The following is a 55303-nucleotide window of genomic DNA, read 5'->3' on the forward strand; positions in this document are numbered from 1 at the left end:
TGCAACGGTCGGCGTCAGCCCTCCGCAAAGCCACGGCGCCGCCGCATTGCAGACAGCCGTCACCGAAGACCTGGCGCGCTGGAAGGACGTCATCAGCAAGGCCGGCATCAGCGCAGAATAAGGTTTCCCATGTCGACACAGCAGCATGCATGGCTCGATCAGGCCAGCAACGATCCCGATCTGATGCAGGACTTCCTGTCCATCTGCGGCTTCGGGGGCCGCCTCGCCGGAACGGGCGAGGACGAACAGGCGCTGGACTGGGCGCTTGGCCGCCTGCAAGGCCTGGGCCTCGAACCGCAGCGCCTGGACATCCCGTACGATGGCTGGTCATGCCGCAAGGCCAGCCTGGAACTCATGGCGCCCGGGAGCGCGGCAAACCAGTTGTCCTGCCACGCGCTGCTGCGATCCATGTCCACGCCGGACACAGGACTGGAGGCGGAAGTCATCGACCTCGGCCAGGGCCGGGAGGCCGATTTCGAGCGCCTGGGCCAGGCCGTCCCGGGAAAAATCGTCCTGGTTCGCCACGAATACCCGTTCTCTCCCGATCACGTGCACCGACGCCGGAAATACGACCTGGCGGTCGACCACGGCGCGTCCGGGTTCCTGATCGCCAACCCGTATCCGGGCGGCGGGCTGATGTCGGGTTCATCGGGCAGGCCCGTCAATGGCCGCGGCATACCCGCCGCATATATCGACCACGCATCGGGGCAGGCGCTGGCGGATGCCCTGAAATCCGGCCCTGCGACCGTGAGACTGACCATCATCGGTCAGGAGGCCCCATCGGCGTCGGCCAGGATCGGCATCCTTGACATCCCCGGCGGATCCGTCGATACGATCGTCATCAGCGCGCATATCGACGGCCACCCCCTGGGCGCCAGCGCGTTGGACAACGCCACGGGGGTAGCCGTCGCCCTCGCGGCGGCGCGCGCCCTGCGCGGCCGCATCTCCCGCGACACGCACAGCCTGAGGATATGCCTGTTTTCCGCGGAAGAATGGGCGCTTGCCGGTTCCCGCTGCTATCTCGACCAGATGTCCGACGCGGAAAAATCCCGGCTCAAGCTGAACCTGAACCTGGACACCGTGGCCGGAGACGATACGCTGACGGCCCTGACCAGCGGCTTCCCCGCGCTGGACGCCTATGTCCGCGAGGCGGCGGCGAGCGCCGGCCTGCATATCGGTACGCACCTGCCGCTCATGCCGAACTCGGATCACGCCAACTTCGCGCGCAGCGGCATCCCGGCGCTGCGGCTGCTCGCGGGCTTCGGCAAGCCCGACTCCCGCGTGCGCCATATTCTTTCCGGCGACGATCTTCCCGGGATTGTGAAGGAATCCGAACTCAGACAGGCGCTGAAGGCCGTCTGCGCCATGGCCGACTTCGCCCTGCACCTGCCCTCCGACGCGCTGGCCGCGCTCGCCGCCCGCTGAGAGCAACGCTCCAGTCTGCCGGCCAGCAGCCGGCAATGCATCGGGACTCGCACGCAAATGTCCGATAACATGTAGGTGGCGATACATGTTATCGGTCCATGCTTTCTGAGTCGCTTGGCCTCGTCGTGCACGACGAGGCTTGCGCTTTAACGCGTGGTCAAACCTCAAACGGGAGATCCTGCATGCTTGCTCTGAGCACCAAAGACGGCCAACGCATCTCGGCCTTTAGAGCGGGGGAAGGCAATCGGTACGGCCTGATCCTGCTTCAGGAAATTTTCGGCATCAACGCCCATATTCGCGATACCGCCGAGCACTTCGCATCGGAAGGCTACGACGTCATCGCCCCCGCGCTGTTCGACCGCGTCGAACCCAACGTGGAACTGGACTATTCCCCGGAATCCATCCAGCGCGGACTGGCGCTGCGCGCCAAGATCCCGCTGGAACACACCCTGCTCGACATCGAAGCCGCCATCGGGGCGCTCGAAGGGAAATCCGCCGCCATTGTCGGCTATTGCTGGGGCGGCGCGCTTGCATGGCAGTCCGCCTGCAAGCTCCCGGGCCTCAAGGCCGCCTCATGCTGGTACCCCGGCGGCATAGTCAAGGCGAAAGACCTCGCGTCCCAAATCCCGGTACAAGTCCATTTCGGCAAGACAGACACTTCGATCCCCATGAACGAAGTAGCCGAATTCCAGCAAGCCCAGCCTGAAGTCGAGGTATTCCTGTATGACGCGGGACATGGGTTCGGCTGCGACCAACGGGGATCGTTCGACCAGCAAGCCTACGCCCTCGCCCGCGAGCGGACGCTTGAGTTTTTCTCCAAGGTTCTAGCATAACGACCTCCGGAACCAGGGGCATCGCAGATGCGATCAAGCCCTGGCCCGGACACCGAACCAGCAGAAAGAAACAGGAGCGAACCACAGCAAAGATGTGCATGCGGTTCGAATCTTCCCAATGCCCCAAAGGCGCGGCCCTGTGCCGACCGGGCGCCGCTGCCGCAAGTTCACAGAAACAACCCCGCAGGCCACAAAACAGCCCCCGAAAAACAACACCCTTGCCAGCCAGATGTAACAGCAAACTTCTATCCAGCCTCAGGACGCACTATCCTGCATCAAAATAACAACGCAAATCTCATCCAATCCGCGCAACAGATACAATAGGCCACTTGTTACCAACATATCGCCCATGACTGTATCAGACGCCACGCCACCGTCCGACTCCATCCTGCGCTTCACCGGCGTATCCCTGGGGTATGGAGACTTCACCGTCCTGCGCGACATCAGCCTCGATGTCCGGCGCGGCCAGGTAGTGGCCATGATGGGCGGCTCCGGCTCCGGCAAGACCACATTGCTGCGCGGCGCCACCGGCCAGATCCGCGCCCAGGCAGGCGTCATCGAAGTCTTCGGCAACGACCTCGCCCGGACCAGTGAATCCCAGTTGCGCAGCCTGCGCCAGCGCATGGGCGTGCTGTTCCAGCAAGGCGCCCTGTTCACCGACCTGAACGTCTTCGAAAACGTCGCCTTCCCCTTGCGCGAACACACCAGACTGCCCGAAGCCGAAATCCTGCAGCGCGTCCTCGACAAGCTCGACGCCGTCGGCCTGCGCGCCGCCGCCCACCTCGGCATCTCGGAAATCTCCGGCGGCATGGCTCGGCGCGTCGCGCTGGCGCGCGCCATCGTGCTCGAACCCGAACTCATCCTGTACGACGAACCCTTCGCCGGACTGGACCCCATCTCCATGGGCATCACCGCCCAGCTCATCCGCGACCTGACCGACCGCCTCCACTGCGCCTCCGTGCTCATCACCCACGACGTGCAGGAGTCCTTCTCCATCGCGGACATGGTCTGCATCGTCGGCCAGGGCAAAATGCTGGCGGCCGGCACGCCAGCCGACCTGTCCTCGTCCGACAACGCCTACATCCAGCAATTCATCCAGGGCAAGCCGGACGGCCCCATCGCCTTCCATTACCCGGCCACCCCGGCATTCGACGCCTGGCTCGACCAATCAGCGAGGCGCAAATGACAGCCATCGCACGCCTCATCACCGCGCTCGGACGCCTCCTGACGACCACGCTGTACGGCCTGGGCGCCTTCACCCGCCTGCTGTTCGCCATCCTGGCGCGCAGCGGCATCGCGCTGACGCGCCCGCGCCTGGTATCACAGCAGATCCACTTCATCGGCAACTACTCGATGGTCATCATCGCCGTCTCGGGCATGTTCGTCGGCTTCGTCCTGGGCCTGCAGGGCTACTACACCCTCAGCCGCTACGGCTCCGAAGAAGCCCTGGGCCTGCTGGTGGCACTCTCGCTGACCCGCGAACTGGGCCCCGTCGTCACCGCCCTGCTGTTCGCCGGGCGGGCCGGCACATCGCTGACCGCCGAAATCGGCCTCATGAAAGCCAGCGAACAGATTCCGGCCATGGAAGTCATGGCCGTCGACCCCATACGCCGCGTGCTGGTGCCGCGCTTCTGGGGCGGCGTCATCGCCATGCCGGTGCTGGCCGCCGTCTTCTCCGCCGTCGGCATCCTGGGCGGCTGGGTCGTCGGCGTGCAGATGATCGGTGTCGACCCAGGCTCGTTCTGGTCGCAGATGCAGGACGGCGTGGACGTGTTCAACGACGTCCTGAACGGCGTCATCAAGAGCCTGATCTTCGGCATCGTCGTCACGCTGATCGCACTGTACGAAGGCTGGAACGCCAAGCCCACGCCCGAGGGCGTCTCCCGGGCCACGACACGCACCGTCGTCAGCGGCGCGCTGGCCGTGCTCGGCCTGGATTTCGTGCTGACGGCACTGATGTTCAACTGATTAATGCAAGAACGGAAACCATCTCATGGCACGTGAAAAAACCGACTTCTGGGTAGGACTGTTCGTACTGCTGGGCATCGTGGCCCTGGTTTTCCTGGCCCTGCGCGCCGGCAACCTCAGCTCGTTCTCCTTCGCCCCCACCTACCAGGTCCAGGCCCACTTCGACAACCTGGGCGGCCTCAAGGTGCGCGCACCGGTCAAGAGCAGCGGCGTGGTCGTGGGCCGCGTATCCGGCATCCACTTCGACAACCAGACCTTCCGCGCGGTGGCCACGCTGGACATCGAAACCCAGTACACCTTCCCCAAGGACTCCTCCGCCTCCATCCTGACCTCCGGCCTGCTCGGCGAGCAATACATCGGCCTGACACCCGGCGGAGAGGATGAAGACCTCAAGCAGGGCAGCGAAATCAGCTACACCCAAAGCGCCGTCGTGCTGGAAGAACTGATCAGCAAATTCCTCTACAACTCCGCCGACCAAGGCGCGGCGGAATAACCCCATCGGCAACGAACAGAACCTTTTATCGCTGGAACGCACATGAACGCACAGACTCGAGAACGACGCCGCAATCCGCTGCCCCGCCTGGCTCCCGCCGCCGCAGCCGTGCTTCTGGCCACAGGATGCGCCAGCGTGCAGAACCCTCATCCCTCCGATCCCTGGGAAGGCATGAATCGCGGCGTGCACAACTTCAACGAAACTATCGACAAAGCGCTGCTCAAGCCCATCGCCCAAGGCTACGAAGCCATCACGCCAAGGCCGGCACGCACCTGCATCAACAATATCTTCCGCAACATGGGCGACCTCTGGTCCGCCGTCAACAGCTTCGCGCAGGGGCGCGGCCACGACTTCATCAACACCCTGGGCCGCGTGCTGTTCAACTCCACCATGGGCCTGGGCGGCTGTATCGACGTCGCCTCCATGAACGGCGCCTACCGCATCGAAAACGACTTCGGCGTCACGCTCGGCGTCTGGGGCCTGGACTCCGGGCCCTACCTGGTGCTGCCCTTCCTGGGCGCCAGCACCCTGCGCGACGGAGTCGGCAATGTCGGCATGATGGCCCTGGGCGCATCGGCCAGCACCCCCATCTTCGCAATCGATGACGTTCCCGTGCGCAATTCCATCCTCGGCCTGTACATCGTCGACGGACGCGCGGCGCTGCTGGAGGCCGACCGCCTGGTCGACGAGACTGCGCTGGATCGCTACAGCTTCATCCGCGACGCCTATCTGCAGAAACGCAAGGCCATGGTCGAAGGCTCCGCGGCGGACGACAACCTGCCCGACTACTCCGACGACGAAGACGACCTGCCCGCCGATTCCGGCAATGCGGCCCAGAGCCAGCCTGCCGCCGCAAACTAAGGAGTTCATCATGCAATCACAGACCTTCCTGTCGCCTGTCCTTCATTTGCTGCGCCGCGTCGCCGCCGTCGCCCTGGTGGGCGCGGCCTGCGTCGGCCAGGCCCTGGCCCAGAACGGCATCGACCCGCAACAACCGGCCGACGCTTTCGTCAAGGCCGTCGGCGAACGCGCCCTGGACGCCATGAAGGCGGACAACGCCGTACGCTCCGGCGACCCCGCCGCCATCACCGAAGTCGTCAACACCTACATCCTGCCCTACGTCAACCTGGAAAAGACGACCCGCCTCGCCGCCGGCCGCCACTGGCGACAGGCCACGCCCGATCAGCAGCGGCGCCTGGTCGAGGCTTTCAAAGGAACGCTGATCCGCACCTACAGCACCGCCTTCCGTCAGGTCACCCCGCACTCGACCCTGGTCATCCTGCCCTATCGCGGCGCCGCCGACGCCACCGATACTGTCGTCAAGTCCTCTCTGACCAAGGAACGCGGCGGCGCCCCCGTTTCCATCGACTACCGTCTGGAAAAGACGGCCGACGGCTGGAAGATCTATGATCTGAACGTGGAAAACATCTGGCTGATCCAGAACTACCGCAATCAGTTCAACCAGGAAATCAACGCCGGCGGCATCGATGGCCTGATCAAGGCGCTGAATCGCAACGCCTGATTCGCGGCACAGCCCAACACCAGCGCCGCGATACGCCAATGCGTATTGCGGCGTTTTTCCGAGCATTCCGCAGGCCAAAAGCCCGCCCTGACTGCCTGAGGTCCGAATCGTGAGCGATAACAACAATCCCCTGCCCCTGCCATCGCTGCCCGAATGGCGCAACTTCGTCGCCGCGACGCAGCAGTCCGCCATTTCCTTCGACCGGGCGCGCATCATCGACACCCCGGGACTGCAGCTGGACATCAGCGCCCAGCGCCATTCTCCCGAACTGACCGCCGCCGCGCAGGCCTTGCTCGACGCCCGCAATTTCGACGCCATGCGCCGGCACCTGCTGGAAGGCGGCATCGTCAATCCCAGCGAAAAGCGCGCCGCGTGGCACTCCGCCCTGCGCGCGGCCGCCCCGGTCGGACCGATCAACGCCGAGCGCCAGCGCATGAACGAATTCATCCGCAAGGCCGACTCCGAGCGCCGCTGGCGCAACATCGTGCACATCGGCATCGGCGGCAGCGACTGGGGCGTGCGCCTGGCGGTCGGCGCCTTCGGCTACGCCGGCATGTGGCGCCAGGTCCGCTTCGTCGCCAATATCGACGGCCATGCCATCGAAGGCGGGCTGGCCGGGCTGGACCTGCGCGACACGCTGATCGTGATGGCGTCCAAATCGTTCACCACGGCCGAAACCCTGGAAAACGGCCTGCGCGCCCTGGAGCGCCTGCGCGCCGCCGGCGTCGAAGACCCCTACCAGCACGTAGTGGCCATTACCGCGCGCCCCGAGACGGCGCGCGACTGGGGCATCCCGGCCTCCCACGTATTCCGGCTGTGGGACTGGGTCGGCGGCCGATTCTCCCTCTGGTCCTCGGTCAGCCTGACCACCGCGCTGGCCATCAACTCCGACGTCGTGGCCGGCATGCTGGCGGGCGCCACGGCCATGGACCATCACTTCGCCAATGCGCCCATCGAGAAGAACGCCCCTGTGCAGATGGCGCTGTCGGGCGTGGTCAACCGCAGTGTCCTGGGCTATGGCTCGCTGAACATCGCTCCCTACGACTTCCGCCTGGCGGCCCTGGTACCCTACATACAACAGCTGGAAATGGAATCGCTGGGCAAGTCCGTCACGCTGGACGGCCAGCCTGTCGGCGTCCCCACCGGACCCGCCGTCTGGGGCATGCCCGGCACGGATGCGCAACACACCTTCTTCCAGTGGCTGCACCAGGGCAGCGATGGCGCGCCCGTGGATTTCATCGTCTGTCAGAACGCGGACCACCAGTGGCGCAACCATCACGAAAGCCTGCTCGCCAACTGCCTGGCGCAGCGCGAAGCGCTGCTGGAAGGCAAGTCGCACAGCCATGCGATGATGGAGTGCCTGTCCGCCGGCATGTCGCACGACGAGGCCGAAGCCCTGGCGCTGCACCGCACCCACCCCGGCGGCCGCCCGTCCAACCTCATCGTGCTGCCGCGCCTCTCGCCCTACGCGCTGGGTTCCCTGCTAGCCCTGTACGAGCACAAGATCTTCGTGCAGGGCCTGATCTGGGGCATCAACCCCTTCGATCAATGGGGCGTGGAATACGGCAAGGTGCTGGCCACAGGCATCACGCGCGAACTGAACGGCGACATCCCCGTCGACGCCGCGCACGACGCCTCGACACGGCACTGGATCGAGCAGTTCCGCAACGACAGCGCCAAACGATAGAACGCCGGCGGCTCAGGCCCCGAGCCGCCGACGCAGCTCCCGCAGGCTCAACCCGTCCGCATCGCGCGGCGACAGGATAGGACGATCCACCTGCCAGGCGACTCCCAGTTCGGGGTCGTCCCAGCGCAGGCAGACCTCGTCGCCCGGATCGTAATAGCGCGTGCACTGATAGGAGACCAGCGCTTGCCCGGACAGCACGGCGAAGCCATGTGCGAATCCCGGCGGCACCCAGAGCTGCCGCAAGTCGGATCCATCCAGTTCCACCGACAGGAAGCGGCCGAACGACGGCGAGCCGATGCGCACGTCCACCACCACGTCCTGTATGCGCCCCTGCAGCACGCAGACCAGCTTGCCCTGGGGCTGGCGCAGCTGCAGGTGCAGGCCGCGCAGCACATCCTGGCCCGACTGGCTCAGGTTGCCCTGCACGAAATCCGCATCCACGCCCAGCCAACGGCGATAGTCGTCCCGCCGGTACTGCTCGGCAAACCATCCCCTGCCGTCGCGATGCACGGCCGGCGACAGCAGCTTGACACCAGGCAGAGACAGCTCCCGCACCTCCATATTCCACCCTTCGCGCATCAAACGCGCTCGAAAATCCCCGCCGCGCCCATGCCGGTGCCGACGCACATGGTCACCATGCCGTACTTCAGATCATGCCTGCGCAGCGCATGGACCACCGTGGCCGCGCGGATCGCGCCCGTCGCCCCCAGCGGATGCCCCAGCGCAATGGCGCCGCCCATGGGATTGACGACCTGCGGATCCAGGTTCAGGTCGCGCATCACTGCCAGCGCCTGCGCCGCGAACGCCTCGTTCAGTTCGATCCAGCCGATCTGGTTCAACGCCAGTCCAGCCTGCTTCAAGGCCAGCGGAATCGCCTCCTTGGGCCCGATACCCATGATTTCCGGCGGCACGCCGCGCACCGAAAACGACACGAACCGGGCCAACGGCGTGAGATTATGCGTCTTCAGGGCGCGTTCCGACACGACCAGCAATGCGCCCGCCCCATCGGACATCTGCGAACTGTTGCCCGCGGTCACGCTGCCTTTGGCGGCGAACACCGGACGCAGCTTCGCCAGCGCCTCCAGGCTGGTATCGGCGCGCGGACCCTCGTCCTGGGACACGACCTTCCGGGTTTCGCGCACCTGATCGGATGCCAGGTCGGGGCGACGCGACACGACCTCGACCGGCAGGATTTCATCGGCGAATTCTCCTGCTTCCCGCGCCGCCAGCGCCTTGCGATGCGACTCCAGCGCGAACGCGTCCTGGTCCTCGCGAGAAATGTTCCAGCGGCTGGCCACCTGCTCCGCCGTCACGCCCATGCCGTAGGCAATGCCGAAGTTTTCATCGCGCGCGTAGATATCCGGACTGAAGGTCGTGCTCACCCCCATCACCGGCACCTGGCTCATGGATTCGGTGCCGGCGGCGATGACGACGTCCGCCTGTCCGGTGCGGATGCGGTCTGCCGCAACCGCAATGGCGCTGAGCCCCGACGCGCAGAAGCGGTTGACCGTCATGCCGCCCACGGTATGGGGCAGGCCGGAAAGCAATACGCCGATACGGGCCACGTTGAAGCCCTGCGGGCCCTCGGGAATAGCGCAGCCGACAATGGCATCCTCGACGGCCGCGGGATCCAGTTGCGGCGCCTGCGCCATCAGGCCGCGCAGCGCGGTCGCCAGCAAGTCGTCCGGCCGCGTGGCGGACAGCATGCCTCTGGGCGCCTTGCCGATCGGCGTGCGCGTGGCGGCGACGATATAAGCCTGTTGCAGATTCTGTTCCATGTCCGCCTCCCTTGCTCAGTTACGCACCGGCTTGCCGGTCTTCAGCACGCTTTCGATCCGCTCCTGCGTTCTGGGCTGGCCCAGCAGCCACAGGAAGGCCTCTCGCTCCAGCCGCAGAATCCAGGCCTCATCGACCAGAGACCCCGGATCCACATCGCCGCCGCAGATGACGTGCACGATTCTTTCCGCCACGGTGAAATCGTGCGCGGAAATGAAGCCGCCCGCCTGCATATTGACCAGTTGCGCCTTGAACGTGGCGATGGCATCCCGCCCCGCCACCGGAAAACGCGCCGGCAGAGGCGGGCGCCAGCCCAATTGCGCCAATGCCCGGGCCTGCTGCGCGGCGGCGGGCAGGACCTCGTGCCGGTTCATCACCACCATGTCCTCGTCGCGCAGATAGCCGATGCGGCGCGCATCGAGCGCAGACGCCGACACCTGCGCCGTGGCCGCCGCCGTGACGAAGCGCTTCAGGAAGGCCGTCAGCGGCGCATCCGGCGCCGCCTGCGCCCGCAGCTCCGCCGCCCGGCGCGCGCCGAACGTCAGGCCGCCCGCGCCGGGGACCACGCCGATGCCGGCTTCCACCAGGCCGATATAGGTCTCGAAATGCGCCACGCGCCGGGCGCAATGCACGGCCAGTTCGCAGCCCCCGCCCAATGCCAGCCCCGCCAGCGCCGCCACCACGGGCACCTGGGCATAGCGCAGGCGCAGCGCCATCTCCTGCATCTCGCGCTCCATGGGCTCCACCGCCGCCGCGCCGCCGGACTGGAACGCCGGCAGCATGGCCTTCAGGTCGGCTCCCGCGGAGAAAGGATCATCCACATGGCCGATGACCATGGCGGCGTAGTCCGACTCCGCCAGATCGACGGCCTGCGCGATGCCGCGCACCACGTCCGGCCCCAGCGTATGCATCTTCGTCTTGAACGATACGATCAGCACATCCTGCGGATGAGGCTCGGGCAGCGTCCAGCATCGGATAGCGTCCGTTTCGTGCACGACCACGCCCTCTTGGCCGCGCGATTCTCCGAACAGCAGCGGTGCGCCGAACTGGCGTTCATACACCGGCAGGTCGCTGGCGGGCTCGAAGCGGCCTTCCCCGGCATTCCAGGAGCCTTCCGCAACATGCACTCCCTGCCGTTCCCACACTGGCCCCCGCATGACCCATTCCGGCAGCGGCGCATCCGACAGAGTGCGGCCCGCCGCGATGTCATCCTGTATCCATTGCGCCACCTGCCTCCAGCCAGCCGCCTGCCACAGCTCGAACGACCCCGCCGCATGCCCGAAGCCCCAGCGCATGGCCTGGTCAGCCTGCCGGGCCGTATCGGCGATATCGGCCAGATGCACAGCGGCGTAGTGGAAGCTGTCGCGCAGCAAGGCCCATACGAACTGCGCCTGCGGATGCGAAGACTCCCGCAACGCGCTCAGCCGTGCGGCGGGGTCGCGCTGTGCCAGGGTGGCGGCGACCGCGTCGTCGATGCGCGCATCGGCGGGCACATAGCTGCCGCTGTCCGGATCCAGGCGCAGGATGGCCTTGCCTTCCTTGCGATAGAAGCCCGCCCCCGTCTTCTGCCCCAGCGCGCCCTTGGCGATCAGGGCCTCTACCACCTCTGGAACGCGATAGAGCGCATGGAACGGATCGTCCGGCAACTGATCCTGCATGGTGCGCACCACATGCGCCAGCGTATCCAGTCCGACGACGTCCGCCGTGCGGAACGTACCCGACTTGGCCCGGCCCAGACGGGTGCCCGTCAGTTCGTCAACCAGTTCGTACGGCAAGCCGAATGCCCGCGCCTGCGCCATGACCGACAGGATGCCGAAGACGCCGATGCGATTGCCGATGAAATTGGGCGTATCCTTGGCGCGCACCACGCCCTTGCCCAGGGTGGAGACCAGGAATGTCTCCAGGTGGTCCAGCAGCTCCGGCCGCGTCTCCTGCGTGGGGATCAATTCGACCAGCGGCATGTAGCGCGGCGGATTGAAGAAATGCACGCCGCAGAAACGCTCGCGCAATGCGGCGGGCAGCGCCTCGGCCAGGGACCGGATGGGAAGGCCCGAGGTATTGCTGGCCAGAATCGCGCCTTCCGCCACGTGCGGCGCCAGCTTGCGGTACAGGTCGTGCTTCCAGTCCAGACGCTCGGCGATGGCCTCAATGACAAGATCGCAATCGGCCAGCAGCGCCATGTCGTCGTCGTAGTTGGCCGGCACGATGGCGTCCGCCAGTTCCGGGCTGCCCAATGGCGCAGGCTTGAGCCTGGCCAGCTGCGCCACCGCCTTGCGGGCGATGGCCGTCCTGTCACCCTCTTTGGAAGACAGGTCGAACAGTACGACGGGCAGACCCGCGTTGACGCAATGCGCCGCGATCTGCGCCCCCATGACGCCGGCGCCGCAGACCGCCACCTTGCGAATGTGCCGGGGCTGCCCGGCGCGGGAAGAATGTATCGACATGGCGCTTCCTCCGTGTAAACTGGATCGACGATAAACCTAGTGTACCCATACCCATGGCCAGACTGCCACGCCTGTACGCGCCGAATGTGCCGCAACTGGCACAGTCTACCTTCATCCATCCGCTGTCCCCCATCCCCGCCGAACCCGATATCCCCCCGCTCGACCTGCTGCGCATGTGGCTGACGCAGGACGCGGCGCCTCTGGGCATCGCCCTGCACGGCTGGCTGCTGATGGAGGACCGCATCACGGTGCTGGCCACGCCGGAAGACCCGACCGCCCTGTCCCGGCTGTTCCAGGCGCTGGGCAGACGCATCGCCGCCCGCCTGCGCCATGGACGCGTCTTCGACGGGCGCTACCGCAGCGCCCTGCTGCAGCCTTCGCAGTGGGTGCTGCCCGCATTGATATGGCTAGAATCCCTCCCCGTGCAGCTGGGCCGCACCAGCCATGCCACGACCTGGCAATGGTCGTCGGCGCGATGTCATACCGGCATGAACAACAGCTTCCAGTCGCTGCTGAACGATCATGCGGATTACTGGAGCTGCGGCAACACGCCTTTCGAGCGGCAGACCAACTACCGGGCCATGCTGGAGGAGGGCCTGTCCAGCGCGCAGGCGGAAGCCATACGCCGGGCGCTGCACGGCCAGTGGGCGCTTGGCGACGAACCGTTCCTGCAGCAGCTCAGCCTGAAAGCATCGCGCCGCCCGACGCCCGCGCCGCGCGGCCGGCCGAGAAAGCGCGCGGCGGAGTGAGGCCTGAGCATCAGGAGAGCAACGCAGCCAGGCCAACATTCATGCACCAGTCGGAACAACTCCTGAAACGTAAACTGCAAGGGCTTCGAACTTCACCAACTCTTCCAATACTTGCTGCTCAATAGATATACCCGCGTAGCTACTCACCTCTCACAGGAGCTCCGATAGGCTTGGCGACGGTCGGCGGAATAATATCCATGACGGATGCCAAACGTGCCATCTCCAGGTCGCCACCGTCTACTCTCATTGGCATTCGACCTTCTCCAACAGGATTCCAGAAGAAAAGCCCACCGGATATGACGGCTTTGACTACCTGCGCGGCTCTCTCCGGAGCCACCGACTCCTCGATATGCGCGGTCAGATTCAGCCTGATCTCGTTCATGATGATTCCCCCCCCTGGATTCCAACTCGCAGGCATATCGTGGCACTACGTATAGCGCCTACGGATTGAAACTTAGAAGAAAGTCTCGTGCCGTATCACGGACAAGACTGTCACTATCCACTCAATTGTCCCTCACCCTCTTACATAGAAGGGAGGCGACCACCTCCTCTGATCAGATCGGGAATGTGCGGAAGAATACTCTTGCCGCCACAGGATCACACGACAGAGTCCACTGAACAAAAATCAGGACTCCTGTTTGAAACCGCCGTCGTGAAGCATTCGTTTAACGCAGTAAGCACGGGCATGTCGCTCAATCTGATAAAAAATCAATTCTCTCAGCCAACTGTACGGCCCATGGTCAACACCATCTGGAGCTGTTCACGGAGGTGGCCCAAGCGTGACGACGCTCAGGGCAGACCGCGTGTGGCGAGACCCGCGCCGCCCGGTTCCGGGCGGCGGGCGCATCATTGAGGTGTGATGTTGGCCTGCTTGACCAGTTGCTTGTTGGTGTCAATGTCCTTGCGGACGAACTGGGCGAAATCGACGGGCGACATGAGCCGGACCTGATTGCCGGCCGCGGCGTACGTTGCCTGCAGTTCGGGCGATTGCAGCGCCTGGCTGACGTCCTTGGCCAGCTTCTGGATGACGTCGTCCGGGGTGCCGGCGGGCGCCCACATGCCGATCCACAGATCAACCTTGACGTCGGGGTAGCCGGACTCCGCGACGGTCGGTACCGACGGCAGCGATGCCGCGCGTTCGGCCGAAGTGACGGCCACCGGCCGCAACTTGGTGTTCAGCATGCCGCGGACGGTCGACAGCGGCGCCATGTAGAACGCCGTGCGGCCGCCGGCGACGTCGGTAATGGCGTCGGGCGAGCCCTTGAAGGGAATGTGCAGCATGTCCAGCTTCGCGTGCATGGCAAACAGTTCGGCGACCAGGTGGGAGGCCGTCCCCATGCCGGCCGAGGCGAACGGCACGGCCTGCGGCTTGACCTTGGCGGCGTCCACGATGGCTTTCACGGTCTGGTAGGGGCCGTCCATGGCTGAGACGAGCACGTAGGGCGAGGTGGCCAGTAGCGCGACATCGATCAAGTCTTTGGTGGGGTCGTAGGGCAGGGATTTGTAGATGGCCGGGTTGGCCGCGTGCGAGGCGCTCTGGATCAGCAGCGTATAGCCGTCAGCAGGCGCGCTGACGACCTCGCGGGTGCCGATGGTGCCGCCGGCGCCGGGCTTGTTTTCGATGATGACAGGTTGCCTCCATAGGGCTTCCAGGGATTTGGCCAGCGTACGCGCCACGATGTCGGCGCCCGAGCCGGGCGTCAGCGGCACGACGACGCGCACCGGACGATTGGGGTAGTTGGAATCGGCCAGTGCGGGTGCGGCCGACAGGCCAGCCACGAGAGCGCCGGCGAGCAGCACCGATTGCAGGTAACGTCGGGTCATCTTATGTCTCCTGTGCGTCCATGGACGCGTACTGTTGTGAGGACGGCGCGCCAGCGGCGCACCGTCCGGCCGCTCATGAATGCCGGGCGGCGTCGGCGTGGATATCGATGAAGTTGCGTAGCAGCGCGGCGAATTCGGCGGGCTTTTCCAGGTTGGACAAGTGGGCGGCATCGTCGATCACGTGCAGCACGGCGCCGGGGATGTTGGCTTGCAGGACCTGCGAGGCGGCCAGGGTGCAGGCGGGATCCTCGCGACCGACGATGATCTGGGTGGGCGTCTGGATGCCGGGCAGGATGTGCGTCTGGGACATGTCGCGCACGGCGGAGCCGCAGGCGATATAGCCGTCCAGGCTGGTAGCGAGGATCATCTCGCGGACCTGCTCGATGATGGCGGGTTCGCGCTTTACGAAGTCAGCCACGAACCAGCGTTTGATGGTGGTGTCCAGCGTTCCGGCCATGCCATCGCGGTGGGCGACGGCGAAGCGTTCCACCCACATGGAACGCGGCGGCATTTCGCTAGCGGTGTCGCATAGCGAAAGCGATAGCACCTTCGCGGGATGGCGCACCGCCAGCTGCTGTCCGATCATGCCGCCCATGGACAGGCCGGCGAAATGCACGGCGCCGAGGTCCAGCGCGTCGATCAGGGCGGCGGCGTCGTCGGCCAGCAGTTCTATGGTGTAGGGGCCGGGCGTGGTTTCCGACTCGCCGTGGCCGCGTGTGTCGTAACGCAGCACTTGGTAGCGTTCGAGCAAGGCCGGCATCTGCGGATCCCACATGCGGTGGGTGGACATCAGGCTGTTGGACAGCATCACGACGGGCGCCCCGGCGGGCCCCTCCAGGCAATAGGCGATCCGGGCGCCGTTGACAAGGGCGGTGTGCACGCGTACTCTCCTTGAAGAAATCAGTGAATTAACGTCGCTAGTGTAGGAATGCGGCGATTTACGGCCAAGCCTCGTAAAAACTATCACCTGACAGGCTTTTGATGTCGTGGGTCCGCGGCACATCCCCGGGAGATACATGCTCCGTTCCACCGAGACAGAGCCCGTTGCTGCTGACCAGGCCGACGAGCCGGCGCTGAGCAAAGCGGTGTCGCGCCTGCGCATACGCCATTTTCAGTTGCTCGACGCGCTGGATCGCCTGGGCTCCCTGCGCCGGGCGGCGCTGGAGCTCGGCGTCACGCAGCCGGCGGCCGTGGCGCTCATCGACGACCTGGAGTTCGCCTTTGGGGCGCCGCTGGTGGCGCGCGGTCGCAGCGGTACCACGCTGACGCCGGCGGCTGGAGCTGTGCTGGCCAGAGGCCGAGTGGCCGTGCATGAAATCGCCACCGCGCGCCGGCTGGTGGCGCGCGGGGCGCAATGCGGCGGACACTTGCGCTTGGGCGCGTCGCCCTATCTGATCAGCACCCTGGTGCCGGATTTGCTGGTCAGGCTGCGCGACGTATTACCCGACATCCAGACCGACGTGCGCGAAGGCACGCTGGACACTCTGGTGGCGGAGCTGGCCCGAGGCGAGCTGGACGCCGTGCTGTCCAGCGTGGATCACGCCGCCGTGCTGTCCAGCGGCGCCAGCCTGGACATCGTATCGCTGGCCAGCGAGCACATGTGCGTGGTGGCCGGGCGCGGCCACCCGCTGTTCGGCGTGGCTCGGGCGCCGCTGGATCAGGTGTTGCTTGGGCCGTGGGTGTTGCCGCATGCGGTCTCGCACCTACGGGCGCTGGTGGACAGCGCGGTGTTCGAGGTAGGCGCCGCACCCATCGTGCCGCAGGTGGAGTGTCGGGGCGTATCCAACCTGCTGCTGATCGCCGCCGCATCAGGTTTGCTGACGGTGGCCCCTCACTATGAGGCTGGCCGTCCACACTGGCGCGGCAATATCTCCTTGCTGGATGACATCCTGCCCCTCAATGCGACGCCCTACGTGCTGGTGACGCGCCGCTACGCCGCCTGGACGGCTGAACTGGCGGCCCTGCGCGAGCAGGCGAAAACCGTGGCCGGGCAGTTGTTCGGCACGGGCCGGCCAGCCTGAACCACCGCGGCGGACGTCAGGGCAGCCTCAGGGAAAAGTCGCTGCCTTATGCGTTTCGCGGACCGCAGCGATTAATGGCTGATTTCCTGGCCGACGTGAAAGGAGTCTGCGATGAATGAACGAACACTGCATGTCAGGGTGGGAGATTCCGCTGACGCCATGCTTTCCCGCGCCTCCGACACGATGAAAGCCCTGGAGCGCGGCGAAACTCCCGTACCCCGGTTCGAAGTCGGCTTCGCCAACGTGGGACAGATGTTTGCCGTGTTCACGCCGCGGCGCTGGGAGCTGCTGGCGACATTGCGCGAGGCCGGAGCCGTTTCCATCGCAGCACTGGCCAGATTGCTCGGCCGCGATTACAAAAATGTCCATGGCGACGTCATGGCGCTGATCGAATGGATGCTCATCGAACGTGAACAAGACGGGCGGGTATGCGCGCCATATTCGGAAATCGTGATAGATGTGCGCCTGCCGGAGCGGCGGGCGGCGTGAAGCGAAGCGTCAGCCAGAAAGGCGCAGTACAACGGCCCGAAGGGCCGAACCTCAGGCGGCAGGCTCCGCCGCGATCACGTAGTCGTGGCCATGCCGCAGTCCGCCCTCGGCCGCCGCAAAAGCCAGGGCGCGGTCGCGCAGTTGCGCGACATGTTCCGACATCGCCAGCGCCAGCGGCCTGTCGCGCAGCCGGGACAGGCGCTGGTCGCACATGTCCATCTGGCTGTTGATGAAGCGCTCGCCGTAGCGGATGGCGTAGCGCTGCGCATCCAGCGGACGAAAGCCCGCCAGGCGCAGATGCCGCAGTACCCAGTCCATGGGATATTCGCGATACGGGCGCTCGCCCGCCAGCAGCAGGCAGGCATCGCGCAGCCTGCCGATTTCGCACACCAGCCTGCCCGCCGGGTCCGTGGGGAAATAGGGCACATAGGGCTCCAGCCCGATCACGTACAGGCGCTTTCCCACCAGCGGCCGCAAACGGCCGAAGATACGATCCTGCCAATAGGGCGCGAAGCCGTCCATGGCGCCGACCAGGTAATCGGCCAGCACCGTGTCGTAGGTTTCTCCCGCCAGCAGGTCGGCATCCATCCAGTTGCCCACGACGATGCGGTCCTGCTCGCGCAAGCGCTCTCCCACCTCGCGCTCGACCTGCGCCGCCATGTTGCGCGCGCCTGTGATGGCGGTCCACCGCGTGGTCTGCAGGCCGAGCAGCCAGGACATGGAGCCTCGGCCCGTTCCGGCATCCAGGAAGCTGCCCCAGGGCAAGTCCCCCTGCATGCCGGCGACGATGTCGTAAAGCGAGCCTGTCAGCGGCGGGGATGCGGAGGCATCCCCGCCGGCAAGGCCCGGCTCCTGGCCCTCGATCGGCTGTCCGCTCAAAACGCCACCCTCACGCCGGCCTGCACGCTGCGGCCCTGTATCGGCGCCAGGCGGGATATGAACGATGCATGGTTGTAGGCAAGCTTGTTCAACAGATTGGTTCCTCGCAGATACAGCTGATAATCGGTGCCTCCCAGGCTGCCATTGTAGGCAACTCCCATGCCCAGCATGCCGTAGCCCGGCGTTTCCTGCTCGTGCTCCTGCGCCGCCACCTTGTCCTGGCGATAGACGTGGGCGTATTCCACGAAACCGGACCACTGCTGCCAGTTCACGTTCGTGCGCACGCCCAGGCGCGCGGACGGAATGCGCGGCAGATTGCCGTCGTCGCCGCGCAGCTTGCCGCGCACATAGTCGCCGAACACCGTGGCCGACACATTGGGGGTGAAGCGGTAGGTGGCTTCCGCTTCCAGGCCCGTGAACTGCGCGTCCTTCTGCGTGTACTTGATCAGGCGGAAGTCCTCGTGCTGGTCCAGCGTGGCGCCGTAGATGTAGCCGTTGACGCGGCTATGGAACAGGTTGACCCCGAACTGGAAATCGCCTTCCGTCTTGCGCAGTCCCAGGTCGATGGTGCGCGCGGTTTCTTTGCCCAGATCAGCATCGCCGATCTCATAGGTATTGGTCGCCAGGTGCACGCCGCGGGCGTACAGTTCCTGGGCGGTCGGCATGCGCTGCGAACGCGACAGCGACAGTGACGCCGCATATGCCGGCGCAAAACTCCATACCGCTCCAGCCGAGAACGAAGTGGCGCCGTCGCTGAAATCCGGCCGGTTGCCGGATGCCGGCTTTACCGACTGCCGTTCATGGCGCGCGCCCAGTTCGAAGCGCACATCGTTCCACTGGTATTCCTCCAGCAGGAACACCCCGGCATTGCGTGTGCGCGTGCGCGGCATGAAGTTCTCCGAGCCGCCTTCCGACGCGAAATCGTAGCGCGACGCCTGCAATCCGACGACGCCCTTCCAGCCGCCCAGCGGCTGGTGCTGCAGCTCCAGGCGCCCATCGTAGCCATGCTTGCGGAAGGCCGTTCCCACCACGCCGTCGTCGCGCTCGTCATGGCGATAATCGGTGTAGCCGCCGCGGAAACGCAAGGCCTCGAAGCCGGCGAACGGATCGCGCAGCTCTCCGCGCACATCCAGCCGGGTGCTGCGCAGATGGGCCGTCGCCGCATGTTCCTCATGCTCGTCGTGGTCATGCCCGTGATCATGGTCGTGGTCGTGGTCGTGATCGTGCCCGCCGCAATGCAGCGACGAACCGTGCGGATGGCAATCCTCGTATTCATGGTTGTGCCCCGGCAGGCCGTACACGTCCTCGCGGTAGGAATACGCCGCCCCGATATAGCCGCGATCGCCCACGAACGACAGCCCGAAGCTGCCCGTCGATGTTTCCGCATTCGAATTGGCGACGCGGCTTTCCGTCCAGTCCGGCACTCGGTAATTGTCGGCGCGGCGCTTGGCCCCCTCTACGCGCATCACGATATTGCCTTCACCCATCGTCAGTCCGACGGCTCCGGCGCGCTCCTTGGCCGCCGTGGACCCCAGCACCTCCACGGAGCCGCTGACGCCGTTTTCAGGCACCGCCGTCGGAATCTTGTCGTCCAGCACATTGACGACGCCGCCGATGGCGTCGCCGCCATACAGCAGCGCGGACGGCCCGCGCAATACCTCCACGCGGCGCGCCAGCAGCGTATCCACCGCCACCACGTGATCGGGCGAAATGGTGGAGGCGTCCGCCACTTCCGCGCCATCGCTCAGCACCTTGACCCTGGGAGCCGTCTGGCCGCGGATCACCGGACGGCTGGCGCCGCCGCCGAACGCGTCGGTATGCACGCCGGGCAAGCCGTCCAGCAGATCCCCCAGCGTGCCGCGCCTGCGCAGCGTCAGGTCATGCGACTCCAGCACTGTCACCGGCGTTGCAAGACTGTCGGTATCGCGGCCCAGGGGGTTGGCGGAAACGACGATGGGAGCCAACTCCCGGACATTGCTTTCCGGTTTCGCGGACGATTGCGCATGGGCGGGCTGCAGCAGCGTCAGCGCGATCGCAGCCGCAAGCGGGTGAGGTTTGAAGGTCATGGCATTTCCTGGAAGGGTGGTATCGACAACGGCACGCCGTGTGCAGGCGTAGCCCTCGTCTCGTTTCAAGAAATGATATGATATAACATATCAAATATGGAAAGCAAAAAAAGCCGGGACTCATTCATCCCGGCCCGACGCATGCCTATGCCTTCCCGCAGCGCGCACCGCCCCGAACTGGCTCCCCTTCGTGCCGGAGCCTCTCCCGGCGCCGCGCCCCGCCCGCTATGCCGACGGCTGCTCTCCCTCCTTGCCGCCGCTCTCGTCGTCCGCCGGTGCAATCAGCTCCAGCCGCTCGCTTTCGAAATCCGCATGCAGGGGCTGTATGTCCGGCATGCTGCGCGTAGCCTTGACCGACAGCTCGCCGAACCTGGCGACTTTGCCGTGCAGCCCTTGCTGCCCGGCCACCGCGGTGACGGTCAGGTTGTACTGGCGGCTGGCGAGATCCAGCGCATCGCCCAGCTTCTTCAGGCGTTCGGCCACCAGGCAGACCTGGTTGTAGATTTCCCCCGCCCGCATGCCCAGCTCGTGCGCCTGCGCGTGGCTGCGCTGCAGCATCCACACATTCGCCACGGTCTTGAGCACCGGCAGCAAGGTCGTATGCGATACCAGCACGACATTGCGGCGATAACCGTGATCGAACAGGCTTTCCCCATGCCGCATCGCATCGATGAACGCCGGCTCGATCGGCATGTACATCAGCACGAAACTGGGGCTGTGCATGCCCGACAGCGATGGGTAGTCCTTGCGGGCAAGATCGTCCATGTGCGCCCGGACCGCCCTGATGTGCGCGGCCAGCGCCTGTTCCCGCTCCTGCTCGTCCTGCGCCGACACGTAGCGCGTGTAGTCCACCAGCGACACCTTGCTGTCGATGATGATGTGCTTGTCGTCCGGCAGGCGCACGACGAAATCCGGCAGCCGCGACTGGCCCTGGGCGTCCCTGGCATGAACCTGGACATCGTAGTGCTGTCCACGCACCAGCCCCGCAAGCTGCAGGGTCTGCTCCAGCTGCGCCTCGCCCCAGATGCCGGCGGCCTTCTTGTCGCCCTTGAGCGCGCGCGCCAGGGCGTCGGCCTCGGCGCTCATGCGCAGGCCTATCTCCTGGATGTGCTGCAGCTCGCGCCCCAGCAGCGTCGTCCCCTTCAGGGACTCGTCATGCACCTGGTTGACGCGCTGCTGGAACGCCTGGATCTGTTCACGGAAAGGCTGCAGCATGGACTCGACGCCCGTGCGGCTGGCCGACGCCATGGCCTGCCCTTTTTCTTCGAGGATTTGACTGGCCAGATGGCGGAATTCGGCATTCCATTGCTGCCTGGCCTGCGAGAAGACCTGTATCTGTTCCTCGTACCCGGCCTGGCGCACGGCATGTCCGGCCTGCATGGCCGCCAGCTCCGCCCTGGCCTGCGACAACTGCTCGCCCAGCCCGGACAAGGCTTCCATGCGCTCATGCAGGTCCTGCTGCGCGACGTCCAGCTGTTCGCGCAGCATCTGCGCCTGCGCCTCGGCGCGCACCAGCGCATGCTCGCGCTCGCGGCCCTGCCGCTGCGCTTCCTGCAGGGCGGCATCCTTGCGCCGCAGCCGGCCGCGCGCCCACAAGCCTGACACGATCAGGCTTGCCAGCAAGCCCAGCAGTAGCGCACCCGCAAACCATGGCAACCAGGGTTGCTGCGCAATTGTCGTCTGCCACTGCATGATGCCGGAGCCTGTAGACACTAAAAACCTTGCCTGGTCCTAGGACTTCTTCACGCCGAAGCAGTTGTCCAGCGTGGGGAATGTTCCCTCGCGCACGCCCTCGGCGTATTGCGTCACGGCCTCGCGGATGACAGCGCCAACGTCGGCGAACTGCCGGGCGAACTTCGGGATGCGGCCGCCGCTGAGTCCGAGAATGTCTTCCGTCACCAGGATCTGCCCATCGCAGGCGGGCGAAGCGCCGATGCCTATGACAGGAATGGCCAGCGACTCGGTAATGCGGCGCCCCAGGGATTCGGCCACGCCCTCCAGCACCACGGCGAACGCGCCGGCCTTCTCGTGGGCCAGCGCATCCTGCAGAATGCGTTCCGCCGACTCCTCGGACATGCCCTGCGCCTTGAAGCCGCCCATGGTGTTGACGTACTGCGGCATCAGGCCGACGTGCGCCAGCACCGGCACTCCGCGCTCGACCAGGAAACGCGTGGTGTCCGCCAGCGCAATGCCGCCTTCCATCTTGACGGCGGCCGCCCCGCTGGCCAGCAGGCGCGCCGCATTGGCGAACGCCTGCCGCGGCGACTCCTGGTAGCTGCCGAACGGCATGTCGGCCACGATGCAGGCGCGCTGCGTGGAGCGCACGACCGCCGCGGTATGCGCCGCTACCTGCTCGATCGTGAACGAGAGCGTGTCGGGCATGGCATAGCCGACCATGGCCGTCGAGTCGCCGATCAGGATCATGTCCAGCACCTCATCCAGGATGCGGGCGAACGGTGCGGAATACGATGTCAGCGAGGCGATCTTGCGCTGCCCCTTGCATGCCATCAGTTGCGGGACCGTCGTACGCACGACCGTGCTGTGAACACTCATGTCTTTCTCCTGTCTTCGCCCGGCGCGCCGCGGATATCAAGATTCGCAGCAACCCGCCACAAGGCCTGTGCCCCATTTTGCGCCGGCAACATATCGCAATCAATCCGCGGCCGGCAGGCCGCCCGGATATGATGTAATTGAAAAAACGTCAGCATACGCCAAGCGCGCGATTCATGCTTTACGTATTCCTGTCCGTACGGCCCCCCACAGGGCCTTTCATTCGACTACGGAGAACACGATGCAAACCTCACCCGAGCAGATAACGTTCCATGACGGCCGTGGCGCTCCCGCCATCGGCCTGGGCGTCTGGCAAGTCTCCGATGCGCAGGCGTCCGAGGTTGTCCAGCAAGCCATTCGCACAGGCTACCGCTCCATCGACACCGCCGCCATCTACGACAACGAAGCCGGCGTCGGCCAGGGCATCGCCGCATCCGGCCTGGACCGCTCCAAACTGTTCCTGGCCACCAAGCTCTGGAACGACAGCCATGGGCACGACGAGGCGCGCGCCGCTTTCCAGGAAAGCCTGGAGCGCCTGGGCCAGGACTACGTCGACCTGTACCTCATCCACTGGCCCATGCCTTCCGTCGACCGCTACGTCCAGTCGTGGGAAACCTTGATCCAGCTGCGCGACGAAGGCGGCGCCAAATCCATCGGCGTTTGCAACTTCCAGCCGGCGCACCTGCAGCGCCTGCTGGACGAGACCGGCGTCATCCCCGTCGTGAACCAGATCGAGCTGCATCCGTACTTCCAGCAGTCCGAACTGCGCGCCTTCCATGCCGAGCATGGCATCGTGACGGAAGCCTGGAGCCCGCTGGGCCAAGGCTCCACGCTGGAAGATCCCGTGCTGGCGGGCCTGGCCCAGAAGCATGACCGCAGCGTGGCCCAGATCGTGCTGCGCTGGCACCTGCAGCTGGGCAACATGGTCATCCCGAAAACCGTCACGCCCGCGCGCATGGAGGAAAACCTGGCCGTCGGCGATTTCGTGCTGGACGAGGACGATATGGCGCGGATCGCCGCGCTCGACCGCGCGGATGGCCGCATAGGGCCGGACCCCGACAGGTTCTCGCGGACGAAGATCTGAGCGGCTCTGGAAGGCCTGCGCGCCAGGCCTTCCAGAGCCATTTGACCAGCGCAGGTTTCTTTTGGCTCCGGCCTAGTCCAGGGTGATGCGTACCACCTGCTCCTGCCCGCCAGCCTTGCGGCGATTGTTGTCGTTCTTCAAGGTGACGTACAGCACTTTCCCGTCGTCGCGCAATACCAGGCTGTTGGGATGCGGCGGCATGTCGATCGCCTGCAGCTGGCGATAGTCCGTCATATCGTAGATCGTCAGCGCCCCTTTGCCTTCATCCACCCTGACGCCGCCGCGATTGGTCACGTACAACCGCTGCAGCGAAGGATCGAAGCGCAGCCCGATCGGCACTTCTTCAGTGGGAAGATTGGCAATCACCTTGCCGCTGTCCGCATCCAGCGCGAATACCCGATGCCCCTCGCTGCGATGCCGGTATTCGCGCTCCAGATGGTTGTTGCGCCAGTTGTCCCGATCCACGCCCTGATCGACGCCGAACAGCCGATTGCCCTTCGCGTCGTATTCCAGGTTCAGCAACTGGTCGGCTTCAATTTCATGGATGCGCGATATCTTCAGCGTCCGCGCATCGACTTCGATCAGTTGCCCCTGCATATTGGCCACGAACACACGGCCCCGCGCCTCGTCCAGGGCGATTCCGACCGCGTTGTAGCCGAAGCCGGGGATGATTTTCTCCAGCGTCAGCGTCCGGGTATCCACCACGAACAGCACGCTGTCCAGGCCCAGTCCCAGTCCGGGGGCGAACAGCCGCCCATGCTCGCGATCCAGCACCATCTCGCGCAGCTTGTATGGGTAGTCCTCGGTGATCTTGAAGCCCTTCAGCGCATCGAGAAGGAAATCCGTGCGCTTCCGGGACAGCCCCGCATCCGCATAGGCTTGCGCGAAATTGACCTTTTCCATCAGAGGGATCTGCTTGATCAATCGATTCCCCGCCGTATCCACCACGCTGATGGCGCCATTGAAGCCCTGCGTCAGGAACAGGCGGTCCGCGGCGTCGTCCAGGGCCACGCCGAACCCCTTGCCGGTCAATGGAATGCTGGCCTGCACCTCCAGCGTCTCGGGGTCGAGCCGCAATACGGCCGAACGCGTTTCGTCCTTCCAGTCCGGCGCCGACACGAACACGGCGTTCTGCCGCCGGCTGAAGGCCAGCTCCACGACATCATCGGCAACCGGCCGCTGCAGGATCCTCGACGCCGTCACCGGCGCAAAGACAGGCTGCGCCACAGTCGAAGACGCTGCTCCCGCGGCCGTGCCGGACTGGACGCCGCAGGCGGAAATGCTGGCGGCCGCCAGCAGTCCCAGGCCGATTCGCAAATAACTCTGCATGATGTTTCCTCTGTACATGGATTGGAACGCGGCGTCTCCCGGAACGGATCACGCAGGCATGGCGCATCCGCAGCGTGAAGCACGCCTTCAGAACATTGCTTTCACGCCGATGCCGAACTGGCGTGGCGCCAGCATGGAAGCGGCGATGCCGCCCGCGGTGCGGTCATCGTATTTCCAGGTCGGGGCGCGCTTGTCGAACATATTGTTGACATAGGCGAAGATCTCCAGCGAACTGTTCGGGAAATAGCTGATCCGCGCATCGGCCACCGTGTAGGCATCGATATCGTAGGCCGCGATATTCTCGTCGGTGGAGTGGTAGCCGTCGACGTGGCGGACATTGGCGGAAAGCCGCCACTGCGGATGAAAGTCCCAGTCCACGCCCGCATTGAACATGTACTGCGGCGAGCGTCCGAAGCGCTTGCCTTCCAGCACGTTCCCATCGGCCGAGAACTTCCGGATCTTCGTCTGCAGCAAGCCGACGCCGCCGCGGATCCGCAGCGTATCCATGGCCTGGTAATCGGCGCTGACTTCCAGGCCGTGCGCCGTGGCCTTGTCCGCATTCACCACCACGGCGCCATACAGCACGCCATTCAGGTAGTCGGGTAGCAGGCGCTGCGAATCGCGGTAGTCGCTGTAGAACACATTGCCGGTCAGCATCAGACGGCCATCCAGCAGGCTGGTCCGGCCGAACAGCTCATAGTTCCAGACGGATTCCGGCTCGAAGTCCATATAGCTGGCGCGCGCGAAGCTCAGGCCCGTGCCGCCGGGGTTGTACCCTTTGGAAACCAGCGCCCCCACCGTCGTGCTGTCGTTGATATCGTAGGACAGCGAAACCCTGGGCAGCAGTTTCGCGAATGTCTTGTCGTACTGCAGCGGCGCCAGCGCGTACGGTGTCGTGCCGCTGCGGCGGATGTGGTCGCGCTGATAGCGCAGCCCTCCGGTCAGGCGCCAGCGCTCGGACAGCCTGCGGGTGACTTCGGTGAAGATTCCCAGGTTTTCCTTCTTGTCGTCGAATTCGGAAACGCCCACGCCGGTCCGTCCCAGCGTATACAGTATTTCATCCGAATGCGTCTGGTTGTAGAACACGCCGACCACGCCGCTCCATGTCGATGCATCATCGCCGAATGACAGCCGTGTTTCGTTCGAGACATTGCGCTGGTCGATGCGCGCCCCGCCATTCTCGTGGGGATCCGTCACGCGGTCGATCGCCAGGTCGGTGTACTGGATCTGGTTGGACAGGCGCATCCCGTTGTCGAAGGTGTAGCCGATGTCGCCGACGTAGGTATTGCCACGCAGCTTGAAGCTGGGCATGGAGCCTGTCCGGCTTTCCAGATCCCGGTAAGGCTCGGATGCGGCCTCGGACGTGGGACGATTGCTGTTCTGGTGGGCGAACGTCAGCTTCGCCTCCAGCCCCGGCAATCCTTCGGGCGTCCACAGCAGCTTCAGCCTTGCGTTCTTGCTGCGGAAGTTCTGGTTGCTGTCACCGCGCGCGAAATTGGGATTCACGTAATCGATGAAGTTATCCCGCCCGTGGTAGTCCAGCGCCAGGCGCGCGGCCAGCTCGTTCTCGACCAGCGGCCCGGACAGCGCCAGCGACGCGCGCTTCATATTGTTGCTGCCGTATTGCAGCTGCGCCGCGCCTTCGGGCTCGAAGGTCGGATCCTTGGTCTTCACCGTCACCGCCCCCGCGATGCTGTTGGCGCCCTGCGCCACGGTCTGCGGCCCGCGAAACACTTCGATGCTGCGGACATCCCACAGCGACTCCGCGCCGAACACCAGCTCGTTATAGCTCAGGTTGCGGCCGTCCAGGTTGAACGTCGCGCGCGGCACGGTGCCGCCCAGGAAAGCGGTGGCGCCGAAGCTGGGGCCCTGCGTATCCTGCCCGCGGATGACCGGAGCGCTGACCGTATCCGGATACAGGACATTGGGCACGTCCGCGATGGCTTCCGCCACTGTGGCCCGATTGGTCTTTTCCTCGATGTCCGCCTCACCCAGCGGTGTCACGGAGGATGCGGTCCGCCTCAGGCTGCGCTCAACGCGCTCTCCCGTAACGACAATGGTGTCCAGGGTCGCGTGACGCTCCGACGCTTCCTGACCCAATGCGGGCGCAATGGAAGACGACAATACGGACAGGACCCCGATGGTACGCAGCATGGCAGGAACAGGACGGTATGGCATGATGGCAACGGATATGGATGAGGTTTGCTTGCGGGAATGCCGGCCGCGGCATGCTTGCGCCAGCCGCCGGCAGCACATCAGTGTCTCCCGCCACGCTGCCTCCCGTCTCCTCCAGGCGGGAAAAATCTCCCCCGAACGGGAAAACTTCTGTCATCCCTGCTTTCGGTAGATGGGCCCGGTCCGGGCAACGGAATCAGCGAAAATGCCTGGGAGAAGTGCCGTGCACCCTGCGGAACGCCTCCGAAAACTTGTCGGCGCGCGCATACCCGCACTCATTGGCGATCTGCAGCAGGTTCTTGCGGCCCGTCTCCACCATTTCCCTCGCATGCCACATGCGCAGATCGCGCAGGTAGCCCGCAATCGTGCTCCCGGTGCGTTCCCGGAACATGGTCTTCAGGTAGCACTCATTGATTCCCGCGCGCCGCGCAAGCGCCGCAATGGTCTGCGGCTGGTTCCATTCGGCATGCAGGATATCGACCACCTCGTCGACCGCCGAGCGCCAGCGCCTGGCGCCGCCCGCGCCGTGCACCGTTCTGGCCGTTCCTCCCGCGGACAGCAGTTGGACCAGCAGATCCAGGCTGAGGGATTCCAGCTCCAGTCGTCCAAGCAGATGATTGCGGGTCTGCACCGCCAGCATGCGCCTTCCGAGCTGGCGGATCGTCTCGCCCGCCTGTCCGTTCGGCTGCAGGACGGCATATGTGTTGCGCCTGCCAAGAAAGCTGATGTCCACACCCTGTTCCCTCAGGGTTTCCAGCATCTCCCTCGGAACATCGATGGAAATGCTGGACTGCGTATGCCCCGCCGGTATGTGGCTGCTGATCGGTCCTGGATCGGCATGGCGCAGGAAGACGTCCCCTTCCCCGCCCGCCTGCAACCGGTTCGACTGGCGCAGCGTGCGCGCCTGGCCATGGACGATGATGCCCAGCATGACATTGTCGGGAAATGCCTGGTAGCGGGCATCCAGGGGGCGCGCCAGCTGGCCATGCATGCGCCCGACCATGATGCCGCTGCCGAACTGGTGCAGATCGATCCATCCCTCTCCCAGCGCAGGGCAGAACAAGTAATGCCGCTGGCCGCTTTCCCGCTGCGCGCGCGCAGCCAGGGACGCCTCCGATTCGGCGAAATATGCCTTCTGTCCGTCGAAAAAACGGCCAAATTGCTCGAGGGCTGTAGGCTGCTGCGACATAGGATGGGCGCCGGCTGGCCGGAAGCGGATAGAAGCGTCAACTATAGCCCAAAAAGTAATGAGAATTGAAATCGATTAGATTTTTCGATGCGTGCTGGCCCCCAGCGATGCCTGGCGGACTGCATGCCGCCCGGATGAGTCCTATAATGTCCGGTTTGGTTCGCCATTACTCATCGGGCGTCATTTTTTCATGCCTGCGCTTTCGCTAGAACACGTTTCCAAGATCTATTCACCCGCCCCGCGCTCGCTGCGCGAACGGCTCTCGGGAAAACCCGCCCACCCCGGATTCCAGGCCGTCCAGGATGTCAGCCTGGCCGTGGAGCATGGAGAGTTTTTCGGACTGCTGGGCCCCAACGGCGCCGGCAAGACCACGCTTATCTCCATGATGGCGGGCCTGGCCCGCGCCAGCAGCGGCAGGATCCGCATCTGCGGCTACGACGTGGTCGATGATTTCAGGGCGGCGCGCCGCTCCCTGGGCGTCGTGCCCCAGGAGATCGTGTACGATCCGTTCTTCACGGTACGCGAGACCCTGCGCATCCAGTCGGGCTATTTCGGCCTGAAGCGCAACGACGACTGGATCGACGAGATCCTGGCCAACCTGGGCCTGTCGGACAAGGCCGACGCCAATATGCGCGCCCTGTCCGGCGGCATGAAGCGCCGCGTGCTGGTGGCCCAGGCCCTGGTGCACCGCCCGCCGGTCATCATCCTGGACGAGCCTACGGCAGGCGTGGACGTGGACCTGCGCCGCATGCTCTGGACCTTCATCTCGCGCCTGAACGCCGAGGGCCATACCATTCTTCTCACCACGCACTACCTGGAAGAGGCCGAAGCCCTGTGCGGGCGCATCGCCATGCTGAAAAACGGCCGCATCGCCGCGCTGGACACCACGCAGGCCCTGATGGCCCGCGTCGGCGGCGCCGACCTGGAAGACGTGTTCGTGCGCATCATGCATACCGAAGCAGTTGGAGAGGAGTTCACGGCATGACGCAGATCCAGTCCACCGACACGCCCCGCGCGGAGCAGGCTCCCCGCATCCAGCCCCAGCTGGACGCCGGCTCGGGCTTTCCCACGCTGCTGAAAAAGGAAATGACGCGCTTCTGGAAGGTCGCCTTCCAGACCATCGCAGCCCCCGTTCTGACGGCCCTGCTGTATCTGCTGGTGTTCTCCCACGTGCTGGAGGGCCGGGTCAACGTCTACGGCCAGATCCCCTATACGCAGTTCCTCATTCCCGGCCTCATCATGATGGGCATGCTGCAGAACGCCTTCGCCAACCCCTCGTCCTCCCTGATCCAGAGCCGCATCACGGGCAACCTGGTGTTCATGCTGCTGCCGCCGCTGTCCCACCGCGAGATCTTTTCCGCCTATGTGCTGGCCTCCGTCCTGCGCGGCCTGTGCGTCGGCGCCGGCGTCTGGCTGGTCGCCCTGTTCTTCGTCCGCCTGCCTGTGGCAAACCCTCTTTGGGTGCTGGGTTTTGCCGTGCTATCCTGCGGCATCATGGCTACACTCGGACTGATTGCCGGACTCTGGTCCGAGAAATTCGATCAGCTCGCAGCCTTCCAGAACTTCCTGATCCTGCCCGCCACCTTCCTGTCCGGAGTGTTCTACTCCATCCACAGCCTGCCGGAGTTCTGGCAGCAGGTATCGCGCTGGAATCCGGTGTTCTACACCATCGATGGCTTCCGCTATGGCTTTTTCGCCGTCTCCGATGTCTCGCCCTGGCACAGCCTGGCAATCGTCGCCGCAGTGTTCGGCCTCCTGTGCCTGTTCACGCTGCGCCTCCTGGCCAATGGCTACAAACTTCGCAACTGAAACTCCCCATGCTTCCCACACCTGAACAGATCCGCCAATATATTGCCGACAACCTGCCCTGTGAACACATCGAAGTCCAGGGCGACGGCGCCCACTTCGAAGCGCTCATCGTCAGCGCCGAATTCGAAGGCAAGCGCCGTATCGCCCGCCACCAGCGCGTCTACGCCGCCCTGGGAGACCGCATGAAAGAGGAAATCCACGCATTGTCCATGCGCACCCTGACCCCTGACGAATACAAAGCGAATCCGAATGGATAAACTCCAGATCACGGGCGGACAGCCCCTGCATGGCGAAATCGCCATCTCCGGCGCCAAGAACGCCGCCCTGCCCATCCTGTGCGCGGCCCTGCTGACCGCTGAGCCCGTGCACCTGGAAAACGTGCCCGCGCTCAACGACATCCGCACCATGCTGCGCCTTCTGGAGCGCATGGGCGTGAAATCCGCGCACGACAGCGGCAACGACACGGTCACTCTGGATGCCGGCAAGGTCGACTTCCTGGAGGCGCCCTACGATCTGGTCAAGACCATGCGCGCCTCCATCCTGGTGCTGGGCCCGCTGGTGGCCCGCTTCGGCGAAGCCAGGGTCAGCCTGCCGGGCGGCTGCGCCATCGGCCAGCGTCCCGTCGACCAGCACATCAAGGGGCTGGCCGCGCTGGGCGCCGAGATCAGCATCGAACACGGCTACGTAGTGGCGCGCGCCAAGCGCCTCAAGGGCGCGTCCATCCTCACCGACATGGTCACCGTTACGGGCACCGAGAACCTGATGATGGCGGCCGTGCTGGCCGAAGGACAGACCGTCCTCGAAAATGCCGCGCGCGAGCCCGAAATCGTCGATCTGGCGGAGCTGCTCATCGAGATGGGAGCCCGCATCCAGGGCCACGGCACCGACCGCATCGTCATCGACGGCGTGGAGGCGCTGCACGGCGCCACGCACCGCGTCATCCCTGACCGCATCGAAACCGGCACCTTCCTGTGCGCCGTGGCCGCCGCCGGCGGCGAACTGGTGCTGCGCCACGCCGCCCCCGACACGCTGGGCGCGGTCATCGACAAGCTGCGCGACGCCGGCCTGGCCATCGAGACCGGCGGCGACTGGATCCGTGCCTCCATGCGGGGCCGCCCGAAGGCCGTGGGCTTCCGCACACGCGAGTATCCGGGCTTTCCGACCGACATGCAGGCCCAGCTGATGGCGGTCAACACCGTCGCCGACGGCACCGCGGTCATCACGGAAAACATCTTCGAGAACCGCTACATGCACGTCCAGGAACTGGCCCGCATGGGAGCGCAGATCGAGATCGACGGCCCCACGGCGGTCGTGACGGGCGTGCCGGAGCTCTCCGGCGCCACCGTCATGGCGACCGACCTGCGCGCCTCGGCCAGCCTGGTCATCGCCGGCCTTGCCGCCAAGGGCGACACCATCATCGAACGCATCTACCACCTGGATCGCGGCTACCAGCGCATGGAGTCCAAGCTGTGCAATGTCGGCGCCCGCATCCAGCGCATTTCCGGAGCCGGCGCATGAGCCCCGCACGCAACGACAAGCCCCTGACGCTCGCCCTGTCCAAGGGACGCATCTTCGACGAGACCCTGCCCCTGCTGGCTGCCGCCGGCGTGCAGGTCGCCGAAGACCCGTCCGCCTCGCGCAAGCTCATCCTGCCTACCAGCGATCCCGGCCTGCAGATCATCATCGTGCGCGCCACCGACGTTCCCACCTATGTGCAGTACGGCGCCGCCGATTTCGGCATCGCCGGCAAGGACGTGCTGGACGAACACGTCGCCGCGAACCCCGACGGCATCTACCAGCCCATCGACCTGAACATCGCCCGCTGCCGGCTGGCCGTCGCCGTGCGCAAGGGATTCGACTACCAGTCCGCCGTGCAGCAGGGCTCGCGCCTGCGCGTGGCGACCAAATACGTGCAGGCCACGCGCGAGCATTTCGCCGCCAAGGGCGTGCACATCGATGTCATCAAACTGTACGGCTCCATGGAGCTTGCGCCGCTGGTCGGGCTGGCCGACGCCATTGTCGACCTGGTTTCCACCGGCAACACGCTCAAGGCCAACAATCTGGAGGCCGTGGAGGACATCGCCCCCATTTCGTCGCGCCTGATCGTCAACCAGGCCTCCCTGAAGACGCGCTCGGCGCGCCTGCAGCCCCTGATCGACGCCTTTGCCCGCGCCAGCGCGGCAAAAGCATGAGATCATACGTATTTGAACCCTGATTCACGCCGATCCGTACCGCCATGTCTCTGATCCACCGCCTGGACAGTCGCTCCGAAGACTTCTCCCGCCAGTTGCGCACGCTGCTGGCCTTCGACGCCTCGCAGGACGAGGCCATCGAGCAGGCCGCCGCGGACATCCTGCGCAACATCCGCGCGCGCGGCGACGAAGCCCTGCTGGAATACACGCAGCGCTTCGACCGCGTCCAGGCAGCCAGCGTTTCCGCGCTGGAGATCCCGCGCAGCGAATGGCTGGCCGCGCTCGACGGCCTGCCGCAGGCGCAGCGCAAGGCGCTGGAAGCCGCCGCCGCCCGCGTACGCGCCTATCATGAGCGCCAGCGTGCGTCAGACTGGAACTACACCGAAGCCGACGGCACCGTCCTGGGCCAGAAAGTCACGCCGCTGGACCGCGTCGGCCTGTATGTGCCCGGCGGCAAAGCGGCCTACCCGTCTTCGGTCCTGATGAACGCCATCCCGGCCAAGGTGGCCGGCGTCCCCGAGGTCGTCATGGTCACGCCCACGCCCGACGGCGCGCGCAACCCCATCGTGCTGGCCGCGGCCGCCATCAGCGGCGTCGATCGCGTCTTCGCCATCGGCGGCGCGCAGGCGGTCGGCGCCCTGGCCTACGGCACGGCAACCATCGCGCCGGTCGACAAGATCGTCGGCCCGGGCAATGCCTACGTCGCGGCAGCCAAGCGCCGCGTGTTCGGCACGGTCGGCATCGACATGGTGGCCGGGCCCAGCGAAATCCTGATCATCTGCGACGGCACGACGCCCGCCGACTGGATCGCCATCGACCTGTTCTCGCAGGCCGAGCACGACGAACTGGCGCAGGCCATCCTGCTCTGTCCCGATGCCGCCTACCTGGACGAGGTGCAGGCCGCCATCGCCCGACTGCTGCCCGCCATGCCGCGCGCGGACATCATCCGCACCAGCCTGGGCAATCGCGGCGTGCTGATCCAGGTGCGCGATCTCGAAGAGGCCTGCGCCATCGCCAACGACATCGCGCCGGAACACCTCGAGATCTCCACCGAACAGCCCGAACGCTGGGCCGAGCGCATCCGCCACGCGGGCGCCATTTTCCTGGGCCGCTACAGCTCCGAGGCCCTGGGCGACTACTGCGCCGGCCCCAATCACGTGCTGCCCACGGCGCGCACGGCACGCTTCTCCTCGCCGCTGGGCGTGTATGATTTCCAGAAACGCTCCAGCATGATCCACATTTCCCGGGAAGGCGCGCAGACGCTGGGCCGCATCGCCGCCGAACTGGCCTATGGCGAGGGCCTGCAGGCCCACGCCGCCAGCGCCGAGCGCCGCCTTTCCCCCTGACGCCGTCCACCAGACCGATTCCGGAACCCCCATACCATGCGTACAGCCGACGTCATCCGCAACACCAACGAAACCCGCATCCGCGTGTCCATCAACCTCGACGGCACGGGCAAGCACACCCTCCAGTCCGGCGTGCCCTTCCTCGACCACATGCTGGACCAGATTGCGCGCCACGGCCTGATCGACCTCGACATCCATTGCGACGGCGACACGCACATCGACGACCACCACACGGTGGAAGACATCGGCATCGCCCTGGGCCAGGCCGTGGCCATCGCCGTGGGCGACAAGGCCGGCCTGCGCCGCTACGGCCACTCCTACGTGCCGCTGGACGAAGCGCTCAGCCGTGTGGTCATCGACCTGTCCGGCCGTCCCGGCCTGCAGTTCCATGTCCCCTTCACCCGCGCCCGCATCGGCACATTCGACGTCGATCTCGCTCGCGAATTCTTCCAGGGCTTCGTCAACCACGCCCAGGCCACTGTCCACATCGACAACCTGCGCGGCGAAAACGCCCACCACCAGTGCGAAACCGTCTTCAAGGCCTTCGGCCGGGCGCTGCGCATGGCGGTGGAGCAGGACCCGCGCAACGGCGGCGTCATCCCGTCCACCAAAGGCGTCCTCTGATCCATTCCCGCGCCTGCCTGGCCGGCGCGGGCTCCGCCACCTTCCACCAAACGGTCACACCGTGAACACGATCGCCATCGTCAACTACGGCATGGGCAACTTCCACTCGGTTGCGCGCGCGCTGCGCGCCGCCGCGCCCGATGCCGACATCCTTATCGCCAGCCGCCCCGAAGAGGTCGAGCGCGCCTCGCGCGTGGTGTTTCCCGGCCAGGGCGCCATGCGCGACTGCATGGCCACGCTGCGCGCCTCGGGCCTGCGCGACGCCGTGCTGCATGCCGCCCGCAACAAGCCCCTGCTGGGCGTATGCGTTGGCGAGCAGATGCTGTTCTCGCACAGCGAAGAGGGCGACACCCCCGGGCTGGGCATCTTCCCCGGCAATGTCGTCCGTTTCGCGGGTCCGGCGTTCAGCCGCCCCGGCGCGGACGGCGCTCCGCAGTTGAAGATCCCGCACATGGGCTGGAACCGCGTGCGCCAGACCCAGGCGCACCCGCTATGGCAGGGAATACCCGACCAGGCGTTTTTTTACTTCGTACACAGTTATTATGTCGCTCCGTCTTTGTCCTCGCTCATTGTTGGACAAAGCGATTACGGGGTAAGCTTTACCTGTGCAGTCGCGCAGGCTAATATTTTCGCGGTCCAGTTCCACCCCGAGAAAAGCGGGGACACCGGCCTGCGGCTGTATCGCAACTTCGTCGGCTGGAACCCCTGATCGCTCCGACCACCGACAAACCTATACCTATCGACCTCTGTACTGATCCGACCGCCATGCTTCTCATCCCTGCCATCGATCTCCAGAACGGACAATGCGTACGCCTGCGCCAGGGCGACCTCAACAACTCCACGGTCTTTTCCGAGGACCCGGCAGCCATGGCCGCCCAGTGGCTGGAGCAAGGGGCCCGCAGGCTGCACCTGGTCGACCTGAACGGCGCCGTAGCCGGCAAGCCCAAGAACGAAGCCGCCATACGCGCCATCATCGGGGCCGTCGACGGTGAAATCCCCGTGCAGATCGGCGGCGGCATCCGCGACCTGGACACCATCGAAGCCTACCTGGACAGCGGCCTGTCCTATGTCATCATCGGCACGGCCGCCGTCAAGGATCCGGGCTTCCTCAGCGATGCCTGCACCGCCTTCCCCGGCCATATCATCGTGGGCCTGGACGCTCGCGACGGCAAGGTCGCCACGGACGGCTGGAGCAAGCTTACCCGCCACAGCGTGCTCGACCTGGCCCGCAAGTTCGAGGACTACGGCTGCGAGGCCATCATCTATACGGACATCGGCCGCGACGGCATGCTCTCGGGCGTCAACATCGAAGCCACGGTCGCCCTGTCGCGCCATGTGCGCATCCCCATCATCGCCTCGGGCGGCGTCACCGACCTCGACGACATCCGCGCGCTGTGCGCCGTCGAGCACGAAGGCATCGAGGGCGCCATCCTGGGCCGCAGCCTGTACGAAGGCACGCTGGACTTCGCCGAGGCCCAGGCCCTGGCCGACGAGATCAACCCCAATGACTGACACCGCGCGCTCCGATCTGGCCTGCCGCATCATCCCCTGCCTCGACGTCACGGCCGGCCGCGTCGTCAAGGGCGTCAACTTCGTCGACCTCGTCGATGCGGGCGACCCCGTCGAGATCGCGCGCAAGTACAACGACCAAGGCGCCGACGAGCTCACGTTCCTGGACATCACCGCCAGCAGCGACGACCGCGACCTGATCCTGCCCATCATCGAGTCCGTCGCCAGCCAGATCTTCATCCCGCTGACCGTGGGAGGCGGCGTGCGCAAGGTGGCCGACATCCAGCGCCTGCTCAATGCGGGAGCCGACAAGGTCTCCATCAACAGCGCCGCGGTCGCCAACCCCGAACTCGTGCGCGAAGCCGCCCAGTACCATGGCTCGCAATGCATCGTCGTGGCCATCGACGCCCGTCGCGTTTCCGGGCCGGGCGAGACATCGCGCTGGGAAATCTACACGCACGGCGGGCGCAAGCCCACCGGCATCGACGTCATCGAATGGGCGCGAAAAATGGCGGACTACGGCGCGGGCGAACTGCTGCTGACCAGCATGGATCGCGACGGCACCAAGGAAGGCTTCGACCTCGAACTGACACGCGCCGTTTCCGACGCAGTGCCGGTCCCCGTCATCGCCTCCGGCGGCGTGGGAAATCTGCAGCACCTGGCCGACGGCATCACCCAGGGCCACGCCAGCGCAGTGCTGGCGGCCAGCATTTTCCACTACGGCCAGCACACCGTGCAGGAAGCCAAGGCGTTCCTGGCCGGCCAGGGCATCAAGGTGCGGCAATGACCGACAGAACGCTTCCCGCATGGCTAGCCGAACTGGTCTTCGATGAAAAGGGCCTGATCCCCGTCATCGCACAGGATGCCGCCACAGGCACGGTGATGATGTTCGCCTACGCCAATGCCGAGGCGCTGGCCGAAACCGCCGCCTCCGGCCGCGCCGTCTACTGGTCGCGCTCGCGCAACCGGCTTTGGCGCAAAGGCGAGGAGTCCGGCCACGTCCAGATCGTGCACGAAATCCGCCTCGACTGCGACGGCGACGTTATCCTGTATAAAATCGACCAAAAGGGCGGAATTGCCTGCCATACGGGGCGTGAAAGCTGCTTTTACCGTAGACTTGACGACACCGGCAACGGCCAGGCCGACTGGGCCGTCGTCGATCCCGTCCTGAAAGATCCGGAGCACATCTACAAATGAGCCATTCCTCCGACATTCTTTCCCGCCTGGCCGACACCATCGAGTCCCGCCTGCCCGCCAATGGCGGCGATCCGGCGCAGTCATACACGGCGAAGCTGCTGGCAAAAGGACCCGATGCCTTCCTGAAAAAAATCGGCGAGGAAAGCACCGAACTGGTCATGGCCGCCAAGGACGGCGCGCCCGACAAGATCATCTACGAAACCGCCGATCTCTGGTTCCACAGCCTGGTCGCGCTGGCGCACTACGGCATCCGCCCGGAAACCGTGCTGGCCGAGCTGGCCCGCCGCGAAGGCGTATCCGGCCTGGCGGAAAAGGCCTCGCGCCCGGACCAGGCAAGCGCAACAAAGGAGTCCGCATGAGCGAGAACAACGTATTCGCCAGAATCATCCGCGGCGAACTGCCGGCGAACAAAGTCTACGAAGACGACGAGTTCCTGGCATTCCACGATATAGATCCCGCCGCCCCCGTACATTTGCTGCTTATTCCCAAGCGTCATGTCGTATCCTTGCAGGATGTCGGCCCCGAAGACGCCGCATGGCTCGGCCGCATGATGGCGCTCATCCCGAAGCTCGCCCTGGAAAACGGCTGCAGGCCCGGCCCCGAAGGCGGTTTCCGTGTCGTGGCCAACAGCGGCGATGACGGCGGACAGGAAGTTCCGCACCTGCATTTCCATATCCTCGGGGGCGAGCGCCCCTGGAAACCCAAATCGGCAGCATTGGCCGTTTAACTGGAGTAAACATCATGGGTAGTTTCAGTATCTGGCATTGGCTGATCGTCCTGGTCATCGTCGCCCTCGTCTTCGGCACCAAGAAGCTGCGCAATGTCGGCGAAGATCTCGGCGGCGCCGTCAAGGGTTTCAAGAAAGGCATGAAGGAAGCCTCCTCCGAAGACACGCCCGAGTCCGTCACGCAGCGCGTGGAAACCGGCGAAACCATCGACGTGCAGGCGAAGGAAAAGAAAGACGCCTGAGTCCTCTTGGGCGCAACCGGCGTGCGGCCCGCGCGGCACGCCTTCCATCCACTCCATGTCTGTACACAGGTAGCTTATGTTTGACGTCAGCTTCAGTGAACTGATGTTGATCGGCGTCATCGCCCTGATCGTCATCGGTCCGCAACGCCTTCCCAAGGTCGCCCGCACGGTCGGCCACCTGCTGGGCCGCGCGCAGCGCTACGTCAACGATGTCAAGTCCGACATCCAGCGCGAAGTCAATCTGGAAGAGGTCAACAAGGTCAAGTCGCAAATGGAGGAGGCCGCCCGCTCGGTCAAGTCTACCGTCAACGACCTTGGCAGCACGCTCACCAAGCCCGTCGACGAAGCCAGGAAGGCGCTCGATGACGCCAAGTCTTCCGTCACCGGCCTGGGCGACACGCTGACCAAGCCGGTCGAAGAGGCCAGACAGGCCCTCAACGAAGCCAAGTCCTCGTTCGAGTCGCTGGACCTCAACGCCGGGGCCAACCCCGCCGCTCCTCCCGCCCAGAAGGCCGCCGACACGCAGGCGGACGCTGAACCGCAAAGCGCCAACCTGCCCCTGCCCGGCCTGGAGCCGGAAGCAGCGCCTGCCGACGCGGCTTCGAAGCCCGCCGGCAATATCGATACCGACAACAAAACCACGGGGACATCGTCGTGACCCAGGATGCATCCCAGGATACTTTCATTTCCCACCTGATCGAACTGCGCACGCGGCTGCTGCGCGCGGTCGGCACCATGCTGGGCGTATTCGTCATCCTGTTTCTGTACCCCGGCCCGTCAGCCATCTATGACGTCCTGGCGCAGCCCATGCTGGCTTCGCTGCCCGAAGGCACGCGCATGATCGCCACCGGCGTCATCACGCCATTCATGGTGCCGGTCAAGGTCACGCTACTGGCGGCCTTCGTCATCTCCCTGCCGGTCGTCCTGTACCAGGCCTGGGCCTTCATCGCTCCCGGCCTGTACCGCCATGAGCAGCGCCTGGCGCTGCCGCTGATCATCTCCAGCACCCTGCTGTTCCTGGCCGGCATGGCGTTCTGCTATTTCGTCGTGTTCCGCACGGTGTTCAGCTTCATCGCGGGCTTCGCGCCGCAGTCCATCACGCCCGCGCCCGACATCGAGGCCTATGTCAGCTTCGTCATCACCATGTTCATCGCCTTCGGCGTGACCTTCGAGGTTCCCGTCGTGGTCGTTCTGCTGGTCAAGACCGGCATGGTCACGGTGCAGAAGCTGCGCGAAGCCAGGGGCTACGTCATCGTCGGCGCATTCGTCATCGCGGCCGTCGTCACGCCTCCCGATGTACTCAGCCAGTTCATGCTGGCCACGCCGCTATGCCTGCTGTACGAAGTCGGCATCCTGATCGGCAAGATGATCGAAAAGAAACAGCCGGCGGAAGACAGCGAAGACGACGCCGGCGGCGAAGTCGCAACACGCGACTGAACATCGCCTGATGGCGGCGCCCATTCCCCGCGCCCGCCAACCGGAACGAAGCCGATACTTTCGCTTTCCCTGAAGCCGGAACCGCGGCGGCTTCAGGATTGCGCCCTGCGGACGAATTCCCGCGCAACCTTCGCCAGACTCAGTTGGGCATTTGCGCCGGACGTTTCCCCACTTTGACTGACAGCTCCCTGGCCTTGCCGTCGCGAAGCACGCCCAATGTCGCCTTCGACCCCGGCTGCAGCGGCGCAATCTGGTTCAGGAAACCGATGGAGTCCCTGACCGGCTCTTCGTCCAGGCTCAGGATGATATCCCCCACCCGGATGCCCCCCGTCCATGCCGGCCCATTGCGCAGCACGCTGGCCACGATCACGCCGTCGCGCCGCTCCATCCGGAAGGCCCGGGCCAGATCCGGCGTGATGTCCTGGGGCTCCAGCCCCAGCCAGCCGCGCGTCACTTCGCCATGCTCGATGATCTGCTCCATGATCATGAGCGCCACCGGCGCGGGAATGGCGAAGCCGATGCCCAGCGATCCGCCGGTCTCGGAATAAATGGCCGTATTGATGCCGACCATGCGGCCCCTTCCATCGATCAGCGCCCCGCCGGAATTGCCCGGATTGATGGCCGCATCGGTCTGGATGAAGTTCTCGTAGATATTGATGCCCAGCCGGTTGCGCCCCAGCGCGGACACGATCCCCATGGTCGTGGTCTGGCCGACGCCGAAAGGATTGCCGATCGCCAGCACCACATCCCCCACCCGCAGCGCCTCATTCTTCGCGTACGTAATGGCTTGCAGATCCGGCAGGTCGATCTTCAGCACGGCCAGGTCGCTTTCGGGATCGCCGCCGACCAGCTTGGCGCGAGCCTGCCTGCCATCGCTCAACGCGACTTCGATGGCGTCGGCCGCCTCGATGACATGGTAATTCGTCAGGATGTGCCCATCCGCCCTGGCTATCACTCCCGAGCCCAGGCTGGTCGACTGCTTGCGCCGGCTGAACCCGGGCAGTTCGCCGAACAGCCGATTGAGTTCGGGGTCGTTCGGAAACTGCAACAGCGGCACGTCCACCTGTTTGCTAGTATAGATATTGACGACGGACGGCGTGGCGGACGCCACTGCGGACGCAAACGACAGCAGCGGCGCAGCCGCGCCGTTGCCATTGCCGTTCGCGGCTGACGGCGGGGGCGCGACCACGGGCCGCGAAGCCATGCCCACCCATTCGGGCCGCAACGTCGCCACAATGAACAGGATACCCAGACAGACGGTCACGGTCTGGGCGAATAGCAACCATAATCGACGCATAAGACGATGGAACCAGGGAAAATCGACACATGAACGCCGTGTCCACGAATGATCTGCATCAATGGCTCAATACCATACTCCAACCGCAGCGATTCCGGGACTATTGTCCCAACGGCCTGCAGTTGGAAGGCAAGCCGGAGATCCGACACATTATCACCGGAGTCACCGCCTCGCAGGCGCTGATCGACGCCGCCGCGCAACGCGGGGCGGACGCCGTCCTGGTGCATCACGGCTGGTTCTGGAAGAACGAAGACCCCTGCATACGCGGCCCCAAGCACCGGCGCATCGCCCAGGCCATCGCGCACGGCCTGAACGTGTTCGCCTATCACCTGCCCCTGGACGCGCACCCGGAACTGGGCAACAACGCGCAGTTGGGCAGGATCCTGGGCTTCGAGCCGGAACGCACGCCGGAAGGAGAACCCATGCGCTGCGGCCCCGAAGACCTGATCTGGATAGGCCGGGTCCCCGAAGGCGCGACGCTGGAATCGCTGGCCGGACAGGTTCACAATTCTTTGGGCCGCGCCCCTCTTTTTGTTGGCAATCCGCAACAATCCGTGCGGCGCATCGCCTGGTGCACCGGCGGCGCCCAGGGCATGATGGAAGCTGCGGTCCAGGCTGGCGCCGATGCCTACCTGACCGGAGAAGCCTCGGAACAGAATTTCCACCTGGCGCATGAAACCGGCACGGGCTTCATCGCCGCCGGACACCACGCCACCGAACGCTATGGCGTGAAGGCGCTGGGCGAAGCCGTGGCCCGGGAGTTCGGCATCCGGGTCGAATTCCTGGACCTGGACAACCCGATCTGAGGCTACTTCTTCAGCAGATCGCGGATTTCGCGCAGCAGCACGACATCGTCCGGCGTCGGAGCGGGCTCCTCTGGCGCTGCCTCTTCTTCCTTGATGACTGTCGCCCTTGCCTTGTTGACGGCCTTCACCATGAAGAACACGACCAACGCCAGCAGCAGGAAATTGATCAGGATCGTCAGGAAGTTGCCCCATCCCAGCACCACGGCGCCGGCCTCGGTCAGTTCGGCGTACGTGCGGCCGCCCGCATAGCCGGCGGGCTCGGACAGCACCCAGAACTTGTTGCTGAAATCGACCTCTCCGCCCAGAATGAAGCTGATGATCGGCATCACCACGTCCTTGACCAGGGAGTCGATGATCTTTCCGAATGCGGCGCCGATGATCACACCGACGGCCAGGTCGATCATATTGCCTTTGACGGCGAACTCCCGGAACTCCGACAGAAAGCTCTTTGCTTTGCTCATGTGTCTACCTTTGATATTAAGTAAATGTCACCCCTGGCGGGTAACGCTATAATATGCGACTGTAAAGAAGTACCTGTAAGAAAAGCAGGGATATGGCATGCCGCCACAGGCACCGGATAAGGATACTAGAATGAGTCACGATACGATACCGCTCGACGACGCTGGAGCAGTTGACCCCAGCCTGCCGTCCGATCCCTCGCGCCGCTTCTGGGTGGCATCAGCCTGTGCAGTCGGCGGTGTCGCCGGCGCCGCCACTGCCCTGCCGCTCGTCACATCGTTCGCTCCTTCCGACAGGGCCCGCGCCGCCGGCGCTCCGGTTGAAGTCGACATCTCCGGCATCGCCCCCGGCGAAATGAAAACCGTCGAATGGCGCGGCAAGCCCGTGTGGATCCTGCGCCGCACCGAAGCACAACTGGCCAGCCTCAATGGCCTCGACAGCCAGTTGGCCGATCCCGCCTCAGACCGCCCCGGCTATACCCCCGAATACGCCAAGAACGAATACCGTTCACGCAATCCCGAATTCTTCGTCTGCGTCGCCATCTGTACGCACTTGGGCTGCGCCCCCACGCCGCACCTGAACTCCGGCGCCCAGCCGGGGCTGCCCGCCAGCTGGCCGGGCGGTTTCTTCTGCCCCTGCCACGGCTCCACATTCGACTTGGCCGGCCGCGTATTCAGCAACAAGCCCGCGCCCGACAACCTCGAAGTCCCGCCCTATTCGTTCTCGTCCGACAACACCAAGATCACCATTGGCGTCGACGAAAACAATCAGGCCTGACCGCTACCCGCAACCATCCGCGCAATTGCGTTCGCACGAATAGAATAGAAAGGAACCGTTCTCATGGCTGGCGATAAAACCGTCGACACCACAGGACTGCTGGGCTGGATAGACAGGCGCTTTCCACTCACCAAGCTCTTCAAAGAGCACATGTCCGAGTACTACGCACCGAAGAACTTCAACTTCTGGTACTTCTTCGGCTCACTGGCGCTGCTGGTCCTGGTCATCCAGGTCGTCACCGGCATCTTCCTCGTCATGAACTACAAGCCCGACGCCAAGCTGGCGTTCGACTCTGTGGAATACATCATGCGCGAAGTGCCGTGGGGCTGGCTGATCCGCTACATGCACTCCACCGGCGCCTCCATGTTCTTCGTGGTCGTGTACCTGCACATGCTGCGCGGCATGTTCTATGGGTCCTACCGCAAGCCGCGTGAGCTGGTCTGGATCTTCGGCGTCGCCATCTTCCTCTGTCTGATGGCCGAGGCCTTCATGGGCTACCTGCTGCCCTGGGGCCAGATGTCATACTGGGGCGCCCAGGTCATCGTGAACCTGTTCTCTGCCATCCCCTTCATCGGTCCCGAGCTGTCCATCTGGATCCGCGGCGACTACGTGGTTTCCGACGCCACCCTGAACCGCTTCTTCGCGCTGCACGTCATCGCCGTGCCGCTGGTGCTCATCGGCCTGGTCGTAGCGCACATCATCGCCCTGCACGAAGTCGGCTCCAACAACCCCGACGGCGTCGAGATCAAGGAAGGGCCCAAAGACCGCTACGGCCGCCCCGTCGACGGCATTCCCTTCCACCCCTACTACTCGGTGCACGACATCGTCGGCGTGGCGGGCTTCCTCATCGTCTTCGCGGCCATCCTGTTCTTCGCTCCCGAAATGGGCGGCTACTTCCTGGAGTTCAACAACTTCATCCCGGCCGATCCGCTGAAGACCCCGCCGCACATCGCCCCGGTCTGGTACTTCACGCCGTTCTACTCCATGCTGCGCGCCACCACGGCCGACTTCACATGGATCCTGGCAGGCAGCTCCGTGCTGGCCGCCATCGTGCTGTTCGCCAAGGGCGGCCTGAAGGGCGCATGGCGCCTGGCCGTGCCGGTCGGCCTGCTGATCCTGGCCCTGCTGTTCCGCACGATCGACGCCAAGTTCTGGGGCGTCGTGATCATGGGCGGCGCCGTCGTCATCCTGGGCTTCCTGCCCTGGCTGGACAGCTCCCCCGTCAAGTCCATCCGCTACCGTCCGGGCTGGCACAAAGCGCTGTATGCAATCTTCATCGTGAATTTCCTGATGCTGGGCTACCTCGGCACCCAGGCGCCCAACGATCTGTTCAACCTGCTGAGCCAGATCGGAACCGTGATCTACCTGGCGTTCTTCCTGGTAATGCCCGTCTGGAGCCGCCTGGGAACATTCAAGCCGGTGCCTGACCGCGTCACTTTCCGCCCGCACTAAGGCCCACGACACATTACGGAATGATCATGATGAAAAAGTTGCTTGGCGCCCTCGCCCTATTCCTGACCTGCACGGTATCGTTCGCAGCCGGGGGGACCTACCCCCTCGAAAAGGCTCCCAATCGCATCAACGACATGGCGGCCCTGCAGAACGGTGCAAAACTCTTCGTCAACTACTGTCTGAACTGTCACAGCGCCAATTCCCTGCGCTACAACAAGCTTACGGAAATCGGCCTGACTGAAGAAGAGATCAAGAAAAACCTGCTGTTCACCTCCGACAAGGTGGGCGACCTCATGCACATCGCCATGACGCCCGCCGACGCCAAGTCCTGGTTCGGCACCACGCCGCCCGATCTGTCCGTCATCGCGCGCGCGCGCTCCGTCAACTTGGGCCCCTCCGGCGTCGACTACCTCTACACCTACCTGCGCACGTTCTACCGCGACTCCGCCAAGGGCACGGGCTGGAACAACCTCGTGTTCCCCGATGTCGGCATGCCGCACGTCATGTGGCAGCGCCAGGGCGAGCGCACGCTGACCAAGACCCAGGTCCACCAGGCGGCCGACCAGCAATGGGAGCGCGTCACCACGGTGTACGATGCGGACGGCTTCTCCGAAGTCACCCGCGAAGCCCTGTCCGACTACAAGGGCAAGGCAACGGAAGAGTTCAAGTTCGAGGCCGCCAACGCCCAGGCCGCCGCGCAGTTCGACAGCGACATGGCCGACCTCAGCAACTTCCTGGGATGGATGGCCGAACCCGTACAGCAGTTGCGCAAGCAGATCGGCGTCTGGGTCCTGCTGTTCCTGGGCCTTTTCCTCCTCGTCGCATGGAGACTGAATGCCGCTTACTGGAAACATGTAAGATAATAGGCATTCCTACGCAAGGCAGGCGGCATGCAATGCCGCCATTCAGCCTGCTGTTATGAAATAGGCGTAAGGTAATACGCCTATTTCGTTTTTATGAGCCACGATTTCTGCGCTCTTTATCTTTAGTTCACTGATTGGAATCCGCGACATGATGCAGCTCTACTCTGGAACGACCTGCCCTTTTTCACAACGCTGCCGTTTCGTGCTGTTTGAAAAGGGCATGGATTTTGAAATCCGCGACATCGACCTGTACAACAAGCCCGAAGACATTTCGGTCATGAATCCGTACGGCCAGGTGCCCATCCTGGTAGAACGCGACCTGGTCCTGTACGAATCCAACATCATCAACGAATACATCGACGAACGCTTCCCGCATCCCCAACTGATGCCCGCGGACCCGATCATGCGCGCGCGCACCCGCCTGTTCCTGTACAACTTCGAGAAGGAACTGTTCGTGCACGTTTCCACGCTGGAAAACCGCAACGAAACCGATCCCGCCGCACAGGAAGCCGCCCGCCAGCACATCCGCGACCGCCTGTCCATGCTGGCCCCCATCCTGTTGAAGAACAAGTACATGCTGGGCGAAGAGTTCTCCATGCTGGACGTCGCCATCGCGCCGCTGCTGTGGCGCCTGGATCACTACGGCATCGAACTGCCGAAGAATGCGGCTCCCGTGCAGAAATACGGCGAGCGCATTTTCTCCAGGCCCGCCTACATCGAAGCGCTGACGCCTTCCGAAAAAGTCATGCGCCGCTAAAGGCCAGCCCATGCAAGAGACCTCCACCAAGCCCTACCTGCTGCGCGCGCTGCACGAATGGTGCACCGACAACGGATACACGCCGCACATCGTCGTCAAGGTCGATGCCAACACGGTGGTGCCCAGGGCGCACGTGCACGAAGGCCAGATCACGCTGAACATCGGCACCCTGGCCACCAACCGTCTGGTCCTGGGCAACGAGTACATCGAGTTCCAGGCGCGCTTCAGCGGCATCACCGAGGACATCTACGTCCCGGTAGCGGCAGTATCGGCCATCTACGCCCGGGAAACCGGGGCGGGCATGGGATTCGAGGTGGAGGACTCCAAGCCTTACTCGGGCGACGAGCCGGAAAAAGACGCCATCGATACGCCGGATGCTCCGCCGACGGAGCCCGACGACGATCCTTCGGCGCCGCGCCGGCCGCACCTTACCATCGTCAAGTGAGAGCTGGGCGGGCTGCCTGATGCTGCGATTGTGCGATATCAGGGCAGCACGCCCTCTCCGATCCGTTCCCGCATATAGTCCCGCATAAACGCTACGCAGGCCCTGACTTTGGCCGAGGTTCCCAGGCGTTCGGGATACACCGCCCACACATTGGCTTCCTGCTGCCATTCGGGCAGCACGCAGTGCAATTGCCCGCTCTGCAGCAATGGCGCCACATCCCAATGCGAGCGCAGAATGATACCGTGACCGTCCACAGCCCACTGCACCGCCATTTCCCCGTTGTTCGACGACAGGGGGCCGCGCACTTTGATGCGTTCCCCCTTGGCGCCACTGCGCAGTTGCCATATGCCGAACGGATGGTCCCGCTCCTTGATGATCAGGCAGTCATGCGCGGCAAGGTCTGACAATGAACGCGGTATGCCGCGTGCCTGCAGATAAGACGGCGCTGCGCACAGCACGCGATGATTGGATGCCAGCCGTCGCGCAATCAGGTGTGGCGCAATTTCATCTCCTACGCGGATATCCAGGTCGAATCCCTCCGCCGCTACATCCACGATGCGATCAAAAACTTCGAAGCGTACCTGCAGGCCCGGATACTGCCGCGCGAACATGGAAAATGCCCTGGCCACCACCCTGCGCCCGAACCCGAAGCTGCTACATACGCGCAACACGCCGGTCGGCTCTCGACGCGTAGCACTGACCTCGTCGACCAGTCGCTCTACATCGTCCAGAATACGCAGCGCCCAGTGATAGACACGCTCCCCCGCCTCCGTCACCACCACACGCCGCGTCGTGCGATGGAACAGCACAGTCTGCAGCCTGGCCTCCAATATCCGGATGCGCTTGGTCACATAAGCGGGGGACACGCCCATCACCTGCGCAGCGCCGGTGAAACTGCATTTGTGTACTACCGCGCAAAATACTCGCAAATCCTCCGGCAGGGGATCATTATTCATGATGTGTGCATATTCAATTGACAAGTTGGCCTATTGTATAGAAATTGGACTCTGACTTACGATGCCGGCAGCACTGATGGCACCGGCGTCCGCCAAGACACTTGTCCTCACGCCTCTTTCACTTTTTGCACAGACCCTATTCATGAGCCAGACACTGAAAATCGCAACTATCGCCGGCGACGGCATCGGCAAGGAAGTCATGCCCGAAGGGCTGCGTGTCCTCCGGGCCGCCTCTCAACAATTCAATATCCCGCTTGAAATCCAGACCTTCGACTGGGCCAACTGCGACTACTACCAGCAGACGGGCGAAATGATGCCTGCCGACTGGAAAGCGCAGTTGCAGGGATTCGATGCCATCTATTTCGGCGCCGTCGGCTGGCCCGCCACCACGCCCGATCACGTTTCGCTATGGGGTTCGCTGCTGAAGTTCCGGCGCGAGTTCGATCAGTACATCAATCTGCGACCCGTACGCCTGTTCGAGGGCGTGCCCTGCCCGCTGGCGGGCCGCAAGGCCGGCGACATCGACTTCCTGGTCGTGCGCGAAAACACGGAAGGCGAATACACCAACCTGGGCGGCGTCCTGTTCGAAGGCACCGACCGAGAAATCGTCATCCAGGAATCCGTGTTCTCGCGCATCGGCACCGACCGTGTGCTGCGCTACGCCTTCGAGCTGGCCAACCAGCGCCCGCGCAAATCCCTGACGGTAGCCACCAAGAGCAACGGCATCGCCATCAGCATGCCCTGGTGGGACAAGCGCGCCGACGCCATGGCCGCCAACTACCCGGAAGTCGCGGTGGACAAGCAGCACATCGACATACTCAGCGCCCGCTTCGTGCTGCAGCCCCAGCGCTTCGACGTCGTGGTGGCATCGAACCTGTTCGGCGACATTCTGTCCGACCTGGGACCGGCCTGCACCGGCACCATCGGCCTGGCCCCGTCGGCCAACCTGAACCCTGAACGCAATTTCCCGTCGCTGTTCGAGCCCGTGCACGGCTCCGCTCCCGACATCTATGGCAAAGGCATCGCCAACCCCATCGCCATGATCTGGAGCGGCGCCATGATGCTGCAGTTTCTGGGATATGCAGATGCCCATGACGCCATCCTGAAGTCGGTTGAAGATATCCTGAAAGCTGGTCCGCATACCCCAGACCTGGGCGGCCAAGCATCAACACAAGATGTCGGCAAAGCCATTGCCCAGAACATAAATACTTGATGCAGCAGTACCTCTATTCCAATAATCAGGAGATATGCAATGAAAAGAATTATCGTTTCCGCATTTGCTTGTTTAATGTGCCTAATCTCGGCAACGAGCTGGGCAAAAGATAATTACCCGACCCGGCCTGTGACCTGGGTCGTTCCTTTTGCAGCAGGCGGCCCGACAGACGCCTTAGCCAGACGTGTGGCAGCGCGTGTGGCCAACGAACTGGGACAAGCCATAGTGATCGAGAATGTGCCTGGTGCAGGCGGCACGATCGGCGCAGCCCGGGTCGCGCGTGCCAAGCCGGACGGCTACACGATGTTGATGGGGCATTTCGGCTACATGGCGGCAGCGCCTTCGCTTTATAACAACCTTGCTTATGATCCGGCTCAGGATTTCCGCGGTGTATTCCGTTTCCCTAATACGCCGATGGTTCTGCTTGTGGGCAAAGACTCGCCATTCAACACAATAGAGGAATTTGTCAGCTATGCTCGAACCAACCCCAACAAACTGAACATTGCCAATGCTGGAGTAGGCTCCGCCTCGCACCTGATGGCAGCGCTGTTCATGCAACGAGCCAACTTGGACGTTCTGGATGTTCCTTACCGCGGCGGTGGGCAGGCACTTACCGACGTAATATCCGGCCAGGCCGATGCTCTGTTCGATCAGATGAATACGGTAATGGGGCTGAGGTCAGGAGGGCTAGCTAAACCGCTAGTCCAGACAACAACACAACGCACCACTCAGTTGCCGGATATCCCTACCGTTGCTGAATCTTTGATCCCTGGCTTCGAAGCCTTGACCTGGTACGGTGTATATGCGCCCGCAGGAACCGACGACGAGGTTCTGCAGAAATTCTTATCCAGCTATCACAGCGCATTGCAAGACCCGGAGTTCTTGCAATTGCTACAGGATCAAGGCTTGCAACTTCTGTCTGACGGTGAGGAGACAGGCGCTGCGCTGGATACGTTTACCCGCGCAGAAATACAACGCTGGAAGCAAGTCATCGCAGCTGCAGGCATCGAACGTCAATGATGCGGACAAGCTGGAAATACCCGCCGCTTCGCTGCAACATACACCGGAAGGAGACCGTCGCTAATGAGCATCGCCGCCGAAACCGTGAATGCCAAAGGCGGCAAGGACGGTGTTTTCATCATCCCCGAATTCGAGCTCGATTCCGGAAAAACCATACATAACCTGCGCATTGCCTACACCTTGTACGGGGAACGCAATCCGCAGGGCAGCAATCTGATATTACTGCTGCCCGGCACCAGCAATACACGCTACGGAGTCCGGGGCCATATTGGAATCGACGCGGCATTCGACCCGTCCAAGTACTGTATCGTGTCTGTCGATGCAATCGGCGGCGGCGACTCTTCACAACCCGGGGATGGTCTGCGCCACCGATTTCCCATCTACAGCGTGGCAGACATGGTACGTGCTCAGTACGAATTGGTGACGCATGGCCTAAGCTTGCACGGCAGACCACTCGCCGCTGTGGGCGGCGCTTCCATGGGAGCGTTCCAAGCCCTGCAATGGGCAGCCGCCTATCCTGACGCCATGCAACGCGCGGTGTTATTGGTACCTGCCGTTAAGGCGGGCGGGTTGTTTCGGCAAACCGTACTCCAGATGAAGCGCATTGTGGCTTTAGATGCCAACTGGAGTGACGGTAGCTATAGCATCCAGCCCGCAACCGGTTTGGCTATCGCCGGACGGCACTACTTCCCCTGGACCGTAACGGACGCTTATCTCGAGACCATGCCCCAGGATATCGTTGAAAGAGACATGGATGCGGTAGCGACAAACTTTGCGTCCTGGGATGCATGGTCGTTGATCAGGCGCTACGAGGCATCCAGCTCGTTTGATCTGGCCCAGAGCTTTGATGGCGATCTTTTACATGCGCTTAATCGCATCCAGGCCAAACTATTGGTATTACCCTGTGCTCAGGATCGCTTGTTGGGAATCGATGGAGCACGCCAGATCGCCCAGCAAGCCCAAGAGGCGGATTATGCGGAAATCCAGTCCAACCTGGGTCATCTTGCATGGCGTGCCGTGCCAGGCTCTCCACAGACGACCTTTCTTACCAAGACCATCTCTACCTGGCTAAGGTGACAGAGAGCCGAAAACCTGACGCATAATGCCACACCACCGTATATCGATGGCGCGGCATTCCTCTAGCGGCAAGCGATCTTGCCTCTCAGCCCAGGCGCTTCAGCGCGATGGCGACGCCTGCGCCATAGGCTGGATCCGCCTTGCTGCAGTGCTCTATATGCCTGGCCTGGATGTCAGGCGTAACGCTGGCCAGGTTGCGCGCCGTATTCTCGAACAGGGCCGCCTTCTGCTCGTCCGTCATCAGGCGGAACAGCGCGCCCGGCTGCGAGAAGTAGTCCTCGTCCACGCGGTGGTCCCAGTGGTCGGCGGCGCCATTCAGCGGCAGCGGAGGCTCGCGGAACTCAGGCTGCTCCTGCCATTCGCCCTGCGCGTTCGGCTCGTTGCCCGTCGTGCGTCCGTAGTTGCCATCGACACGCATCGCTCCGTCGCGATGGTAGCTGTGTACGGGGCAGCGCGGCGTGTTCACCGGGATCTGGTGGTGGTTCACACCCAGGCGATAGCGCTGCGCATCGCCGTATGAAAACAGGCGCGCCTGCAACATGCGGTCGGGCGAGAATCCGATGCCCGGCACTACGTTCGCCGGCGAGAATGCCGCCTGCTCGACCTCGGCGAAGAAGTTCTCGGGATTGCGGTTCAGCTCCAGCACGCCCACCTCGATCAGCGGATAGTCGCCGTGCGGCCAGACCTTGGTCAGGTCGAACGGATTGAAGCGGTAGCCTGCCGCATCGGCTTCGGGCATGATCTGCACGTACATGGTCCAGCGGGGGAAATCGCCCTTCTCGATGGACTCGAACAGATCGCGCTGCGAGCTTTCGCGGTCGCGGCCCACCAGTTCCTGCGCCTCGGCGTCGGTCAGGTTCTTGATGCCCTGCTGCGTCTTGAACGTGAACTTCACCCAGAAACGTTCATTCTGCGCATTGATGAAGCTGAACGTATGGCTGCCGAAGGCATGCATGTGGCGGAAGTCCGCGGGAATGCCGCGATCGCTCATGACGATGGTGACCTGATGCAGGGCTTCGGGCAGACCGGTCCAGAACTCCCAGTTGTTCTGGGCGCTGCGCATGCCGGTGCGGGGATCGCGCTTGACTGCGTGGTTCAGGTCGGGAAACTTGAGCGGATCGCGGAAGAAGAACACCGGCGTGTTGTTGCCGACCAGGTCCCAATTGCCTTCTTCCGTATAGAACTTCATGGCGACGCCGCGGATGTCGCGCTCGGCATCCGCCGCGCCGCGCTCGCCGGCGACCGTCGAGAAGCGCAGGAACAATGGCGTCTGCTTGCCGACTTCCGAGAAGATCTTCGCCCTCGTATAACAGGTGATGTCATGCGTCACCGTAAAGGTGCCATAAGCGCCCGCGCCCTTGGCGTGCATGCGGCGCTCGGGAATGACCTCGCGGTCGAAATGAGCCAGCTTTTCCAGCAGCCACACATCCTGCAGCAGTGCCGGGCCGCGCAAGCCGGCCGTCATGGTGTTCTGGTTATCGACTACGGGAGCTCCCGCCGCTGTCGTCAGTTTTTTCATATCCAGGCTCCTATCTCGGTTGGGGAAAGCGACGGTCTCATGTTCATGCAGCCGTCAGGACAAGTCCAGTTTAGGCGTTGGTTATCAATTAGTAAATTGAATTAATTTAAATAAATCGATAGCATATATCTATTTCTGATTCATGCGGATGATGAAAGCCTAGCGCAACTGCCTCGGGCGGTGCGATAAACTTTGCCATTATTGCCATCCCCACGCTTTCCAGGCACTACGTATGACAGTGGCAACCGCCCCGGCAGCATTCCCCTTCGATCTCCCCGGCAGGCGGGGCGCGCGATGATACTTCACGGCACGCCGCGCATCGGCCTGATCCTCGGCAGCGGCTCGGCGCGCGGATGGTCGCATATCGGCGTCATCCGCACGCTGGAAAACGCCGGCATCAAACCCGACATCGTCTGCGGCACGTCCATCGGCGCCCTGGTCGGCGCCGCCTACGCCGCGGGCGAGCTCGACCGTTTCGAGGCCTGGGTGAAAAGCCTGCGCATGAAAGACATTCTCTCATTCATGGACCTGCAGCTGGCGGGAGGCATGCTCAAGGGGGAGCGTCTGATGGAGTTCTTCCGCAAGCATTTCGTCGACTGCCCGATCGAACAGTTGCCGCTGTCCTACGGCGCGGTCGCCACCGCCCTGCACAACGGCGCCGAGATCTGGCTGCGCTCCGGCTCGGTCACGGACGCCGTACGCGCCTCGATCGCCCTGCCCGGGCTGTTTTCTCCAGTATGGCGCGACGACACCGTCCTGGTGGACGGCGGGCTGGTGAATCCCGTTCCCGTCTCGCTTGGCCGCGCCATGGGCGCGGACATCCTGATCGCCGTCGATCTGAACGCCAAGCTGCTGGGCCGCCGCCAGCCGCACGATACCGCGGCCAGTGCGTCCACTGCCGGCACTACGGCCAGCGGCAGCGCAAGCACCTGGCTGCAGTCTCTGCAGCAGAACCTGGGCAGCTGGATGCCGGAATCCGGCCCGCAATCGCCGCGCCTGCCGTCCATGCTGGATGTGCTGGCGTCCAGCATCAACATCATGCAAGTGCGCATCACGCGCAGCCGCATGGCCGGCGAGCCCGCCGACCTGCTGATCACCCCCAACCTGAGCAACATCGGGCTGATGGACTTCCACCTGGGACAAGCCGCCATACAGGAAGGCATGCGCGCAACGGAAGTCATGCTGCCGCAGCTGGACGAACTGCTGGGACGGGGCTGAAGCCCCTACCAGACTATCGCGTGCGCCTGGCGGCGCGGGTCCGCCGCCGCCTCGAGCATGCGGCCGCCCTCCAGCGCCCGGACCGCTTTCACGGATCCGAAGTAAAACTCGTGCGCGGAGTTCTCCACGACTGTCAGGCCGCGCTCGCGCAAGCGCTGCGCCACCCTCCCATCGATGCCCTCCTCCAGCAGCACGGTGCCGTCCCTCCCCAGGCTCCACCTGGGCTCGCTGACGACAGCACCCAGGCTCATGCCGCTGCGCATCGCATGATCGATCACCTGGAATCCCGTCGTCGTCTGACTCACTCCCCCGGGAGAAACCCCGGCCATCACCAGCTTCTCCCGCCGCATGACAAGATAGGGATTCAGCGTATGCACCGGTCGTTGGCCCGGCCGCAGCCGGTTCGGGGAATCCTCGGACAGCGAGAAGTCGTACATGCGGTTGTTGAAGATGATGCCGGTGCCCGGATCCACGCATCCGCTGCCGAACGGCTGGAATATGCTCTGCAGCATCGACACGGCATTGCCCTGCGCATCCATCGCCACGAAGCCGGTCGTATCGCCGGGCTCGGCGGAAAAGCGATGCTTGACCGGCAACGCGCATTCCCCGGCATGGCCCGCCGCATACGCCTCCATCACTTCCTGCGGATCCCTGTCTTTGTGCGCGATTACGTCGATGGCGGCCAGGATGGCATCGGCCATCGCGGATGCCTTGTCCTGCGTGGCTCTGACTTCCAGGCCGCCGCCCCAATTGCGGCGCAACTGCTCCAGCATGATCCAGCCCGAGGAATTCGGGGGCATGACCTGGACGCCGACATCGCCAGCCGCCATGGCAAGCGGAGACACCCAGTCCGCACTCGCGCCTTCCAGGTCTTCGGCCGACAGCAGGCCTTCCGTCGATGCGGAAAATGCCAGCAGGCTGTCCGCCACCCAGCCCTTGTAGAAGCCATCCTCGCCCTTGTCCGCGATTTCGGAGAGCACGTCGGCCACGCGCGACTGGACCAACATGTCTCCCGCCGACAGGCGATCGCCCCGAGGCAGGAAAGCTTCCCTGAAGCCCGGCTGCGACAGCAGGCTGTCGTCCGCCCGCGCCAGGTTCCTGGCAAGCTCCTCCGGGCACGCCAGTCCCTGGCGGGCAAGCGCGATGGCGGGCTCGAACAGGCCGGGCCATGGCAATGCGCCGAAGCGGCCGTATGCCCGGGCCCAGAAACGCACCAGCGCAGGCGTCAGCCAAGAGCGGCTGCCCCGCTGGGGCATGCGCTCGAACATGGCGCGATCGGCGGCGAGCGGCGCCTTGCCGGAGCCGTTGAGCGCATGCGTGCGGCCCGTCGCCGCATCGAAATACAGCAGCATGGCGCAGCCGCCCATCGAACTCGTATGCGGCAATGCCACGGTCAGCACGGCCGACGACGCAATCACGGCATCGATGAGCGAGCCGCCCTGGCGCAGTATGTCGCTTGCCGCCAGGGTCGCCAGATGATGGCCGCTGACGACCGCGCCGCGCGCGCCGTAAAGACTCTTGGCCCGGGCGTTGGGATTCATAGGTGCGCTACCCAGGCTGCCAGCACATTCCCGAGAAAGGCGCCCACGCCGCAGCCCAGCGCCAGCTTCCAGGCCAGCGCTCCCGCCCATGCCTGCGGCTGCGCGGCACTCTCTCCCGATGCCACGGATGCCCGCGCGGCGCGGCGCGTTTCCAGCGCCTGGGCCGCCGGCATCTCCTCCCCTCCGAGAAGGCGGGAGATATTGGCGAAGAACTGCTCGGCAAAGCGCCTGGCGGTGCTGTCCATCATGCGCGCGCCCAGTTGCGCGACCCTGCCGGAGACCTCGGTCTCGGCGGAGTAGTCGAGCTTCGTGCCGCC

At 64.3% G+C, this 55303-nt stretch carries 58 protein-coding genes (2 of these 58 running past the window's edge); 39 read left to right on the forward strand and 19 right to left on the reverse strand.

From position 1 onward, the window contains the following. From EV686_RS13490 to pgi, 9 genes are all read left to right on the forward strand, one after another. Window positions 1–121, forward strand: partial view of a Bug family tripartite tricarboxylate transporter substrate binding protein gene (locus EV686_RS13490; protein ID WP_132477478.1) — the 3' end only. The gene continues 854 nt to the left of window position 1, outside the view; 121 of the gene's 975 nt are visible here — the last part of the coding sequence; its start codon lies beyond the left edge, outside the window; its stop codon occupies window positions 119–121. Window positions 122–129: 8 nt separating this feature from the next. Then, window positions 130–1425 carry a M28 family peptidase gene (locus EV686_RS13495; RefSeq protein ID WP_132477479.1) on the forward strand — a complete coding sequence of 432 codons (1296 nt, stop codon included), beginning with the start codon at window positions 130–132 and terminating at the stop codon, window positions 1423–1425. Window positions 1426–1607: 182 nt separating this feature from the next. Beyond that, window positions 1608–2258 (forward strand): dienelactone hydrolase family protein, encoded by a 651-nt coding sequence (locus EV686_RS13500; protein ID WP_132477480.1) that lies wholly within the window; start codon window positions 1608–1610, stop codon window positions 2256–2258. A gap of 349 nt (window positions 2259–2607) precedes the next feature. Beyond that, window positions 2608–3444: an ABC transporter ATP-binding protein gene (locus EV686_RS13505; RefSeq protein WP_132477481.1), complete on the forward strand. Its 837-nt coding sequence runs from the start codon at window positions 2608–2610 to the stop codon at window positions 3442–3444. Further along, window positions 3441–4226, forward strand: coding sequence for a lipid asymmetry maintenance ABC transporter permease subunit MlaE (mlaE, locus tag EV686_RS13510; RefSeq protein ID WP_132477482.1), 786 nt, complete (start codon window positions 3441–3443; stop codon window positions 4224–4226). The genes EV686_RS13505 and mlaE overlap by 4 nt, the downstream gene beginning before the upstream one ends. A 25-nt stretch (window positions 4227–4251) precedes the next feature. After that, window positions 4252–4719 (forward strand): outer membrane lipid asymmetry maintenance protein MlaD, encoded by a 468-nt coding sequence (gene mlaD / locus EV686_RS13515; protein WP_132477483.1) that lies wholly within the window; start codon window positions 4252–4254, stop codon window positions 4717–4719. Window positions 4720–4761: 42 nt separating this feature from the next. Further along, window positions 4762–5580 (forward strand): MlaA family lipoprotein, encoded by an 819-nt coding sequence (locus EV686_RS13520; protein WP_132477484.1) that lies wholly within the window; start codon window positions 4762–4764, stop codon window positions 5578–5580. Between the two features lie 10 nt (window positions 5581–5590). Beyond that, window positions 5591–6241, forward strand: coding sequence for an MlaC/ttg2D family ABC transporter substrate-binding protein (locus EV686_RS13525; protein ID WP_132477485.1), 651 nt, complete (start codon window positions 5591–5593; stop codon window positions 6239–6241). Between the two features lie 109 nt (window positions 6242–6350). Then, window positions 6351–7928: a glucose-6-phosphate isomerase gene (gene pgi / locus EV686_RS13530; protein WP_243650888.1), complete on the forward strand. Its 1578-nt coding sequence runs from the start codon at window positions 6351–6353 to the stop codon at window positions 7926–7928. Between the two features lie 12 nt (window positions 7929–7940). On the opposite strand, the gene rfbC is transcribed toward pgi, so the two are convergent. The 3 genes from rfbC to EV686_RS13545 are packed head-to-tail and all read right to left on the reverse strand — an operon-like array spanning window position 7941 to window position 12148. Beyond that, window positions 7941–8489 (reverse strand): dTDP-4-dehydrorhamnose 3,5-epimerase, encoded by a 549-nt coding sequence (gene rfbC / locus EV686_RS13535; protein WP_132477601.1) that lies wholly within the window; start codon window positions 8487–8489, stop codon window positions 7941–7943. A gap of 17 nt (window positions 8490–8506) precedes the next feature. Further along, window positions 8507–9706 carry an acetyl-CoA C-acyltransferase gene (locus EV686_RS13540; protein WP_132477486.1) on the reverse strand — a complete coding sequence of 400 codons (1200 nt, stop codon included), beginning with the start codon at window positions 9704–9706 and terminating at the stop codon, window positions 8507–8509. A gap of 15 nt (window positions 9707–9721) precedes the next feature. Beyond that, complete coding sequence (locus EV686_RS13545) at window positions 9722–12148, reverse strand: 3-hydroxyacyl-CoA dehydrogenase NAD-binding domain-containing protein (protein ID WP_132477487.1); 2427 nt, start codon at window positions 12146–12148, stop codon at window positions 9722–9724. A 53-nt stretch (window positions 12149–12201) separates the two neighbouring features. Here EV686_RS13545 and EV686_RS13550 point away from each other — a divergent pair, with 53 nt between their 5' ends. Then, window positions 12202–12897 carry a hypothetical protein gene (locus tag EV686_RS13550; RefSeq protein ID WP_132477488.1) on the forward strand — a complete coding sequence of 232 codons (696 nt, stop codon included), beginning with the start codon at window positions 12202–12204 and terminating at the stop codon, window positions 12895–12897. 139 nt (window positions 12898–13036) lie between these two features. Here EV686_RS13550 and EV686_RS13555 read toward each other — a convergent pair whose 3' ends face one another. The 3 genes from EV686_RS13555 to pcaD form a co-directional block, all read right to left on the reverse strand. Next, complete coding sequence (locus EV686_RS13555) at window positions 13037–13279, reverse strand: hypothetical protein (protein ID WP_132477489.1); 243 nt, start codon at window positions 13277–13279, stop codon at window positions 13037–13039. Window positions 13280–13743: 464 nt separating this feature from the next. Further along, on the reverse strand, window positions 13744–14721 hold the full coding sequence (locus tag EV686_RS13560) for a Bug family tripartite tricarboxylate transporter substrate binding protein (RefSeq protein ID WP_165972610.1): 978 nt from the start codon (window positions 14719–14721) through the stop codon (window positions 13744–13746). Between the two features lie 73 nt (window positions 14722–14794). Then, entirely contained in the window at window positions 14795–15601 is an 807-nt protein-coding gene (gene pcaD / locus EV686_RS13565; protein WP_165972611.1) for a 3-oxoadipate enol-lactonase, read from the reverse strand. A 136-nt stretch (window positions 15602–15737) separates the two neighbouring features. Between pcaD and EV686_RS13570 the strand changes: the two genes are divergently transcribed. Continuing rightward, the gene (locus EV686_RS13570; protein ID WP_132477492.1) at window positions 15738–16742 is read left to right on the forward strand and encodes a LysR family transcriptional regulator; all 1005 of its coding nucleotides are present in this window, start codon (window positions 15738–15740) and stop codon (window positions 16740–16742) included. 111 nt (window positions 16743–16853) lie between these two features. Further along, complete coding sequence (locus EV686_RS13575) at window positions 16854–17231, forward strand: HVO_A0114 family putative DNA-binding protein (RefSeq protein WP_132477493.1); 378 nt, start codon at window positions 16854–16856, stop codon at window positions 17229–17231. 51 nt (window positions 17232–17282) lie between these two features. Here EV686_RS13575 and EV686_RS13580 read toward each other — a convergent pair whose 3' ends face one another. The 4 genes from EV686_RS13580 to panB form a co-directional block, all read right to left on the reverse strand. After that, window positions 17283–18110, reverse strand: coding sequence for a class I SAM-dependent methyltransferase (locus EV686_RS13580; RefSeq protein WP_243650889.1), 828 nt, complete (start codon window positions 18108–18110; stop codon window positions 17283–17285). After that, window positions 18107–20176 (reverse strand): TonB-dependent receptor domain-containing protein, encoded by a 2070-nt coding sequence (locus tag EV686_RS13585; protein ID WP_132477494.1) that lies wholly within the window; start codon window positions 20174–20176, stop codon window positions 18107–18109. Before EV686_RS13585 ends, EV686_RS13580 begins: the two co-directional genes overlap by 4 nt. A gap of 225 nt (window positions 20177–20401) precedes the next feature. Further along, window positions 20402–21889 (reverse strand): DNA recombination protein RmuC, encoded by a 1488-nt coding sequence (locus tag EV686_RS13590; RefSeq protein ID WP_243650890.1) that lies wholly within the window; start codon window positions 21887–21889, stop codon window positions 20402–20404. 18 nt (window positions 21890–21907) lie between these two features. Then, window positions 21908–22729, reverse strand: a complete 822-nt coding sequence (gene panB, locus EV686_RS13595; RefSeq protein WP_132477495.1) for a 3-methyl-2-oxobutanoate hydroxymethyltransferase — start codon at window positions 22727–22729, stop codon at window positions 21908–21910. Between the two features lie 238 nt (window positions 22730–22967). Between panB and EV686_RS13600 the strand changes: the two genes are divergently transcribed. Next, the gene (locus tag EV686_RS13600; protein WP_132477496.1) at window positions 22968–23810 is read left to right on the forward strand and encodes an aldo/keto reductase; all 843 of its coding nucleotides are present in this window, start codon (window positions 22968–22970) and stop codon (window positions 23808–23810) included. 72 nt (window positions 23811–23882) lie between these two features. Here EV686_RS13600 and EV686_RS13605 read toward each other — a convergent pair whose 3' ends face one another. The 3 genes from EV686_RS13605 to EV686_RS13615 form a co-directional block, all read right to left on the reverse strand. Then, window positions 23883–25139, reverse strand: coding sequence for a YncE family protein (locus EV686_RS13605; RefSeq protein ID WP_243650891.1), 1257 nt, complete (start codon window positions 25137–25139; stop codon window positions 23883–23885). A gap of 87 nt (window positions 25140–25226) precedes the next feature. After that, on the reverse strand, window positions 25227–27293 hold the full coding sequence (locus EV686_RS13610; RefSeq protein ID WP_207901780.1) for a TonB-dependent receptor: 2067 nt from the start codon (window positions 27291–27293) through the stop codon (window positions 25227–25229). A 217-nt stretch (window positions 27294–27510) separates the two neighbouring features. Then, on the reverse strand, window positions 27511–28503 hold the full coding sequence (locus EV686_RS13615) for a helix-turn-helix transcriptional regulator (RefSeq protein WP_132477498.1): 993 nt from the start codon (window positions 28501–28503) through the stop codon (window positions 27511–27513). 190 nt (window positions 28504–28693) lie between these two features. Here EV686_RS13615 and EV686_RS13620 point away from each other — a divergent pair, with 190 nt between their 5' ends. The 16 genes from EV686_RS13620 to tatC all read left to right on the forward strand — a co-directional run bounded on the left by EV686_RS13620 (window position 28694) and on the right by tatC (window position 39586). Next, on the forward strand, window positions 28694–29488 hold the full coding sequence (locus tag EV686_RS13620; RefSeq protein ID WP_132477499.1) for an ABC transporter ATP-binding protein: 795 nt from the start codon (window positions 28694–28696) through the stop codon (window positions 29486–29488). After that, window positions 29485–30312: an ABC transporter permease gene (locus EV686_RS13625; protein ID WP_132477500.1), complete on the forward strand. Its 828-nt coding sequence runs from the start codon at window positions 29485–29487 to the stop codon at window positions 30310–30312. The genes EV686_RS13620 and EV686_RS13625 overlap by 4 nt, the downstream gene beginning before the upstream one ends. Before the next feature lie 8 nt (window positions 30313–30320). Beyond that, entirely contained in the window at window positions 30321–30569 is a 249-nt protein-coding gene (locus EV686_RS13630) for a BolA family protein (RefSeq protein WP_132477501.1), read from the forward strand. After that, complete coding sequence (murA, locus tag EV686_RS13635; RefSeq protein ID WP_132477502.1) at window positions 30562–31830, forward strand: UDP-N-acetylglucosamine 1-carboxyvinyltransferase; 1269 nt, start codon at window positions 30562–30564, stop codon at window positions 31828–31830. The genes EV686_RS13630 and murA overlap by 8 nt, the downstream gene beginning before the upstream one ends. Further along, window positions 31827–32504, forward strand: coding sequence for an ATP phosphoribosyltransferase (gene hisG / locus EV686_RS13640; protein WP_132477503.1), 678 nt, complete (start codon window positions 31827–31829; stop codon window positions 32502–32504). Before murA ends, hisG begins: the two co-directional genes overlap by 4 nt. 44 nt (window positions 32505–32548) lie before the next feature. Then, entirely contained in the window at window positions 32549–33850 is a 1302-nt protein-coding gene (gene hisD / locus EV686_RS13645; protein ID WP_132477504.1) for a histidinol dehydrogenase, read from the forward strand. Window positions 33851–33886: 36 nt separating this feature from the next. Next, on the forward strand, window positions 33887–34474 hold the full coding sequence (hisB, locus tag EV686_RS13650) for an imidazoleglycerol-phosphate dehydratase HisB (RefSeq protein ID WP_132477505.1): 588 nt from the start codon (window positions 33887–33889) through the stop codon (window positions 34472–34474). Between the two features lie 61 nt (window positions 34475–34535). Next, window positions 34536–35183 (forward strand): imidazole glycerol phosphate synthase subunit HisH, encoded by a 648-nt coding sequence (hisH, locus tag EV686_RS13655; protein ID WP_132477506.1) that lies wholly within the window; start codon window positions 34536–34538, stop codon window positions 35181–35183. A gap of 56 nt (window positions 35184–35239) precedes the next feature. After that, window positions 35240–35986, forward strand: a complete 747-nt coding sequence (gene hisA / locus EV686_RS13660; protein ID WP_132477507.1) for a 1-(5-phosphoribosyl)-5-[(5-phosphoribosylamino)methylideneamino]imidazole-4-carboxamide isomerase — start codon at window positions 35240–35242, stop codon at window positions 35984–35986. Then, entirely contained in the window at window positions 35979–36770 is a 792-nt protein-coding gene (gene hisF / locus EV686_RS13665) for an imidazole glycerol phosphate synthase subunit HisF (RefSeq protein ID WP_132477508.1), read from the forward strand. The genes hisA and hisF overlap by 8 nt, the downstream gene beginning before the upstream one ends. Then, window positions 36767–37180, forward strand: a complete 414-nt coding sequence (gene hisI, locus EV686_RS13670; protein ID WP_132477509.1) for a phosphoribosyl-AMP cyclohydrolase — start codon at window positions 36767–36769, stop codon at window positions 37178–37180. Before hisF ends, hisI begins: the two co-directional genes overlap by 4 nt. Beyond that, window positions 37177–37539, forward strand: a complete 363-nt coding sequence (locus EV686_RS13675) for a phosphoribosyl-ATP diphosphatase (RefSeq protein ID WP_132477510.1) — start codon at window positions 37177–37179, stop codon at window positions 37537–37539. Before hisI ends, EV686_RS13675 begins: the two co-directional genes overlap by 4 nt. After that, window positions 37536–37907, forward strand: a complete 372-nt coding sequence (locus EV686_RS13680) for a histidine triad nucleotide-binding protein (RefSeq protein WP_132477511.1) — start codon at window positions 37536–37538, stop codon at window positions 37905–37907. The genes EV686_RS13675 and EV686_RS13680 overlap by 4 nt, the downstream gene beginning before the upstream one ends. A gap of 14 nt (window positions 37908–37921) precedes the next feature. Next, window positions 37922–38149: a Sec-independent protein translocase subunit TatA gene (tatA, locus tag EV686_RS13685; RefSeq protein WP_132477512.1), complete on the forward strand. Its 228-nt coding sequence runs from the start codon at window positions 37922–37924 to the stop codon at window positions 38147–38149. A gap of 76 nt (window positions 38150–38225) precedes the next feature. Continuing rightward, window positions 38226–38807: a Sec-independent protein translocase protein TatB gene (tatB, locus tag EV686_RS13690; RefSeq protein ID WP_132477513.1), complete on the forward strand. Its 582-nt coding sequence runs from the start codon at window positions 38226–38228 to the stop codon at window positions 38805–38807. After that, complete coding sequence (tatC, locus tag EV686_RS13695; protein ID WP_132477514.1) at window positions 38804–39586, forward strand: twin-arginine translocase subunit TatC; 783 nt, start codon at window positions 38804–38806, stop codon at window positions 39584–39586. Before tatB ends, tatC begins: the two co-directional genes overlap by 4 nt. A gap of 139 nt (window positions 39587–39725) precedes the next feature. Here the strand turns inward: tatC and EV686_RS13700 are convergent, their stop codons facing one another. Further along, window positions 39726–40883 (reverse strand): trypsin-like peptidase domain-containing protein, encoded by a 1158-nt coding sequence (locus tag EV686_RS13700; protein ID WP_132477515.1) that lies wholly within the window; start codon window positions 40881–40883, stop codon window positions 39726–39728. 29 nt (window positions 40884–40912) lie between these two features. Between EV686_RS13700 and EV686_RS13705 the strand changes: the two genes are divergently transcribed. Then, window positions 40913–41689, forward strand: coding sequence for a Nif3-like dinuclear metal center hexameric protein (locus EV686_RS13705; RefSeq protein ID WP_132477516.1), 777 nt, complete (start codon window positions 40913–40915; stop codon window positions 41687–41689). 2 nt (window positions 41690–41691) lie between these two features. On the opposite strand, the gene mscL is transcribed toward EV686_RS13705, so the two are convergent. Then, window positions 41692–42150 (reverse strand): large conductance mechanosensitive channel protein MscL, encoded by a 459-nt coding sequence (mscL, locus tag EV686_RS13710; protein WP_132477517.1) that lies wholly within the window; start codon window positions 42148–42150, stop codon window positions 41692–41694. A 130-nt stretch (window positions 42151–42280) separates the two neighbouring features. Between mscL and petA the strand changes: the two genes are divergently transcribed. From petA to EV686_RS13735, 5 genes are all read left to right on the forward strand, one after another. Then, complete coding sequence (petA, locus tag EV686_RS13715; RefSeq protein ID WP_132477518.1) at window positions 42281–42925, forward strand: ubiquinol-cytochrome c reductase iron-sulfur subunit; 645 nt, start codon at window positions 42281–42283, stop codon at window positions 42923–42925. A 63-nt stretch (window positions 42926–42988) separates the two neighbouring features. Further along, on the forward strand, window positions 42989–44377 hold the full coding sequence (locus tag EV686_RS13720; protein ID WP_132477519.1) for a cytochrome b: 1389 nt from the start codon (window positions 42989–42991) through the stop codon (window positions 44375–44377). A 20-nt stretch (window positions 44378–44397) separates the two neighbouring features. After that, window positions 44398–45240, forward strand: a complete 843-nt coding sequence (locus tag EV686_RS13725; RefSeq protein WP_132477520.1) for a cytochrome c1 — start codon at window positions 44398–44400, stop codon at window positions 45238–45240. A gap of 148 nt (window positions 45241–45388) precedes the next feature. Further along, window positions 45389–45997 carry a glutathione S-transferase N-terminal domain-containing protein gene (locus EV686_RS13730; protein WP_132477521.1) on the forward strand — a complete coding sequence of 203 codons (609 nt, stop codon included), beginning with the start codon at window positions 45389–45391 and terminating at the stop codon, window positions 45995–45997. A 10-nt stretch (window positions 45998–46007) separates the two neighbouring features. Continuing rightward, on the forward strand, window positions 46008–46442 hold the full coding sequence (locus tag EV686_RS13735) for a ClpXP protease specificity-enhancing factor (RefSeq protein WP_132477522.1): 435 nt from the start codon (window positions 46008–46010) through the stop codon (window positions 46440–46442). A gap of 38 nt (window positions 46443–46480) precedes the next feature. Here the strand turns inward: EV686_RS13735 and EV686_RS13740 are convergent, their stop codons facing one another. Further along, window positions 46481–47398 carry a LysR substrate-binding domain-containing protein gene (locus EV686_RS13740; RefSeq protein ID WP_132477523.1) on the reverse strand — a complete coding sequence of 306 codons (918 nt, stop codon included), beginning with the start codon at window positions 47396–47398 and terminating at the stop codon, window positions 46481–46483. 142 nt (window positions 47399–47540) lie between these two features. On the opposite strand from EV686_RS13740, the gene EV686_RS13745 reads away from it, so the two are divergent. From EV686_RS13745 to EV686_RS13755, 3 genes are all read left to right on the forward strand, one after another. Beyond that, window positions 47541–48611 carry a tartrate dehydrogenase gene (locus EV686_RS13745; protein ID WP_132477524.1) on the forward strand — a complete coding sequence of 357 codons (1071 nt, stop codon included), beginning with the start codon at window positions 47541–47543 and terminating at the stop codon, window positions 48609–48611. 39 nt (window positions 48612–48650) lie between these two features. Beyond that, window positions 48651–49631, forward strand: coding sequence for a Bug family tripartite tricarboxylate transporter substrate binding protein (locus EV686_RS13750; protein WP_132477525.1), 981 nt, complete (start codon window positions 48651–48653; stop codon window positions 49629–49631). Window positions 49632–49694: 63 nt separating this feature from the next. Further along, window positions 49695–50708 carry an alpha/beta fold hydrolase gene (locus tag EV686_RS13755; protein ID WP_132477526.1) on the forward strand — a complete coding sequence of 338 codons (1014 nt, stop codon included), beginning with the start codon at window positions 49695–49697 and terminating at the stop codon, window positions 50706–50708. An 85-nt stretch (window positions 50709–50793) separates the two neighbouring features. On the opposite strand, the gene EV686_RS13760 is transcribed toward EV686_RS13755, so the two are convergent. Next, on the reverse strand, window positions 50794–52227 hold the full coding sequence (locus tag EV686_RS13760) for a catalase (RefSeq protein WP_132477527.1): 1434 nt from the start codon (window positions 52225–52227) through the stop codon (window positions 50794–50796). Window positions 52228–52521: 294 nt separating this feature from the next. Here EV686_RS13760 and rssA point away from each other — a divergent pair, with 294 nt between their 5' ends. Then, entirely contained in the window at window positions 52522–53445 is a 924-nt protein-coding gene (rssA, locus tag EV686_RS13765) for a patatin-like phospholipase RssA (protein WP_132477528.1), read from the forward strand. Between the two features lie 5 nt (window positions 53446–53450). Here the strand turns inward: rssA and EV686_RS13770 are convergent, their stop codons facing one another. Both EV686_RS13770 and EV686_RS13775 read right to left on the reverse strand, forming a co-directional pair. Continuing rightward, window positions 53451–54986 (reverse strand): gamma-glutamyltransferase family protein, encoded by a 1536-nt coding sequence (locus EV686_RS13770; RefSeq protein WP_165972613.1) that lies wholly within the window; start codon window positions 54984–54986, stop codon window positions 53451–53453. After that, on the reverse strand, window positions 54983–55303 hold the 3' portion of the coding sequence (locus EV686_RS13775) for an SRPBCC family protein (RefSeq protein ID WP_132477530.1). 300 nt of this gene lie beyond the right edge of the window; 321 of the gene's 621 nt are visible here — the last part of the coding sequence; the start codon falls outside the window, past its right edge; the stop codon is at window positions 54983–54985. Before EV686_RS13775 ends, EV686_RS13770 begins: the two co-directional genes overlap by 4 nt.

Source organism: Paracandidimonas soli, assembly GCF_004342005.1.
Taxonomy (GTDB): domain Bacteria; phylum Pseudomonadota; class Gammaproteobacteria; order Burkholderiales; family Burkholderiaceae_B; genus Paracandidimonas; species Paracandidimonas soli.

What these genes read in the sequence shown, in the direction of transcription:
- hisI (WP_132477509.1), top strand. Translation starts at nt 36,767, where the DNA reads ATGACCGACAGAACGCTTCCCGCATGGCTAGCCGAACTGGTCTTCGAT.
- hisA (WP_132477507.1), top strand. Translation starts at nt 35,240, where the DNA reads ATGCTTCTCATCCCTGCCATCGATCTCCAGAACGGACAATGCGTACGC.
- EV686_RS13505 (WP_132477481.1), top strand. Translation starts at nt 2,608, where the DNA reads ATGACTGTATCAGACGCCACGCCACCGTCCGACTCCATCCTGCGCTTC.
- tatB (WP_132477513.1), top strand. Translation starts at nt 38,226, where the DNA reads ATGTTTGACGTCAGCTTCAGTGAACTGATGTTGATCGGCGTCATCGCC.
- EV686_RS13730 (WP_132477521.1), top strand. Translation starts at nt 45,389, where the DNA reads ATGATGCAGCTCTACTCTGGAACGACCTGCCCTTTTTCACAACGCTGC.
- EV686_RS13625 (WP_132477500.1), top strand. Translation starts at nt 29,485, where the DNA reads ATGACGCAGATCCAGTCCACCGACACGCCCCGCGCGGAGCAGGCTCCC.
- EV686_RS13760 (WP_132477527.1), bottom strand. Translation starts at nt 52,227, where the DNA reads ATGAAAAAACTGACGACAGCGGCGGGAGCTCCCGTAGTCGATAACCAG.
- EV686_RS13610 (WP_207901780.1), bottom strand. Translation starts at nt 27,293, where the DNA reads ATGCTGCGTACCATCGGGGTCCTGTCCGTATTGTCGTCTTCCATTGCG.
- EV686_RS13500 (WP_132477480.1), top strand. Translation starts at nt 1,608, where the DNA reads ATGCTTGCTCTGAGCACCAAAGACGGCCAACGCATCTCGGCCTTTAGA.
- EV686_RS13705 (WP_132477516.1), top strand. Translation starts at nt 40,913, where the DNA reads ATGAACGCCGTGTCCACGAATGATCTGCATCAATGGCTCAATACCATA.
- hisG (WP_132477503.1), top strand. Translation starts at nt 31,827, where the DNA reads ATGAGCCCCGCACGCAACGACAAGCCCCTGACGCTCGCCCTGTCCAAG.
- EV686_RS13725 (WP_132477520.1), top strand. Translation starts at nt 44,398, where the DNA reads ATGATCATGATGAAAAAGTTGCTTGGCGCCCTCGCCCTATTCCTGACC.
- EV686_RS13740 (WP_132477523.1), bottom strand. Translation starts at nt 47,398, where the DNA reads ATGAATAATGATCCCCTGCCGGAGGATTTGCGAGTATTTTGCGCGGTA.
- EV686_RS13600 (WP_132477496.1), top strand. Translation starts at nt 22,968, where the DNA reads ATGCAAACCTCACCCGAGCAGATAACGTTCCATGACGGCCGTGGCGCT.
- EV686_RS13575 (WP_132477493.1), top strand. Translation starts at nt 16,854, where the DNA reads ATGAATGAACGAACACTGCATGTCAGGGTGGGAGATTCCGCTGACGCC.
- EV686_RS13745 (WP_132477524.1), top strand. Translation starts at nt 47,541, where the DNA reads ATGAGCCAGACACTGAAAATCGCAACTATCGCCGGCGACGGCATCGGC.
- mlaE (WP_132477482.1), top strand. Translation starts at nt 3,441, where the DNA reads ATGACAGCCATCGCACGCCTCATCACCGCGCTCGGACGCCTCCTGACG.
- EV686_RS13720 (WP_132477519.1), top strand. Translation starts at nt 42,989, where the DNA reads ATGGCTGGCGATAAAACCGTCGACACCACAGGACTGCTGGGCTGGATA.
- tatA (WP_132477512.1), top strand. Translation starts at nt 37,922, where the DNA reads ATGGGTAGTTTCAGTATCTGGCATTGGCTGATCGTCCTGGTCATCGTC.
- EV686_RS13735 (WP_132477522.1), top strand. Translation starts at nt 46,008, where the DNA reads ATGCAAGAGACCTCCACCAAGCCCTACCTGCTGCGCGCGCTGCACGAA.
- EV686_RS13495 (WP_132477479.1), top strand. Translation starts at nt 130, where the DNA reads ATGTCGACACAGCAGCATGCATGGCTCGATCAGGCCAGCAACGATCCC.
- EV686_RS13620 (WP_132477499.1), top strand. Translation starts at nt 28,694, where the DNA reads ATGCCTGCGCTTTCGCTAGAACACGTTTCCAAGATCTATTCACCCGCC.
- EV686_RS13675 (WP_132477510.1), top strand. Translation starts at nt 37,177, where the DNA reads ATGAGCCATTCCTCCGACATTCTTTCCCGCCTGGCCGACACCATCGAG.
- hisB (WP_132477505.1), top strand. Translation starts at nt 33,887, where the DNA reads ATGCGTACAGCCGACGTCATCCGCAACACCAACGAAACCCGCATCCGC.
- rfbC (WP_132477601.1), bottom strand. Translation starts at nt 8,489, where the DNA reads ATGGAGGTGCGGGAGCTGTCTCTGCCTGGTGTCAAGCTGCTGTCGCCG.
- EV686_RS13615 (WP_132477498.1), bottom strand. Translation starts at nt 28,503, where the DNA reads ATGTCGCAGCAGCCTACAGCCCTCGAGCAATTTGGCCGTTTTTTCGAC.
- EV686_RS13700 (WP_132477515.1), bottom strand. Translation starts at nt 40,883, where the DNA reads ATGCGTCGATTATGGTTGCTATTCGCCCAGACCGTGACCGTCTGTCTG.
- EV686_RS13525 (WP_132477485.1), top strand. Translation starts at nt 5,591, where the DNA reads ATGCAATCACAGACCTTCCTGTCGCCTGTCCTTCATTTGCTGCGCCGC.
- murA (WP_132477502.1), top strand. Translation starts at nt 30,562, where the DNA reads ATGGATAAACTCCAGATCACGGGCGGACAGCCCCTGCATGGCGAAATC.
- hisD (WP_132477504.1), top strand. Translation starts at nt 32,549, where the DNA reads ATGTCTCTGATCCACCGCCTGGACAGTCGCTCCGAAGACTTCTCCCGC.
- hisF (WP_132477508.1), top strand. Translation starts at nt 35,979, where the DNA reads ATGACTGACACCGCGCGCTCCGATCTGGCCTGCCGCATCATCCCCTGC.
- EV686_RS13550 (WP_132477488.1), top strand. Translation starts at nt 12,202, where the DNA reads ATGGCCAGACTGCCACGCCTGTACGCGCCGAATGTGCCGCAACTGGCA.
- EV686_RS13560 (WP_165972610.1), bottom strand. Translation starts at nt 14,721, where the DNA reads ATGACCCGACGTTACCTGCAATCGGTGCTGCTCGCCGGCGCTCTCGTG.
- EV686_RS13680 (WP_132477511.1), top strand. Translation starts at nt 37,536, where the DNA reads ATGAGCGAGAACAACGTATTCGCCAGAATCATCCGCGGCGAACTGCCG.
- rssA (WP_132477528.1), top strand. Translation starts at nt 52,522, where the DNA reads ATGATACTTCACGGCACGCCGCGCATCGGCCTGATCCTCGGCAGCGGC.
- mlaD (WP_132477483.1), top strand. Translation starts at nt 4,252, where the DNA reads ATGGCACGTGAAAAAACCGACTTCTGGGTAGGACTGTTCGTACTGCTG.
- petA (WP_132477518.1), top strand. Translation starts at nt 42,281, where the DNA reads ATGAGTCACGATACGATACCGCTCGACGACGCTGGAGCAGTTGACCCC.
- EV686_RS13630 (WP_132477501.1), top strand. Translation starts at nt 30,321, where the DNA reads ATGCTTCCCACACCTGAACAGATCCGCCAATATATTGCCGACAACCTG.
- EV686_RS13545 (WP_132477487.1), bottom strand. Translation starts at nt 12,148, where the DNA reads ATGTCGATACATTCTTCCCGCGCCGGGCAGCCCCGGCACATTCGCAAG.
- EV686_RS13520 (WP_132477484.1), top strand. Translation starts at nt 4,762, where the DNA reads ATGAACGCACAGACTCGAGAACGACGCCGCAATCCGCTGCCCCGCCTG.
- EV686_RS13540 (WP_132477486.1), bottom strand. Translation starts at nt 9,706, where the DNA reads ATGGAACAGAATCTGCAACAGGCTTATATCGTCGCCGCCACGCGCACG.
- panB (WP_132477495.1), bottom strand. Translation starts at nt 22,729, where the DNA reads ATGAGTGTTCACAGCACGGTCGTGCGTACGACGGTCCCGCAACTGATG.
- mscL (WP_132477517.1), bottom strand. Translation starts at nt 42,150, where the DNA reads ATGAGCAAAGCAAAGAGCTTTCTGTCGGAGTTCCGGGAGTTCGCCGTC.
- EV686_RS13555 (WP_132477489.1), bottom strand. Translation starts at nt 13,279, where the DNA reads ATGAACGAGATCAGGCTGAATCTGACCGCGCATATCGAGGAGTCGGTG.
- EV686_RS13770 (WP_165972613.1), bottom strand. Translation starts at nt 54,986, where the DNA reads ATGAATCCCAACGCCCGGGCCAAGAGTCTTTACGGCGCGCGCGGCGCG.
- EV686_RS13570 (WP_132477492.1), top strand. Translation starts at nt 15,738, where the DNA reads ATGCTCCGTTCCACCGAGACAGAGCCCGTTGCTGCTGACCAGGCCGAC.
- EV686_RS13605 (WP_243650891.1), bottom strand. Translation starts at nt 25,139, where the DNA reads ATGCAGAGTTATTTGCGAATCGGCCTGGGACTGCTGGCGGCCGCCAGC.
- EV686_RS13750 (WP_132477525.1), top strand. Translation starts at nt 48,651, where the DNA reads ATGAAAAGAATTATCGTTTCCGCATTTGCTTGTTTAATGTGCCTAATC.
- EV686_RS13755 (WP_132477526.1), top strand. Translation starts at nt 49,695, where the DNA reads ATGAGCATCGCCGCCGAAACCGTGAATGCCAAAGGCGGCAAGGACGGT.
- EV686_RS13585 (WP_132477494.1), bottom strand. Translation starts at nt 20,176, where the DNA reads ATGACCTTCAAACCTCACCCGCTTGCGGCTGCGATCGCGCTGACGCTG.